This window comes from Rhizorhapis sp. SPR117 (assembly GCF_021742065.1).
The window spans coordinates 1-57,671 of record NZ_JAKKIE010000009.1 but is presented as its reverse complement, the minus strand read 5'-3'; the positions used below and the strand labels follow the sequence as shown (position 1 = coordinate 57,671).

The 57,671-nt window shown below is 59.6% G+C and carries 47 protein-coding genes (1 of these 47 running past the window's edge); 20 read left to right on the top strand and 27 right to left on the bottom strand.

All coding sequences use genetic code 11. The annotated features are described in order from the left end of the window. From hisD to L3X40_RS05555, 4 genes are all read right to left on the bottom strand, one after another. On the bottom strand, positions 1-888 hold the 5' portion of the coding sequence (gene hisD / locus L3X40_RS05570; RefSeq protein WP_237364775.1) for a histidinol dehydrogenase. Its footprint begins 399 nt before the window's first position; only the first 888 of its 1,287 coding nucleotides appear in the window; it begins with the start codon at positions 886-888; the stop codon falls past the left edge of the window. Continuing rightward, complete coding sequence (hisG, locus tag L3X40_RS05565; RefSeq protein WP_237364774.1) at positions 878-1,540, bottom strand: ATP phosphoribosyltransferase; 663 nt, start codon at positions 1,538-1,540, stop codon at positions 878-880. The genes hisD and hisG overlap by 11 nt, the downstream gene beginning before the upstream one ends. A 50-nt stretch (positions 1,541-1,590) precedes the next feature. Beyond that, positions 1,591-2,406, bottom strand: coding sequence for an ATP-binding protein (locus L3X40_RS05560; protein WP_237364773.1), 816 nt, complete (start codon positions 2,404-2,406; stop codon positions 1,591-1,593). A 63-nt stretch (positions 2,407-2,469) separates the two neighbouring features. After that, positions 2,470-4,209 carry an acyl-CoA dehydrogenase gene (locus tag L3X40_RS05555; RefSeq protein WP_237364772.1) on the bottom strand — a complete coding sequence of 580 codons (1,740 nt, stop codon included), beginning with the start codon at positions 4,207-4,209 and terminating at the stop codon, positions 2,470-2,472. A gap of 66 nt (positions 4,210-4,275) precedes the next feature. Here L3X40_RS05555 and L3X40_RS05550 point away from each other — a divergent pair, with 66 nt between their 5' ends. Beyond that, complete coding sequence (locus L3X40_RS05550; protein ID WP_237364771.1) at positions 4,276-5,229, top strand: L-threonylcarbamoyladenylate synthase; 954 nt, start codon at positions 4,276-4,278, stop codon at positions 5,227-5,229. A 2-nt stretch (positions 5,230-5,231) separates the two neighbouring features. Here L3X40_RS05550 and nudC read toward each other — a convergent pair whose 3' ends face one another. Further along, on the bottom strand, positions 5,232-6,125 hold the full coding sequence (gene nudC, locus L3X40_RS05545; protein ID WP_237364770.1) for an NAD(+) diphosphatase: 894 nt from the start codon (positions 6,123-6,125) through the stop codon (positions 5,232-5,234). Beyond that, complete coding sequence (gene mutY, locus L3X40_RS05540; RefSeq protein WP_237364769.1) at positions 6,125-7,168, bottom strand: A/G-specific adenine glycosylase; 1,044 nt, start codon at positions 7,166-7,168, stop codon at positions 6,125-6,127. The genes nudC and mutY overlap by 1 nt, the downstream gene beginning before the upstream one ends. A gap of 37 nt (positions 7,169-7,205) precedes the next feature. On the opposite strand from mutY, the gene L3X40_RS05535 reads away from it, so the two are divergent. The 4 genes from L3X40_RS05535 to smc all read left to right on the top strand — a co-directional run bounded on the left by L3X40_RS05535 (position 7,206) and on the right by smc (position 12,852). Further along, positions 7,206-7,754 (top strand): DUF721 domain-containing protein, encoded by a 549-nt coding sequence (locus tag L3X40_RS05535; RefSeq protein ID WP_445177157.1) that lies wholly within the window; start codon positions 7,206-7,208, stop codon positions 7,752-7,754. 43 nt (positions 7,755-7,797) lie between these two features. Further along, positions 7,798-8,493 carry a DsbA family protein gene (locus L3X40_RS05530; RefSeq protein ID WP_237364767.1) on the top strand — a complete coding sequence of 232 codons (696 nt, stop codon included), beginning with the start codon at positions 7,798-7,800 and terminating at the stop codon, positions 8,491-8,493. A gap of 46 nt (positions 8,494-8,539) precedes the next feature. Then, positions 8,540-9,298, top strand: a complete 759-nt coding sequence (locus L3X40_RS05525) for a thioredoxin domain-containing protein (RefSeq protein ID WP_237364766.1) — start codon at positions 8,540-8,542, stop codon at positions 9,296-9,298. Between the two features lie 113 nt (positions 9,299-9,411). After that, entirely contained in the window at positions 9,412-12,852 is a 3,441-nt protein-coding gene (gene smc / locus L3X40_RS05520) for a chromosome segregation protein SMC (protein ID WP_237364765.1), read from the top strand. Between the two features lie 35 nt (positions 12,853-12,887). Here smc and L3X40_RS05515 read toward each other — a convergent pair whose 3' ends face one another. The 5 genes from L3X40_RS05515 to L3X40_RS05495 all read right to left on the bottom strand — a co-directional run bounded on the left by L3X40_RS05515 (position 12,888) and on the right by L3X40_RS05495 (position 18,609). After that, the gene (locus tag L3X40_RS05515) at positions 12,888-14,177 is read right to left on the bottom strand and encodes an adenylosuccinate synthase (RefSeq protein ID WP_237364764.1); all 1,290 of its coding nucleotides are present in this window, start codon (positions 14,175-14,177) and stop codon (positions 12,888-12,890) included. 2 nt (positions 14,178-14,179) lie between these two features. Next, entirely contained in the window at positions 14,180-15,310 is a 1,131-nt protein-coding gene (locus L3X40_RS05510; protein ID WP_237364763.1) for an ATP phosphoribosyltransferase regulatory subunit, read from the bottom strand. Further along, entirely contained in the window at positions 15,307-15,699 is a 393-nt protein-coding gene (locus tag L3X40_RS05505) for an endonuclease domain-containing protein (RefSeq protein ID WP_237364762.1), read from the bottom strand. Before L3X40_RS05505 ends, L3X40_RS05510 begins: the two co-directional genes overlap by 4 nt. A 46-nt stretch (positions 15,700-15,745) precedes the next feature. Next, a complete protein-coding gene (gene serA, locus L3X40_RS05500) occupies positions 15,746-17,326 on the bottom strand; it encodes a phosphoglycerate dehydrogenase (protein ID WP_237364761.1) in 1,581 nt (526 codons plus the stop codon). A gap of 125 nt (positions 17,327-17,451) precedes the next feature. Further along, positions 17,452-18,609 carry a phosphoserine transaminase gene (locus tag L3X40_RS05495; RefSeq protein ID WP_237364760.1) on the bottom strand — a complete coding sequence of 386 codons (1,158 nt, stop codon included), beginning with the start codon at positions 18,607-18,609 and terminating at the stop codon, positions 17,452-17,454. A gap of 245 nt (positions 18,610-18,854) precedes the next feature. On the opposite strand from L3X40_RS05495, the gene L3X40_RS05490 reads away from it, so the two are divergent. Both L3X40_RS05490 and L3X40_RS05485 read left to right on the top strand, forming a co-directional pair. After that, positions 18,855-19,523: an extensin family protein gene (locus L3X40_RS05490; RefSeq protein WP_237364759.1), complete on the top strand. Its 669-nt coding sequence runs from the start codon at positions 18,855-18,857 to the stop codon at positions 19,521-19,523. A gap of 55 nt (positions 19,524-19,578) precedes the next feature. Then, positions 19,579-20,457, top strand: coding sequence for an LOG family protein (locus L3X40_RS05485; protein ID WP_237364758.1), 879 nt, complete (start codon positions 19,579-19,581; stop codon positions 20,455-20,457). A gap of 83 nt (positions 20,458-20,540) precedes the next feature. Here the strand turns inward: L3X40_RS05485 and L3X40_RS05480 are convergent, their stop codons facing one another. Continuing rightward, the gene (locus L3X40_RS05480; protein ID WP_237364757.1) at positions 20,541-21,155 is read right to left on the bottom strand and encodes a c-type cytochrome; all 615 of its coding nucleotides are present in this window, start codon (positions 21,153-21,155) and stop codon (positions 20,541-20,543) included. A gap of 139 nt (positions 21,156-21,294) precedes the next feature. Between L3X40_RS05480 and L3X40_RS05475 the strand changes: the two genes are divergently transcribed. Next, positions 21,295-22,200, top strand: a complete 906-nt coding sequence (locus tag L3X40_RS05475; RefSeq protein WP_237364756.1) for a prephenate dehydratase — start codon at positions 21,295-21,297, stop codon at positions 22,198-22,200. A gap of 31 nt (positions 22,201-22,231) precedes the next feature. On the opposite strand, the gene polA is transcribed toward L3X40_RS05475, so the two are convergent. Beyond that, positions 22,232-25,015, bottom strand: a complete 2,784-nt coding sequence (gene polA, locus L3X40_RS05470) for a DNA polymerase I (protein ID WP_237364755.1) — start codon at positions 25,013-25,015, stop codon at positions 22,232-22,234. Between the two features lie 117 nt (positions 25,016-25,132). After that, positions 25,133-26,200 (bottom strand): serine hydrolase, encoded by a 1,068-nt coding sequence (locus L3X40_RS05465; RefSeq protein WP_237364754.1) that lies wholly within the window; start codon positions 26,198-26,200, stop codon positions 25,133-25,135. A 262-nt stretch (positions 26,201-26,462) separates the two neighbouring features. On the opposite strand from L3X40_RS05465, the gene L3X40_RS05460 reads away from it, so the two are divergent. Further along, complete coding sequence (locus tag L3X40_RS05460) at positions 26,463-27,314, top strand: alpha/beta fold hydrolase (protein WP_237364753.1); 852 nt, start codon at positions 26,463-26,465, stop codon at positions 27,312-27,314. Here L3X40_RS05460 and sppA read toward each other — a convergent pair. After that, positions 27,311-29,191 carry a signal peptide peptidase SppA gene (gene sppA, locus L3X40_RS05455; protein WP_237364752.1) on the bottom strand — a complete coding sequence of 627 codons (1,881 nt, stop codon included), beginning with the start codon at positions 29,189-29,191 and terminating at the stop codon, positions 27,311-27,313. The genes L3X40_RS05460 and sppA overlap by 4 nt on opposite strands. Positions 29,192-29,445: 254 nt before the next feature. Here sppA and groES point away from each other — a divergent pair, with 254 nt between their 5' ends. From groES to L3X40_RS05435, 4 genes are all read left to right on the top strand, one after another. Beyond that, positions 29,446-29,733, top strand: a complete 288-nt coding sequence (gene groES / locus L3X40_RS05450; protein WP_237364751.1) for a co-chaperone GroES — start codon at positions 29,446-29,448, stop codon at positions 29,731-29,733. A gap of 85 nt (positions 29,734-29,818) precedes the next feature. Further along, positions 29,819-31,471, top strand: a complete 1,653-nt coding sequence (groL, locus tag L3X40_RS05445) for a chaperonin GroEL (RefSeq protein ID WP_237364750.1) — start codon at positions 29,819-29,821, stop codon at positions 31,469-31,471. 133 nt (positions 31,472-31,604) lie between these two features. Then, positions 31,605-32,186, top strand: a complete 582-nt coding sequence (locus L3X40_RS05440) for an ANTAR domain-containing response regulator (RefSeq protein ID WP_237364749.1) — start codon at positions 31,605-31,607, stop codon at positions 32,184-32,186. Then, entirely contained in the window at positions 32,183-33,424 is a 1,242-nt protein-coding gene (locus L3X40_RS05435; protein WP_237364748.1) for an ABC transporter substrate-binding protein, read from the top strand. Before L3X40_RS05440 ends, L3X40_RS05435 begins: the two co-directional genes overlap by 4 nt. Positions 33,425-33,444: 20 nt before the next feature. On the opposite strand, the gene L3X40_RS05430 is transcribed toward L3X40_RS05435, so the two are convergent. After that, a complete protein-coding gene (locus L3X40_RS05430) occupies positions 33,445-33,981 on the bottom strand; it encodes a cytochrome b (protein ID WP_237364747.1) in 537 nt (178 codons plus the stop codon). Positions 33,982-34,136: 155 nt separating this feature from the next. Between L3X40_RS05430 and recF the strand changes: the two genes are divergently transcribed. Beyond that, entirely contained in the window at positions 34,137-35,204 is a 1,068-nt protein-coding gene (gene recF, locus L3X40_RS05425; RefSeq protein ID WP_237364746.1) for a DNA replication/repair protein RecF, read from the top strand. A gap of 18 nt (positions 35,205-35,222) precedes the next feature. Here recF and L3X40_RS05420 read toward each other — a convergent pair whose 3' ends face one another. Together L3X40_RS05420 and mutS are read right to left on the bottom strand one after the other, a co-directional pair. Beyond that, positions 35,223-37,988: a [protein-PII] uridylyltransferase gene (locus L3X40_RS05420; RefSeq protein ID WP_237364745.1), complete on the bottom strand. Its 2,766-nt coding sequence runs from the start codon at positions 37,986-37,988 to the stop codon at positions 35,223-35,225. Positions 37,989-37,997: 9 nt separating this feature from the next. Next, positions 37,998-40,640, bottom strand: a complete 2,643-nt coding sequence (gene mutS / locus L3X40_RS05415) for a DNA mismatch repair protein MutS (RefSeq protein ID WP_237364744.1) — start codon at positions 40,638-40,640, stop codon at positions 37,998-38,000. Positions 40,641-40,777: 137 nt separating this feature from the next. Between mutS and L3X40_RS05410 the strand changes: the two genes are divergently transcribed. After that, positions 40,778-43,042, top strand: coding sequence for an NADP-dependent malic enzyme (locus tag L3X40_RS05410; protein WP_237364743.1), 2,265 nt, complete (start codon positions 40,778-40,780; stop codon positions 43,040-43,042). Between the two features lie 56 nt (positions 43,043-43,098). Here the strand turns inward: L3X40_RS05410 and L3X40_RS05405 are convergent, their stop codons facing one another. Both L3X40_RS05405 and L3X40_RS05400 read right to left on the bottom strand, forming a co-directional pair. Then, positions 43,099-46,188 (bottom strand): efflux RND transporter permease subunit, encoded by a 3,090-nt coding sequence (locus L3X40_RS05405; RefSeq protein WP_237364742.1) that lies wholly within the window; start codon positions 46,186-46,188, stop codon positions 43,099-43,101. Between the two features lie 19 nt (positions 46,189-46,207). Continuing rightward, a complete protein-coding gene (locus L3X40_RS05400) occupies positions 46,208-47,380 on the bottom strand; it encodes an efflux RND transporter periplasmic adaptor subunit (RefSeq protein WP_237364741.1) in 1,173 nt (390 codons plus the stop codon). A 301-nt stretch (positions 47,381-47,681) separates the two neighbouring features. Here L3X40_RS05400 and L3X40_RS05395 point away from each other — a divergent pair, with 301 nt between their 5' ends. Next, positions 47,682-47,927, top strand: a complete 246-nt coding sequence (locus tag L3X40_RS05395) for a GlsB/YeaQ/YmgE family stress response membrane protein (RefSeq protein WP_237364740.1) — start codon at positions 47,682-47,684, stop codon at positions 47,925-47,927. A 15-nt stretch (positions 47,928-47,942) separates the two neighbouring features. On the opposite strand, the gene L3X40_RS05390 is transcribed toward L3X40_RS05395, so the two are convergent. From L3X40_RS05390 to L3X40_RS05380, 3 genes are all read right to left on the bottom strand, one after another. Then, complete coding sequence (locus tag L3X40_RS05390; RefSeq protein WP_237364739.1) at positions 47,943-48,200, bottom strand: GlsB/YeaQ/YmgE family stress response membrane protein; 258 nt, start codon at positions 48,198-48,200, stop codon at positions 47,943-47,945. Positions 48,201-48,370: 170 nt separating this feature from the next. Continuing rightward, entirely contained in the window at positions 48,371-48,670 is a 300-nt protein-coding gene (gene sciP / locus L3X40_RS05385; protein WP_237364738.1) for a CtrA inhibitor SciP, read from the bottom strand. Between the two features lie 103 nt (positions 48,671-48,773). Then, a complete protein-coding gene (locus L3X40_RS05380; protein WP_237364737.1) occupies positions 48,774-49,073 on the bottom strand; it encodes a hypothetical protein in 300 nt (99 codons plus the stop codon). 133 nt (positions 49,074-49,206) lie between these two features. Here L3X40_RS05380 and mnmA point away from each other — a divergent pair, with 133 nt between their 5' ends. Beyond that, on the top strand, positions 49,207-50,316 hold the full coding sequence (gene mnmA / locus L3X40_RS05375) for a tRNA 2-thiouridine(34) synthase MnmA (protein WP_237364736.1): 1,110 nt from the start codon (positions 49,207-49,209) through the stop codon (positions 50,314-50,316). 5 nt (positions 50,317-50,321) lie between these two features. Here the strand turns inward: mnmA and L3X40_RS05370 are convergent, their stop codons facing one another. Next, entirely contained in the window at positions 50,322-51,539 is a 1,218-nt protein-coding gene (locus tag L3X40_RS05370; protein ID WP_237364735.1) for a polyhydroxyalkanoate depolymerase, read from the bottom strand. Between the two features lie 135 nt (positions 51,540-51,674). Between L3X40_RS05370 and L3X40_RS05365 the strand changes: the two genes are divergently transcribed. Continuing rightward, positions 51,675-53,468, top strand: coding sequence for an ABC transporter transmembrane domain-containing protein (locus tag L3X40_RS05365; RefSeq protein WP_237364734.1), 1,794 nt, complete (start codon positions 51,675-51,677; stop codon positions 53,466-53,468). Positions 53,469-53,471: 3 nt separating this feature from the next. Here the strand turns inward: L3X40_RS05365 and L3X40_RS05360 are convergent, their stop codons facing one another. Both L3X40_RS05360 and L3X40_RS05355 read right to left on the bottom strand, forming a co-directional pair. Beyond that, positions 53,472-54,836 (bottom strand): putative O-glycosylation ligase, exosortase A system-associated, encoded by a 1,365-nt coding sequence (locus L3X40_RS05360; protein ID WP_237364733.1) that lies wholly within the window; start codon positions 54,834-54,836, stop codon positions 53,472-53,474. Then, positions 54,829-54,996: a hypothetical protein gene (locus tag L3X40_RS05355; RefSeq protein WP_237364732.1), complete on the bottom strand. Its 168-nt coding sequence runs from the start codon at positions 54,994-54,996 to the stop codon at positions 54,829-54,831. The genes L3X40_RS05360 and L3X40_RS05355 overlap by 8 nt, the downstream gene beginning before the upstream one ends. 216 nt (positions 54,997-55,212) lie before the next feature. Here L3X40_RS05355 and L3X40_RS05350 point away from each other — a divergent pair, with 216 nt between their 5' ends. After that, positions 55,213-56,433 carry a TIGR04063 family PEP-CTERM/XrtA system glycosyltransferase gene (locus tag L3X40_RS05350; protein WP_237364731.1) on the top strand — a complete coding sequence of 407 codons (1,221 nt, stop codon included), beginning with the start codon at positions 55,213-55,215 and terminating at the stop codon, positions 56,431-56,433. 15 nt (positions 56,434-56,448) lie between these two features. Continuing rightward, positions 56,449-57,255: a hypothetical protein gene (locus tag L3X40_RS05345; protein ID WP_237364730.1), complete on the top strand. Its 807-nt coding sequence runs from the start codon at positions 56,449-56,451 to the stop codon at positions 57,253-57,255. A gap of 10 nt (positions 57,256-57,265) precedes the next feature. Here the strand turns inward: L3X40_RS05345 and L3X40_RS05340 are convergent, their stop codons facing one another. Next, on the bottom strand, positions 57,266-57,589 hold the full coding sequence (locus L3X40_RS05340; RefSeq protein ID WP_237364729.1) for a hypothetical protein: 324 nt from the start codon (positions 57,587-57,589) through the stop codon (positions 57,266-57,268). Positions 57,590-57,671 lie beyond the last annotated feature (82 nt).

Below are 57,671 nucleotides of genomic sequence, written 5' to 3'. Positions count from 1 at the left end.
CGCATGGGTGGACAGCGCAGGTATCTGCCGCTCGACCGCCGCCGCGACTGCATCGGCAAAGGCCGCATCATCGGTAAACAGGATCGACTGGCTGGTGGGGTCATGTTCGGATTGGCTCAGCAAATCCGCCGCAATCCATTCCGCATCGTTCTTGCCATCCGCCACCACGACGATTTCAGAAGGGCCAGCCACCATGTCGATGCCGACCACCCCGTAAAGCTGCCTCTTTGCCTCTGCCACCCAGGCATTGCCGGGACCGGTGACGACATCGACCGGCTTGATCTTGTCAGTGCCATAGGCAAGTGCGGCCACCGCCTGCGCTCCGCCCACACGCCAGATTTCTTCAACTCCTGCAATTTCGGCAGCGGCAAGAACCAGCGGGTTGATATCGCCATTGGGTGTGGGCGTCACAATGGCGATCCGCTCGACGCCCGCAACCTTGGCCGGAATGGCATTCATCAGGACCGAACTGGGGTAGGCCGCCCGACCGCCCGGCACATAAAGCCCGGCCGCATCAACCGCACGCCAGCGCGCGCCAAGCCGCACGCCTGCTGCATCCACGCTGTCACTATCCTGCGGCTTCTGCCTTTCATGATAGGCCGCGATCCGCGTTGCGGCGAGTTCCAGCGCATCACGCAGTGGCGTCGAAAGCCCATTGAGGGCGGCCTTGCGATCAGCCGTCGCAATGTTCCAACCGCTGGCATTTAAGTCATGACCGTCGAAACGCTGCGTGTAATCGGCCAGCGCCGCATCGCCGCGCTCCCGCACTGCGCGCAATATTGCGGTGACGTCCCGCGAAACATCCTCGTCGGCCTCACGCCGCGCATTCACCAGCGCTGTGAATGCCGCATCGAAACCGGCCTCACGGATAGAAAGCCTAAGGGGCATCCCGTGTCTCCACCGCTTTACGAAAGGCCTCGACCAGCGGCATTATCTCGCCCGAACGCATCTTGAAGGCGGCACGGTTGACGATCAGACGTGCGGATATCTGCATGATAATGCTGGTTTCCACCAAGCCATTCGCCTTCAATGTCGCGCCGGATGACACAAGGTCCACGATCCGCCGCGACAGCCCAAGCGATGGCGCAAGCTCCATCGCACCGTTCAGCTTTACGCATTCGGCCTGAATGCCCTGCCGTTCGAAATGGCGGCGGGTAAGGCCGGGGTATTTCGTTGCAACGCGGACATGGCTCATCGCGCTCTGGTCTTCGGCGGCAAGGCCTACAGGCTCGGCAACCGACAGACGGCAATGGCCGATGTTCAGATCGACCGGCGCATATAATTCCGAATAGTTGAATTCCTCAACCACATCGGACCCGACAATACCGATCTGTGCCGCGCCATGCGCAACGAAGGTCGCGACGTCGAATGCCCGCACCCGGATGATCGAAATATTTTCATGATTGGTCGCGAATTTGAGTGCGCGGCTGTTCTTGTCATGGAAATCCGCTTCTGGCGCGATACCCACCTTGGCGAGCAGCGGCAGGGCTTCATCCAGGATACGTCCCTTGGGGATGGCAATGATCAGCGGCTTGGTCATGATGTCAGGCGCTTTACTTGGCGCCAGGGAAAAGGGCAACATGGGGACCGCTAGATTCTGATACCCTTTCGCCCTGCCAGTTCCACGACATATTGCCACGCCACGCGACCCGACCGGCTGCCGCGCACGGTGGACCACTGCACAGCCTCTTGCGGATCGAAATCCAGCCCATAATGCCCGGCATAGCCCGCAACGATGGCCACATAGGCATCCTGATCGATATTATGAAAGCCAAGGCTGAGCCCAAAACGGTCGGACAGCGCCAACTTGTCGTCCACGACATCGCGCTTGTTGATGGGATCGTCCTGCTCCCCCATGTTCCGCGGCACGATATGGCGGCGGTTGGATGTGACATACAACCGCACATTGTCCAGTCGCGCTGTCGCCGACCCCTGCAACAGCGACCGGAACGCCCGCGCATCGCCGCCGACATCGTCAAAGCCCAGATCGTCGATGAACAGCACAAATGCCCGCGCCGTACCGCGCAGCAGAGTGAAAAGGTCCGGTAATGTCTTCAAACGATCAGTGGCAAACTGAATCAGCGCAATGTCCAGGCCTTCTTCCTGCAGCTGGCCGATGACCGAGGAAACGCTGGCCGACTTCCCGGTCCCCCGCGCGCCCCAAAGCAGCACATCATGCGCAGCATGGCCAGCGGCGAGGCGACGGGTATTTTCCAGAAGCTGCGATTTCTGCGCATCGATGCCGGTCAGCAGATCATAAGGAATAGGCGCAAAAGCCGCTACGGACTGGATCACGGCGCCGTCCCAGATATAGGCAGGCGAAGCGGCAAGGTCCGCAGATGGCAATGGCGCGGGGGCGAGTCGGTCCAAAGCGTCGGCTATACGGGCGATCAGTTTGTCGGTCATGACGTCGCTTTAGCAGAGGACATAAGAGATGCCACACCATCGTCGCGCCCATACAGGCCAAAATTAAATCGCCAACTCCTCCGCAGCCAACTCATACAACAACTCCGCGCCTGCCATTGCTTGCGCCTTGAGGCCCAGCGCCTCTGGCACCACATGGTCGAGATAGTAGCGCACCATTACTTCCTTCGATTTCAGGAAAGCCGGGTCGCCGTCGCCCTGCCGCAGCCTTTCCGACGCTGCCCGACCCTGTCGCGCCATCAACCAGCCGCAGGTCGCGACCGAAACCATGGTGAGAAAGGGATAGCTGCCCGCCATCCGGTCATTGACGGACGCACCCAGCATCCAATCGGCTGTTCGCTCCACTGCGTCGGCCAATGTCATCAACGCCGCCTCGCCACCGCATTCGATGCGAATATCCGATAGAAGGCTCTTCAACCCCTCGCCGCCATCGCCGGTCAGCTTTCGGCCCACCAGGTCAGCGGCCTGAATGCCGTTGGTGCCTTCATAAATGGGCGTAATGCGGGCATCGCGATAATATTGCGCTGCGCCAGTTTCCTCGATGAAACCCATGCCGCCATGCACCTGCACACCCAGGGAAGCGACTTCGCAACCCATGTCGGTGGCATAAGCCTTGGCCAGCGGGGTCAGTATGTCGAGACGCTTTTTTGCGCCTTCGATGCCCAGATGCCTCCGGTCCACCTGGCCCGCCGCATAATAGATCAGCGCGCGGGCCGCCTGCGTCAGCGCCTTCATGCGGATCAACATCCGTCGCACGTCAGGATGCTCGATGATCGCAACGGGGTCGGGCGAGGAACCATCGGCGCGGGCCGACTGAATGCGTTCGGCAGCATAAGCGATCGCCTGCTGCGTCGCGCGTTCGGCGATTTGCACGCCCTGGCTGCCGACATTGAGGCGCGCCTGATTCATCATCGTGAACATCGCCTTCATGCCGCCGAACTCGTCGCCGATCAGCTCGCCGATACAATCGTCATGGTCGCCATAGGACATGACGCAGGTGGGCGAGGCGTGAATGCCCAGCTTGTGTTCGATCGACGCACAATGAACATCGTTCAGCGCCCCGATATTTCCCGCGTCATCGACACGGTATTTGGGAACGATGAACAGCGAAATGCCCTTCGTTCCCGCCGGTGCGCCGGGCGTGCGGGCAAGGATCAGGTGGACGATATTGTCCGTCAGATCATGTTCGCCAAAGGTGATGAAGATTTTTTGCCCCTTGATCCGGTACGTGCCATCATCCACGGGAGTCGCCATGGTGCTCAATGCGCCGACGTCGGAACCTGCCTGCGGTTCGGTCAGGTTCATTGTACCCGTCCATTCGCCAGTGATCAGCTTGGGCAGCCATTTGCTCTGTTGCTCCGCCGTTCCATGCGCCATCAACGCCTCGATCGCAGCGGGGGTCAGCATGTTGACCAGCGAGAATCCCAAATTGGCGCTGCCCAGATCTTCCATCACGACGCTGAACAGTGAAAAGGGCAGGCCTTGTCCGCCAAAGGCCTCTGGCCCATTGATCGTGCCCCAGCCATTATGGACGAAGGACTGGTAAGCCGAACGAAATCCTTCGGGCAAGGTGACCTTGCCGTCATTCCATTTCGCGCCCTCCATGTCGCCAATCCGATTGAGCGGCGCATATTCGTCCTCCGCAAACTGGCCCGCTCCCTCGATAATAGCGTCTACCATGTCGGGTGACGCCGCCGCGAAGGCATCATGTTCGGCCAATTCAGCAAGGCGGGTAACGTGATCCAGCACGAAACGCTGTTCGACAGTCGGAGACTTGTATTCCATTGCCAGAGTGCCCTCATTGCTTTTAGCGCTTGGACGCCCGATTCGCGCCCGCTATAGCGCCCAGTTGTGACCAGCTCAAACCCGCCCTTTTCAACGCAAATGTGCCGCTACGGCATGGCCGCGTTGCGCGATGCGGCAGACCTGATCCGGATGGGCCAGACGGTCGCCATAACCACGGAAACCGTTTACGGCCTTGCCGCCGACGCCACGAATCCCGACGCGGTGGCGCGCATTTATGCCGCCAAGGGTCGACCAAGCTTCAACCCGCTAATTGTGCACGTTGCTGACATGGATATGGCACGAAGCATAGCACATTTTTCACCGCTTGCAGAGCAGCTTGCCGCTCGTTTCTGGCCCGGACCGCTGACGCTTGTCCTGCCGCTGCGTAACGATAGCGACATTGCTTCTCTGGTGACGGCGGGCCTTTCCACCATCGCGCTGCGTTGTCCCGCACACCCCGCGATGCAGGGCCTGATCCGGGAAAGCGGCCGCCCCCTTGCCGCACCATCGGCCAATGCCAGCGGTTCGATCAGCCCGACAAGAGCAAAGCATGTGGCGGCCAGCCTGAATGGACGAATCCCAATGATCCTTGATGCCGGCCCCACGGAACAGGGGCTGGAATCTACAATTATCGTGCCGGAAGACAGCTCCATAAGGTTACTTCGCCCGGGTCCAGTGACGGTGGACATGTTGGAACAATCGACAGGCCTTCGCGTCACGCGGACAGATAATGGCAAAGTCGAAGCCCCCGGACAGCTATCAAGCCATTATGCCCCGGCCAAGCCACTGCGCCTCAATGCCGCATCGGCGCGCTCGGGTGAATTTATGATCGGCCTTGGCACGATGGCATGCGATTTCAATCTGAGCGAGAGTGGTGACCTGACGCAAGCGGCATCACGCCTGTTTGACGCCCTGCACCGTGCCGACGCCAGCCCCGCCGTCGCCATCGCCATCGCCCCGATCCCGGCGGACGGCTTGGGTATGGCCATCAATGACCGATTGATACGCGCGGCGGCCTAAAGTCAGGCCTGTTCTCGCCCATCAATCCAATGCCGCAACAGCGTATGCGCCACAGCCATCGGGGGCGGCGCCATGAAAGGCGCATCGGTTTCGCCCGCAAGAGCCGCACGGACCCCAGCGGCATCAACCCATTTCGCATCCTCGATCTCGGTCGTATCGAGGGTCAGCGTCGGATCGTCGGTGTGCCCGATACATGCAATCATCAACGATGACGGAAAAGGCCAGGGCTGACTGGTGATATAGCGCACACTATGCACGCGAATGCCTGCTTCCTCCCACAGTTCACGCGCAACTGCTTCCTCGATCGTCTCACCCGGTTCAACGAAACCCGCCAGCGCCGAATAGCGTCCGGCGGGAAAGCGTGCCTGCCGCCCCACCAATATCCGGCCATCATGTTCGGCCAGCATGATAGTGACCGGATCGACACGCGGAAAATGTTCCGCCTCGCATCCGACACATCTTCGCGACCAACCGGCTTTGACAACTTCGGTCGGCATTCCGCAGTTGGCGCAAAAGCCGTGGCGCTTGTGCCAATCGATCACGCTGCGGGCACAACCATATAATGCCAAGGCCTCAGACTTGAGCAGCTGCGCAAGTTCCCACACGCGCGGCGCAAAGGTTCCGGCATGGGGGATATTCGGGCTGATCTCCGCAAAGACCGGCCCTGCCTCATCCATTCCAAGCAGGATGAAATCGTCCGGCACACGGCCGGGGGAAAGACTGGCCCAAGCCAGATCGCCATCCTCACCTAATACTGGATCAAGGCCATCGAGTACCAGCAACCGTGCGCGCGAATCGGCGAATGCTTCTGCCAGAAGCGCAGGATTGGTGCGCACTTGATCCGCCCGGTCGAGAACGCCCCCTGTAAAACCTGCGTTCCCGGACATAAGCTGCATCAGGCAATCTCCTCCATCACGGCCCATGCGGCCTTGGCAAACAATGTCGGCAATCCCGCATCGTTCATTGCGTCTATCGGCCACCATTCCCCCGCTTGGCCAGTCATGCAATCTCTTTCGATATGCAGCCACTCAACCTGAAGGTTCAGGGCAAAATGAGTAAAGACGTGCACGATCGGCGCCGCTACCCGGTTCCACTGCCCTGCAATGGGGGGCGCATAGTCCGGTTCCTTGTCCCAGGCAGAGGTCGGCAGCGCCCGCATCCCCCCCAGCAATCCCTTGCCCGGGCGGCGGATGAGCCAGACATGGCCGTCATTCTGCATCCACCAGACATAGCCGTGCCGTTCAGGCCGTGCCTTCCTTGCCGGTTTGACCGGAAAGCCCGTGGGATCGCCTGCCGCATAGGCCGCGCAGTCCGCGTTCAGGGGGCAGAGCGCGCACAGAGGATTGCGGACCGTGCACACCGTTGCGCCCAGATCCATCATCGCCTGCGCAAAATCCCCGGCGCGCATATCGGGCGTGATCCTGTCAGTCGCCGTGCGAATCTCTGTCCGCGCCTGGGGCAGCGGCGTGCCAATCGCAAACAGCCGCGCTACGACTCGTTCGACATTGGCATCGACCACGACGGCCCTCTTTCCAAAGGCGATGGCAGCGATGGCGGCGGCGGTATAAGCGCCAATACCCGGCAGCACCCGCAGCGCCGCCTCGTTCGCAGGAAAATCCCCGCCATGTTCCTTCGCCACGATCCGGGCGCAGGCGAGCAGATTACGTGCTCGTGCATAATAGCCAAGCCCTGCCCATGCCGCCATCAACTCGGCTTCGTCCGCATCGGCGAGCGCCATCACATCGGGCCATCGCACCGTAAATTTTTCGAAATAGGGCTTTACCGCCGCCACCGTCGTCTGCTGCAACATGATTTCGGACAACCAGACGCGATATGGATCAGCCGCATTGGCGCCCGGTGCCGAACGCCACGGCAATGTCCGTGCATGACTATCATAATGGGCAAGCAGTCTGACGGATATTCCGCTTGTCTGTTTCATGCTGATTTGGTCATCGACGGGCATACCCCGCTATGCCATGATGCCGACGATGACGAAACGCCCCGACAAAAAATCCCCTGCGGATCAAAGGCCGCGCGGCGGGCCTGCGCGCAATATTGCTGACATCGTCCCCAATATCGGGCGCGCGGCTTTCCGGCGCTTCGGCTTTGTTCAAAGCAGCATCGTCACCCGCTGGGACGAAATTGTCGGTAGCAAATATGCTGAAGTGTCCGCACCTGAATCGATTCGCTTTCCCGTCGGTCAAAAAGCGGGCGGCACATTGAGCTTGATCGTGGCAAGCGGCTTTGCCCCTATGATGCAACATGTACTGCCGGAGATTGTCGAACGGGTGAATCGCTTCTTCGGCTATAATGCCGTCGCCAAGGTGGCGATGCGGCAGGGAACAGTCGAACCGCAGGGAGGGGACATCGAACGCCGCCCGCCGCCCAGGATGCTCCGGCCCATTCCTGTCGAATTGGGCGACAGCCTGCGCGACATCGGCGATCCCGAATTGCGCGCAGTGCTGGAATCGCTTGCACAGGGACTTGCCAATTCCAGCGGACCGCCCAAAATTGGCGAACGCTAGTCCCGCCAGCTCCATATTTGTTGACCAATAACGGACCTCTCCAATGATCGGCTTTTCCAGAATATCAATCCTGGCTGGCGCTGCGCTCTCGCTGATAATGGCCCCTGCCGTGTCGGCGCAAAAAGTCGATTGGGCAAAGCGCTACAGCATGTCGAACATCGGTGGTTTCATCATGGGCAAGCCCGATGCGGGGACCAATCTGGTTGAATATATCAGCTATACCTGCAGCCATTGCGCTGCCTTCACCCAAAAGGCTGCCGCTCCACTCCATGTTAACTGGGTCAGCAAGGGCACGCTCAACATCGAAATCCGCAATGCCGTGCGCGACCGGTACGACCTGACGGCGGCCTTGCTCGCCCGTTGCGGCGGCCCTACGAAATTCTTCGGCAACCATGATGCGCTCATGGCCAATTTCGACAATTGGATGAAGCAGGTCGTGGCCTATAACGACGCTAACAAGGACAAGCCGCCGTCCGCCAGCATCGACGATACGATGGACGATATCGCCGCAAGCACCGGTCTCTATACTCTGTTGCAAAAGCGTGGCTTCACCCCGAACCAGCTCAAGATCTGCCTTGGCGACACCGGCGCACGTGACAAGATTCTTGCCATGACGAAGCAGGCATGGGGAGAACTGAAGATCAGCGGCACTCCCAGTTTCTCCGTCAATGGCCGCCTGCTGGCCGATGCGCATGACTGGAACTCACTGGAACCCGCATTGCCCCCTGCAGCCAACTAAAGTAGATGCACAGTCACAAGAACAATTTTTCGGAGCCATATCTTCCATGCAGAAACTGACCGGCCTTTCCCCACTGATGCTGGCCCCGCTGGTACTGGCGCTGTCGCTTGTCGCATGCGGTGACAAGAATGCATCATCGGACGCAAAGACAAACGGCGCACCTGTCGCCGCGGTTGCCGCGCCTGCCGGAACGAGCTGGGCCGATATGGTCAAAGCGACACCCGAAGGCGGCTTTGTCATGGGCAATCCCGATGCGCCGCTGAAAATAGTCGAATTCGCATCGCTGACCTGCAGCCATTGCGCCGATTTCTCGGAAAACGGTTTTCCGGTGTTGCGCGACAAATATGTGAACACGGGCAAGGTCAGCTATGAACTGCGCAATTATGTGCGCGATCCGCTGGACATGACGGGGGCTCTGCTTGCCCGTTGCGGCGGCGCGGAGCCTTTCTTCCCGCTTTCCGAGCAGATTTTCGCCTATCAGCCCACTCTGTTCGAAAAAGCACAGGCAATGGGCGAAGCGACCTATAAAGCTGCGGTGGAAGCCCCGGCGCAAGAGCGCTTTGTAAAACTGGCTCAGAACGTTGGCCTGATCGAATTCGTCATGCAGCGCGGTATCAGCGAGGATCAGGCCAAACAGTGCCTCGCCGACACCAAAACTGCCGAAGCATTGGCCGATGGGGTGCAAAAAGCCAGCACGACCTATAACATTGAAGGAACGCCGACCTTCCTCATAAACGGGACGAAGGTCGACAATGTCGCATCCTGGCCACTTCTGGAGGCCCAATTGCGCGAAGCGGGGGCCTGATTGCAGCCGGGGGGCGCTTTTTTAAAGAAATGTCATGCTGAACCTGTTTCAGCATCCATGAACGCAGGCCCGCGCGCTTTTCCATCCGCATTTGGCTCGGGGATGTCCGCCCCATGCAGATAAAGCGCCTCAAGCTCTCCGGCTTCAAAAGCTTCGTCGATCCGGCTGAACTGCGGATTGAGCCGGGGCTGACCGGCATTGTCGGACCCAATGGCTGCGGCAAGTCCAATCTGCTTGAAGCGATCCGCTGGGTCATGGGCGAATCCAGCGCCAAATCCATGCGCGGCGGCGGCATGGAGGATGTCATCTTTGCCGGCACCGCAACCCGTCCGCAACGTGACTTTGCCGAAGTCGCCATATTGGCCGAACGCGAAGTCCATGAAATCACCGGTCCCATTGCCGCGACGCAAGCGGGCGAGTTGGAGGTCATGCGCCGCATCGAACGCGGCGCGGGCAGCGCGTATCGCGCCAACGGCCGTGATGTGCGGGCCAAGGACATTGCTCTGATTTTCGCCGATGCCGCCACCGGCGCGCACAGCCCGGCGCTCGTCAGCCAAGGCAAAATCGCCGCCGTCATTTCCGCCAAGCCCGCTGAACGGCGCATGATGCTGGAGGAAGCCGCCGGGATCGCTGGGCTGCATGTCCGCCGCAAGGATGCCGAACAGAAACTGCGCGCCACCGAGACCAATCTGGCCCGCCTCGATGACATATTGGCCGACATGGAAAGTCGCGCCGGCGCCTTGCGGCGACAGGCCAGGGCGGCCGAACGCTATACCCGGTTGACCGAACAGATCCACATCGCCGAAGCGCGCCTGATCTACGCCAGGTGGCGGGATGCCGCCAAAGCCGCCGAAATTGCCCGCGACGAAGCAAAACGGGCCGAAACGCTTGTGACGCAAGCGCAAGAGGCGCAACAGGCTGCCGCCGCTTACCAGAACGAAGCCGTCAAGCAGCTCGCCGTCCGGCGCACCGAAGCCCAAAAAGCGCGCGATGCCGCCAATGAAGCGGGTCACAAACTTGCCTCTCTGCGCAGCGAGCAGGCTTCCCTGATCCAGCGCCGCACCGATCTGGAGGCGCAGGCGGTCAGGCTGGACGAAGACAAGGCTCGTGAAGGCTCCCTTGCCCATGACGCCGCCGAAGCCATTGAGCGACTGAACGCAGAGGTCGAACAGATCGCCGCCCGCGTCAAGGAAACCGAATCCATCCGTCCGGATTTCGACGCTCGCATCGCCCGCGCCGACAGCGCCGCCCGTGACGCCGAACTCGATCTGGCCAAGGCGATGGCGAAACAGGCGAGTGAGCAAGCCGAACTGCGCGTTGCCCATGCCGCCCTCAACGCAGCGCAAACCCGCCTTGACCGCACCGCGCGCGACCGGCAACGCATTGAGCAGGAACTCGCCGACCTTGCGCAAGCCGCGCCGCTGGAACAAGCGCGCGATGCCGCGCTGGACCTTCAGGACCGCGCCCGCGCCGAACGCACGCAGGCCGAAGCCGCCATCGCGCAGGCCGAAAGCGACCGCATCGCTGCTGCAGATTCCCGGACCGCCGCTGAATCTTCGCTGTCTTCTGCCAAGGCTGCGCTCGCGGCCCTCGACAGCGAGGCTGCGGCCCTCCGCAAGGCCGTGGATACGTCCGGCAACCGCAACCGCGCGCTTGACCGGATCAAGGCGGCTCCGGGCTATGAACGCGCTCTCGCCGCTGCCTTAGGCGATGATCTGGAAGCCGCCATCGGCGCAGAGGGTAAGCGCCACTGGATCGGTGCAGCGCGGGAGGATGGCGATCCCGCTATCCCTGCCGATTGCACCTCGCTGGCCGATCATGTCACTGCGCCGAGCGAACTTGCCCGCCGTCTCTCGCAAATTCTGGTGGCGCAAGGCGATACGGGCCAGGCCCTTGCCGTTGGTCAACGCCTGGTCACTTTGGACGGCCAGTTGCGCCGCTGGGACGGATATATCGCCATCGAAGGCGGCGCGGCGGCGGCAGAGCGCCTCATCCGCCTCAATCGCCTCGATGCCATAGAGGCCGTGCGCCCCGCAACGACGATGCAGGTGGATACTGCTACCGCCAGCCTCACCTCCGCCGAAGCTCTGGCGCGAACAGCCAATGAATCCCTTGCCTCTGGCCGCGCCGATCTCAACCGCGCCGACCAGATGTTGCGCGATGCCCTGCGCGCCGCGGATGAAGCCGCGCTGGCGCTCGACCGGTTGAAGGGCCGGCGCGATGAACTGCAAGTACGTCTTGCCGAGGCCACAACCGATCACCGCTCGGCACAGAACGAGTTCGAAGCCGCCCAGACCGCCAGCGCCAACCTGCCCGACGGCAGCGAAACCGCCAACCTTGTCACCACGCTTCAGCAATCGAGCGAAAAAGCCCGACTGGCCGTCAGCCAGCTTCAGGCCGAACAGGCCATGACCGATCGCGCATTGGGCGCGGACCGGGACCGCCTGACCGCCGCTCAGTCCGAAATCAAAAGCTGGCGGGCACGTGCAGGCGAGGCCAGCCGTCGTATGGAGGACATGAGCCGCCGCGCCACCGACATCGCGGAACAGCGTGAAGCCCTTGATGGCAAACCCGAAGCGGTGGCCCGTGCCATCGCCGCACTTGATGAAAGCAGCCACGCCCTGCTGGAAACCGCAGAGGCTTGTCAGGCCGGCGAACGCGCCGCCGAGGATATCCTCCGCCAGGCCGAAACCCGCCACGCCCAAACCGGCGAAGCGCTCGCCGCCGCGCGAGAGGCGCGTGCAGGAGCGATTGCCCGCGCAGAAAATCAGGAACAGCGCCGCATCGAAATGGGACGCATTTCGGGCGAACGCTTCGAATGTCCAGCACCGGTTCTACCCGAAAAACTCGGCTTTGACAGCGCCGATGTCCGCGACGCAGCACAGGAATCCGAAACGCTGGAAAAACTCACGCAGGACCGCGAACGCATCGGTCCGGTCAATCTCGTCGCTGCGCAGGAACTTGCCGAACTGGAGGAAAGCCAGACGAAAAGCCGCGCCGAAAGCGATGAGCTGATCCAGGCCATCCACCGCCTGCGCGGTTCCATAGGCAGCCTGAACCGGGAAGGCCGCGCCCGGTTATTGACAGCTTTTGAGGCAGTGGACGGCCATTTCCAGCGCCTCTTCACTGCCCTGTTCAATGGCGGTCAGGCGCATCTGAAACTCGTCGACAGCGACGATCCGCTGGAGGCTGGCCTTGAGATCATGGCCCAGCCGCCGGGCAAGAAACTGTCCACCCTGACGCTGCTGTCCGGCGGGGAACAAGCGCTGACCGCCATTGCCCTGATCTTCGGCCTGTTCCTCACCAATCCAGCCCCGATCTGCGTATTGGATGAGGTCGATGCGCCATTGGATGACGCCAACGTCGAACGCTTCTGCGATCTGCTCGACAAAATGGTGCAGGACACCCGCACCCGTTACCTGATCGTCACCCACAACGCCGTCACCATGAGCCGCATGCATCGCCTGTTCGGCGTCACCATGATTGAAAAAGGCGTGAGCAGACTGGTGTCGGTCGATCTGGGCGGGGCAGAGGAACTACTGGCGGCGGAGTAAAGGGCATAGTTATCAGGAAACTAGCTCGATTTGCCTCAATCGGCGAACGGATCATGCACCAGAATGGTGTCGTCGCGCTGCGGCGATGTGGACACAAGCGTTACGGGGCATTGGATCAGTTCCTCGATACGGCGGATATACTTGATCGCCTGCGCGGGAAGTTCGGCCCAACTGCGCGCGCCTGCAGTGGTTTCGCTCCAACCCTCGATCGTTTCATAAATGGCCTCTACGTTAGCCTGATCCTGGGGGTGGGGCGGTAGATAGTCATAGATTTTGCCACCAAGGCGATAGCCGGTGCAGATCTTGATTTCGTCCATGCCATCCAGGATATCGACCTTTGTCAATGCGATGCCGTTGATACCGCTCACCGCCGCAGACTGGCGCACCAGCACTGCGTCGAACCAGCCGCACCGCCGCTTGCGTCCGGTATTGACGCCGAATTCATGACCGCGCGTGCCAAGCAACTCGCCGATTTCATTATCCTGTTCGGTGGGAAACGGGCCGGAGCCTACTCGGGTTGTATAGGCCTTTACGATTCCCAGCACAAAGCCTGCGCCGCGTGGACCAAGCCCCGATCCGGATGATGCCGTGCCCGCCACCGTGTTGGACGATGTGACGAACGGATAGGTGCCATGATCGACGTCGAGCAGCACGCCCTGCGCGCCTTCGAACAATATACGGTCGCCGCGCCTGCGTGCTTCGTTGAGCGCCAGCCAGACGGGCTTGGCAAAGGGCAGGACGAAGGGCGCAATGTCACGAAGTTGTGCCATCAACGCGTTACGATCCACCGGCGGCTCGCCAAAGCCGGCGCGCAGCGCGTCATGATGCGCGCACAGCCGATCGAGCTGCGGCCCCAGATCGTCAAGATGCGCCAGATCGCAAATGCGGATGGCGCGGCGACCCACCTTGTCTTCATAGGCGGGGCCGATGCCCCGACGCGTGGTGCCGATTTTGCCCGCGCCGCTCGCATCTTCACGCATCGCGTCGAGATCGCGATGGATGGGCAGAATAAGCGGCGCTGTTTCGGCCACCTGCAACACATCGGGTGTTACCTCGATGCCCTGTTCGGCAATCTTTGTAACCTCGTCACGGAAATGCCACGGATCGAACACGACGCCATTGCCGATCATCGACAATGTGCCACGCACGACGCCGGAGGGCAGCAGTGCCAGCTTGTATGTTTTGTCGCCAACGACAAGCGTATGACCGGCATTGTGCCCGCCCTGAAAACGCACGACGCAATCGGCGCGCTCGGCGAGCCAGTCGACAATCTTGCCTTTGCCTTCATCGCCCCATTGCGCGCCGATAACCGTTACATTGGCCAAGTTCAGTTCCTCAATTCTATCGGCGTATCGCCATTCAAACTATGTGAGCAGCCAAGCGCGACCGCATCGTCGCTTTCCGACAATGCGGCTATGGTGCGCCAGCCCGCCTTGCGTAACTCTGCCGCGCGGGCCGGGTCATGACCCATTGGCAGGAATAGTCGTGCGCAGTCTTTCCCGCCCAGACCCGCATCGATCAGCGGGTCGGGATAGAGCGAAAAGCCGATGGCGGGTTCCGATGTGCCGTCCGGGTGCGCGATCATATAGGTGCCGCCGCGTCCGATTTCGCCGACAAACCCCCCGGCAAAGAGCGAAAAGCCAAACCATGTTTGATATTCAAAGCTGTGGCGCTCGGTTGGGTCGAGCGTCAGGGTGATGTCATCATGGATCGGTTTCGCAATGGCGCGCAGGCCTGCAATGCGGCTTTTGAGCGCGCCGCTCGCGTCGAGTGCTTCCAAGCGGTTCATTGCGGCATGGAAGGAGCCTGTGGCTTCAATAAGCGGCAGATAAGCAGCCGGACCAGCGCCAAGCGCTGCCAATGCGCCGGCATCCTTTGAATCCAGGGCAGTACGGACAGCGGGTATTTCGTCACTGGTCAGCGGGAATTCCTCCCGCGCCAAGGTATCGATGAGGTCTGGCAGCGTAAAATCGACGGTGATGTCGGAAACGCCCGCAATCTCCAGCGCCTCGATCGCGATGCTGACGATCTCTACAGCGGCAGCGATGTTGTCCGTACCGACCAGTTCAGCGCCGACCTGCATACTTTCGCGTTCCGGGCGAAGCTGATTAGCGCGCAATTTAATGACTGGCCCGGCATAGCACAGACGCAACGGTCGCGCGGCCGACGCCAGGCGTGTCGCGGCGATGCGGCCGACCTGCGCCGTCATGTCGGGGCGGAGCGCCAGCATGCGTTGCGATACCGGATCGACAACGCGCAGCAAATCCTGCGCTCGTGCGGACTGCAGGCGGGCGACGAGGTTCTGTTCAAATTCGGCCAGTGGCGGCATGACCCGCTGATAGCCATGGCTCGATACTGTATCGAGGACATGGCGGACGAGGCGTGCAGACGCTTCTGCTTGCGGCGGCAGACGGTCGCTCAACCCCTCTGGGAGCAGTCCGGGCGGAATCCTGGTCATGGCGTTTCTCCCTCCCCCCTCGGGGGGAGGGTTGGGGAGAGGGGGGAAGCGTTTAACGCTTCGGCTATCGCGGTCAGCACTCCCTCCATATTCATCAGCACCTCATGATTAGTGAAACGGATCATCCGATATCCCAGTGACTCAAGAAATTTGGTCCGGTCCGCGTCATAGCGCGTCTTGTCGGAATGTGTATCCCCGTCAACCTCAATGATAAGCTTTACAGCTTTTGAAGCAAAATCGACAATATATGGGGCGATGATCGTTTGACGCGTGAATTGCTGATTTTCGAATCGGTTGGCGCGGAGTTCGAGCCAAAGGTTGAGTTCGGGGCGCGTCGGGTTGGCGCGCATTTGTTTTGCACGTTCCTTCAGCGTTGGTTCAAGACGCATCGCTGTCCCCCTCTCCCAACCCTCCCCCCGAGGGGGAGGGCTTTATTCAAACGAAGTGCAACTGCTTGACGGTTTTGACACCTTCCAGATTGCAGATCGCCCACATGACGGGTTCGGGCACTTCTTGATCGACGGAAAGCAAGAGGATCGCTTCGCCGCCCATATTGCGGCGGCCTAGGTGGAACGTGCCTATGTTGACGCTGGCTTCGCCCAGGGTTGAACCCACACGGCCGATGAAGCCGGGAACATCCTCATTGACGATATAGAGCATGGTGCCTTTCAAGTCGGCCTCTACCTTGATGCCGAACAGTTCAACCAAACGGGGCGCCTTGTGCCCGAACAGCGTGCCCGCAACCGAGCGTTCACCGCTGGCGGTGGTGACGGTGACGCGCAGCAGCGTCTGGTAATCACCTTCGCGATCGTGACGCACCTCGCGCACGTCAAGGCCGCGCTCCTTGGCCAGATAAGGCGCGTTCACCATGTTGACTGTATCGGAATAGATACGCATCAACCCGGCAAGAACCGCAGCAGTGATAGGCTTTTGATTCAGTTCGGCGGCATGGCCTTCTGTTTCGATGGACAGGCCCTGAATATTTTCACCGCCCAACTGACCGACGAGCGAACCCAGTTTTTCGGCCAGTTCCATATAGGGACGCAGCTTGGGCGCTTCTTCGGCCGACAGGCTGGGCATGTTGAGCGCATTGGTGACGCCGCCCGACAGCAGATAGTCGGACAGTTGCTCGGCGACCTGAATGGCGACATTGACCTGCGCTTCGTTGGTGGATGCGCCAAGGTGCGGGGTAGAGACGAAATTGGGCGTGCCGAAAAGCGGGCTTTCCTTGGCCGGTTCGCTGACAAACACGTCGAGCGCCGCACCGCCGATATGGCCGCTATCAAGGCCTTCCTTTAACGCTGTTTCGTCAATCAGGCCGCCGCGCGCGCAATTGATGATCCGGACACCCGGCTTGGCTTTGGCGAGGTTTTCACGGCTGAGAATATTGCGCGTCTGATCGGTCAGCGGGGTATGCAGCGTGATGAAGTCGGCGCGTGCGAGCAGGTCCTCCAGCGACACTTTCTCCACGCCCATTTCAACGGCGCGTTCAGGCGTAAGGAAGGGATCGAAGGCAACGACCTTCATTTTGAGGCCGAGCGCACGGTCGGCGACGATCGAGCCAATATTGCCCGCGCCGATCAGGCCCAGCGTCTTGGACGTCAGTTCGACCCCCATGAAGCGGTTCTTTTCCCACTTGCCCGCCTGGGTCGATGTGTCGGCTTCCGGCAACTGACGGGCGAGCGCGAACATCAGGGCGATGGCATGTTCGGCGGTGGTGATCGAGTTGCCGAAAGGCGTGTTCATCACGACGACGCCCTTGGCCGAAGCCGCGGGGATATCCACATTGTCGACCCCTATTCCGGCGCGGCCCACCACCTTCAGGTTGGTCGCGGCTTCCAGTACGTCGGCGGTAACCTTCGTTGCGGAACGGATGGCGAGGCCATCATATTGTCCGATGATCTTGATCAGCTCGTCTTTGCTGAGGCCAGTGATTTCATCAACTTCGACGCCGCGCGCACGGAAGATTTCGGCGGCCTTGGGGTCCATCTGATCGGAAATGAGAACTTTTGGCATTTTGATTGTCCTTTCTCTCCCTCTCCCCTTCAGGGGAGAGGGCCGGGGAGAGGGGGAGGGTCAGGAAAGAGCCGGTTACAGGCCCCTCTCCCAACCCTCTCCCCTGAAGGGGGGAGGGCTATTAATTAACCGCGCGCTGCGGCCCAGGCCCAGTCGAGCCAGGGACCAAGCGCTTCGATGTCGGCAGTATCGACGGTCGCGCCACACCAGATGCGCAGGCCCGGAGGGGCATCGCGGTATCCGGCGATGTCAAAGGCCGCGCCTTCCTTTTCAAGCAGACCGGCGAAGTTCTTGATAAAGGCTTCGTCGGCGCCCTTGACGGTCAGACACACGCTGGTCTTTGACCGGCTGGCGGAATCGGCGGCCAGATGACCCAGCCAGTCGCGCTCCGCCACGATCTTGTCCAATGCCGCGGCATTGGCATCGCTGCGCGCGATCATTCCTTGCGCGCCACCAATCGATTTGCCCCATTCAAGCGCGAAGATCGCGTCTTCAACGGCCAGCATCGAGGGGGTATTAATGGTTTCGCCCTTGAACACGCCCTCAGCAAGCTTGCCCTTGGAAACCAGACGGAACACCTTGGGCAGCGGCCAGGCGGGGGTGTAGGTTTCAAGCCGCTCGACCGCGCGAGGGCCAAGGATCAGCACGCCATGCGCGCCTTCGCCGCCCAGTACCTTTTGCCAGGAGAAGGTGGCGACGTCGATCTTGCTCCAGTCGATATCATAAGCGAACACCGCGCTGGTCGCGTCGGCGAAGGACAGGCCTTCGCGGTCTGCCGGAATCCAGTCGGCATTGGGCACGCGCACGCCAGACGTGGTGCCGTTCCAGGTAAACAGCACGTCATTCGACCAGTCGACCGCATTCAGGTCGGGGAGCTGGCCATAATCGGCGCGGATGATGGTTGGGTCGATCTTGAGCTGTTTGGCGGCATCCGTCACCCAGCCTTCGCCAAAGCTTTCCCATGCCAGCGTGGTGACAGGACGCGTGCCCAGCATCGTCCACATCGCCATTTCAAAAGCGCCGGTATCGGATCCCGGCACAATGCCGATGCGATGCGTATCGGGCAGACGCAGCAGTTCGCGCATCAGGTCGATGCAATATTGCAGGCGGGTCTTGCCGATTTTCGAACGGTGCGAGCGGCCCAGCGAATCGGTGGCGAGCTTTTCAGCGGCCCAGCCGGGCGGCTTGGCGCAGGGACCCGATGAGAAATAAGGGCGTGCTGGTTTTGTGGCGGGTTTTGCAGGAAGCGCAACGGCTTCCGCGGTGCGGGTAACGTCATTCATGTTCAGTCTCTCCTCACAGAGAGCACGCGCTGCGTTGGGACAGCGTGGCCCGCCGACGCTCATAGAGGCGGAGGAAAGATTGTCAAGCGAGACCGGAGCTACCCTTGCAGGAGTCGCCCGCCGGTACTGGAGCATCCTCGATGGCTGAACGAACTTGCTAAATATCCGTTTATCCACGATATGTTGCCTCATATTCATGCGGCCATGGTTATATGGAAAGCATGATTGCGATATGAGTTTCAGGGATGATCCGGGGCCGAAGAATCAGAAAACGGGGAATCAGAAATGGAGCGCTGTTTGCGCTGATCCTGCTGTTGGCGGGATGCGGATCGGGACCTGATCGGCGATCCGGGCTGCCCACTTCGCATGCACCCACATCTGCCCAGGCGCGCCAGTGTCTGGCTGATCTTCGGCGCACGGGGATCAGTTTCACGCCCTTGCCGGATCGATATTTTGGCGGCGGGTGCAATGCGATCAACAGCGTCAAGCTGCTCGACATCGGGACGCCGGTCTCAAATCTGGGCGCAATGACATGTCCGCTCGCGGAGAAATTCGTCGGCTGGGCGCGCTATGGGGCGCAGCCGGCGGCGCGGTTTATTCTGGGCAGCGAGCTTGTGCGCATCGAGACCTATGGCACCTATGCCTGCCGCAATATGAACGGCAATATGTCTGGTAATCTGTCGGAACACGCACACAGCAACGCGGTGGATGTGTCGGCCTTCATACTGGCGGATGGGCGCAGGATCAGTGTCAAGGACGGCTGGCAGGGGGACGATCGTGCGCGGCAATTCCTGCGCGTCATTCATGATAGCGCCTGCAAGCGATTCCGTACCGTGCTCAGCCCGGACTATAATGCCGCCCATCGCGACCATTTCCATTTCGATATGGGCGGCAAAGGAACCTATTGCCGATAAGGAATCTTGACCCGCGATATTGGAATTGAAACTTTTTCCGCCTACATTGAAATGAATGACAAACAAGGAAATCGCCGAGCGGAAATTCCGCCGTGCTTCAGATGACGCCAGTTCAGCAAAACTGGCCGTTTCCACCCCTCAAACCGGTAGCGCGGCCTATACACTCGCCTTTCAGGACAATGATTTTCTGCTGCGGGAAGATTTGCGCCCGGTCCGGTTCCAGCTTGAGTTGCTGAAGCCTGAATTGCTGATGGATGAAGCGCGGATCGAATCGACCTTCGTCTTTTACGGATCTGCGCGCATTCCTCATCCCGATCATGCGCAGGCGCTGATCGATGCGGCGCAAAGTAATGCAGCACGCAAGGTTGCCGGGCGCCTCGCCGCCAAGGCCAAATATTGTGAAGAGGCCCGCCAGCTGGCCCGGATCGCCAGTCAGTTTCCGGTGACGGACGATGGTTGCCGTAATTTCGTCGTCTGTTCGGGCGGCGGCCCATCGATCATGGAAGCGGCCAATATGGGCGCGCATGAAGTGGGAGCGGAATCGATCGGACTGAACATCGTCCTGCCCCATGAACAGGCGCCCAACCGGTATGTGACGCCGGAACTCAGTTTCCAGTTTCACTATTTCGCGCTGCGCAAGATGCATTTCCTGTTGCGGGCGCGGGCGCTGGCGGTGTTTCCTGGCGGGTTTGGGACGTTCGACGAATTTTTTGAAACGATAACGCTGATCCAGACCGGCAAGATGAAGCCGATCCCGGTGCTTTTATTCGGCCAGGAATTCTGGAACCGCGTCGTCGATTTTGAGGCGCTGGCGGAAGAAGGAACGATCAGCCCGGAAGATCTCAATCTTTTTCACTTTGTCGAAACGGCGAAAGACGCTTGGGAAATCGTCGAGGCTTTCTATGAGGATGAGAGCTTTCCGAGATGTGAGTGATCCCGCGCATAAGCTGTTACAGCGCATCGCCCATCAATGTACGAATCGTAATATCGCCCGCAACCGCCTTGGCCGCACCCTGATCAGTGCGCGGCTGCTACAGTCTTGCCTTCGACCGGAGCTGCGGCATTTTCAGCGGGAGCAGCGGCGGCTTCCGGCTCTGCAGAAGCGGCCTCGGGAACGGGCAGCGGCAGGTTGGAGCCTTGGGCGTTCATATAGGCAATGACGTTGGCGCGGTCTTCGGGATTGCCGAGGCCAGCAAAGGTCATCTTTGTGCCCGGCGCAAATTTGCGGGGGCTTGTCAGCCATTCGTCAAGCGCCTCGAACGTCCATTCTCCGCCCTTGCTCTTCAACGCATCGGAAAAGGCAAAACCGGCCTTGCCTGTGCCGATCTCTTCACCGACCACGCTATAGAGGTTGGGACCAATGCCGTTCGCGCCGCCCTGGTTGACGGTGTGACAGGCTATGCACTTCTTGAATACGCCTTCGCCCTTGGCCGGGTCCGCGCTGGCCAGCAAGGTCGCGATGGAGGGACCGGCAGCCGCTTCGCCACCTTCGGCTTCGACGCCTTCGATCGGGTAGCCCATGTTTTCGGGCCGTTCCTCATGAAACACCTTTCCACTGACTATTCCGGCGCCCAGGGCGATGATGCCTCCGAACAAGACCCAGCCAGCAATGGTATTGGAACGATCGACCATGCGCCTAAATTCCTCCGATGAATGTTCCTGCGCCCCTTGAGAGGCGCGTCCGCGTTAGCGCGCTCCCTTAATGAAGCAATTGCGAACGTGCAAGCGGTGCTTGCGAATGCCGTAATCTGCCCCTAAGCGCTCTTCCATCATGGAAAATTATCCTCTTCCAGCCCGGCGCCTTGTCGAGGAGATGACGGCGAAGGCCGCGGCCGATACTGCGCGGGCCATCGCTTATCAGGGCGCACCCGGCGCTAATTCGCATTTGGCGGCCTTGGGTTTTGCTCCTGATTGCATCGCGCTTCCGTGCTTTTCTTTTCAGGATGCAATCGATGCTGTGCGCGAAGACCGCGCCGCGCGCGCGATCATTCCGATTGAAAATTCGCTGCATGGGCGCGTGGCGGATATGCATTTTCTGCTCCCCGAGTCGGGGCTTTCGATCGTCGATGAATATTTCCTGCCGATTCATCACTGCCTGATGAGCGCGGATGACGCGCCGGTCAAAAGTGCAATCAGCCATGAACAGGCGTTGGGGCAGTGCCGTCACTATCTGCGCGAAAAGGGTATTCAGCCCATCGCCTATGCCGATACCGCAGGCGCGGCTGCACTGGTGGCCGAACGCCGGGAACCGGGCGCGGCGGCGATCGCGCCCAAATTGGCGGCAGAGATTTACGGCCTGAAACTGCGCGCGGAAAATATCGAGGACAGCGGCGATAATATGACGCGCTTTGTCCTGCTGTCGAAGGATGCGACAATACCGGCGGATGGCGGCCCGGTCATGACGACATTCCTGTTCGAGGTGAAGAATGTTCCCGCCGCGCTCTACAAGGCGATGGGCGGTTTTGCCACAAATGGTGTCAACATGACCAAGCTGGAAAGCTATCAGCGTGGCGCCAGTTTTGCGGCCACGGAATTCTATGCCGACATTGAAGGCAAGCCCGGCGATCCGGCAGTCGACCGCGCGCTGGACGAACTGAAATTCCACAGCAAATGGGTGCGGATCTTGGGAACGTATCGGCAGGCGCGGTCAAGGCCCATGGCTGAAGATAGCAAATAATCCATCCTTGGCGAGCATGTGCATTGCCTGCCTAATGTGCCGCGCCCCAACTTGGCCCGGTCCCAATCTCGACTCCTAGCGGGACTGTCAGCTTCACCGCCGGTTCTGCCGCGCCTTCCATGACTTTGCGGATGACCACGCTGGCCGCTGCCACATTGGCTTGCGGTACTTCGAAGACCAGTTCGTCGTGGACTTGCAACAGCATTTTCACATCGTACAGACTCGCCGCCTCCAGCGCGGGCCCCATGCGGACCATGGCGCGTTTGATGATGTCGGCGCTGGTGCCTTGAATGGGGGCGTTGATGGCGGCGCGTTCGCTGCCCTGACGTTCGGCCTGATTTTTGGCGTTCAGGCGTGGGAACCAGGTCTTGCGGCCAAAAAGCGTCTGAGTGAAGCCGGTTTCGCGGGCGGTTTCAAGCGTGTAGGTAATATAATTGCTGATGCCGGGAAAGCGTTCGAAATAGCGGCTGATCATGGCTTGCGCCTCATCGGGCATGATCTCCAGACGCGCGGCAAGGCCCCAGCGGGAAATGCCGTAGAGGATCGAGAAGTTGATTGTCTTTGCCCGGCCTCGCGTGTCGCGGTTGACTTCGCCGAACAGTTCCAGCGCGGTGGCCGCGTGAATATCCTCGCCCCGAGCGAATGCGGCCTTGAGCGCAGGAACATCGGCCATATGCGCGGCAAGACGCAGTTCGATCTGGCTGTAGTCGGCGGCCAATATGACATTGCCCGGTTCGGCGACGAAGGCATGGCGGATCTGGCGACCGATCTCGGTACGGATCGGGATATTCTGCAGGTTGGGGTCGGTTGAACTCAGCCGCCCGGTTTGCGCGCCCGACAGGCTGTAGCTGGTGTGGACACGCCCCGTGGTCGCATTGATCTGCTGTTGCAGCGCATCGGTATAGGTGCTCTTGAGCTTGCTCAGTTGCCGCCAGTCGAGCAGCTTACGTGCAATCGGCACGCCGTCTTTCTGCAAGCGCTCCAGTTCAGTGACATCGGTGGAATAGACGCCGGTCTTGCCTTTGCGTCCGCCCTTCAGGCCCAGTTTCTCGAACAATATTTCGCCAAGCTGCTTGGGGCTGCCGATGGTGAATTCGATGCCTGCTTCGGCATGGATGTCCTTCTCCAGCGCCGCGATTTCGTTCGCAAATTCAGCTGAGAGGCGCGCCAGATGCTGGCGGTCTACCTTGATCCCGGTGCGCTCCATTTTCGCGACGACTGGCACGAGCGGGCGGTCAACCATTTCATAGACGCGCGTCACGCCCTCCTGTGGCAGGCGGCTCTTGAAACACTGCCAGAGGCGGAACGTGACGTCCGCATCCTCGGCGGCATAGGCGGTCGCCTTGTCGAGCGGGACTTCGGCGAAGCTGATCTGGCTCTTGCCGGTGCCGCAGACCGATTTGAAGCTGATACATTCATGGTCGAGATGGAGCTTGGCCAGTTCGTCCATGCCATGCCCATTCTTGCCGGCATCAAGATCGAAGCTCATCACGATGGTGTCATCGAACGGTGCGATTTCCAGCCCGTGGGCGGCCAGCACGCTCATGTCATATTTCAGGTTCTGGCCAATTTTCAGCACGCTGTCGTCGGCAAGCAACGGCTTGAGTTTAGCTATGACCAAATCGAGCGGCAATTGTTCGGGCGCATCGCTGAACATATCCGCGCCGCGATGGCCGACGGGAATATAGCAGGCCTTGTTCGGTCCGGTTGCAAGGCAGATGCCGACCAACCGACCGGTCACGCAATCCAGACTGTCGGTTTCGGTGTCGATGGCGATCAACCCTTCGGCATGGGCTGCGGCGATCCAGCGGTCGAGATCAGCCTCAGACTTCACGGTTTCATATTGGCCGTGGTCGATGGCGGGTCCAGCATCCAGTCTTGGCGCCTGCGGCTCCGCGCGTTCGGGCGTCGATGCGGTTGCGGCAATGACGGCGGCAGGAGCCGCGCCAGTGTTCAGCCGCGCCAGCAGCGAATTGAAGCCATGATGCTCCAGAAAGGCCTTCAGCGGTCCGACCGGAATGCCATCCAGGGCCAGGTCTTCCAACGGTTCTGGCAGCGGCACTTCGCTGTGCAGTTCGACAAGCTGGCGTGAAAGCCGCGCCATGGCTGCATGCTGGATGAGGTTTTCCTGCATCTTCGATTTTTTCATCTGCGGCGCGGCGGCCAGCACGCTTTCCAGATCGCCATATTCTGCAATCAGCTTTGATGCGGTTTTCGGACCAATGCCCGGTACGCCCGGCACATTGTCGGCACTGTCGCCCATCAGCGCGAGAACGTCGCCCAGCTTTTCCGGGCTGACGCCGAATTTTTCCAGCACGATTTCGGGGCCGTTGCGGACATTCTTCATCGTGTCCAGCATGTCGACGCCCGGTTGGATCAGTTGCATCAAATCCTTGTCGGATGACACGATGGTGACGTGCCAGCCTGCCGCCAACGCGGCCTTGGTATAGCTGGCGATGATGTCGTCCGCTTCAAATCCCGCTTCCTCGATACAGGGGAGGGAGAAGGCGCGGGTAGCATCGCGGATCATCGGGAATTGCGGGACAAGATCTTCGGGTGCAGGCGGGCGGTGCGCCTTGTACTGGTCGTACATGTCGTTGCGGAAGGTCTGCGAGCCTTTGTCGAGGACGACCGCCATGTGGGTTGGCCCCTCCGCCTTGTCGAGCGCATCGGCCAGTTTCCAGAGCATCGTCGTATAGCCATAGACCGCACCTACAGGTTGGCCATGAATATTGGTGAGCGGCGGCAGGCGATGATAGGCGCGGAAAATATAGCCGCTGCCATCGACGAGATAGAGATGCTTTTGTTCGATCATGGCAGCGACATAGCGCAGCGCCCTGCGAAGGGAAACAGCAGAGCGTGGTTGCGCATGCCTAATCTGTGCTTATGGCTTTCACGCGATGTTGACGAGCTGGATCATGCGGCAGACTTGTCAGTTCCTGTCGTGATTGGCTGCCACCGCCCGTGACACCGCCTGCATCAGTTCCCAACGCTTGGGGATCGGCACGGTCGTGCTGCCGATCATAACGGCGACGGCGTAGCTGGTGCCATCGGGTGCGGTCATGATGCCAATGTCATTGTAACCGGTCGAACGCGGGGCCAGATCCTGTCCCGTGCCGGTCTTGTGAGCATAGGTCCAGCCGTGCGGCACACCGCCCTTGATCCGCTGCGGCCCGGTACGCGCGCGCTCCATAGTCGACAGCAGCAACTGAGTGGAGGATGGCGAAAGCAGGTCGCCGCGTTTCAGCTTGGCAAGCGCGCCGACAATGGCGACGGGCGCAGCGCCATCGGGCGGATTGGCCAGATATTTATCCAACGCGCGTTCCCGCACCGATCGCGGCAGATTCGCCCGCGCGGTATAGAAATTGCGGCCCAGCGAATAATTGGGGTTCCAGTCCAATCCGGCTGTAGTGCTTTGCAACAGCCGTTCTCCGGGACCAAAACGGATGTTGGCGATGAAATTCTTGCCCAGAAACGCCCGGATCGCATCGGGACCGCCAACAGTGCGGAGCAGCTTGTCATTGGCGGTATTGTCGCTTTGCTGCATGGCGCGGGTGAACAGGTCCGATAGCGTGGTTTTATACCCGTCCCGGTTGACCATGGCAGCCAGCGGTTGGTGGAACAGGGTCAAATCCTGTTTCTGGACGACTGTGGGAGAATTGAGCGACAATTTGCCGCGATCAACCGCATCGAGCACGGTCATCGCCACCCAAAGCTTCGACACGCTTTGCTGTGGGAAAAGGCTGGTGCCGTTATAATCCACTACCCAGTCTGCATCGACGCGCTGAACCGCTATACCCACATGACCGTCAAAATTCCGGCCCAGATCGTGAATGATTTTGACGAGGGCGGGGGATGGCTTGTTGCGCGGATTATAATCGGGAATACGCTGGGGCGGATTGACCGGGACACGGCTGGCAACGGCGGGCTGCGGCGGTCCTTCGGGAATGATGGCGGCTGAACAGGCGAACAGCGTCGCGGTGGCCGTGATTATAGCCACGCCTTTTGCCAGATGCCCCAATCCCGACCGTTTTCCCCGACTTGTATTGCGCACTGAAAAAATGCCCTCCGTCCTGCTGGTTTTCTCCCGCGGAAACAGTAACGCACGAATCTCCGGTGTGCGAGAGTTTGCGATGAATGATTCCACAAAAGCGATGGATAGAAGCTTAACGGCATGCAAAATATGATCAGGAAGCACAGGAGTCAGCCCCTGTTCAAGACGGCGATGCAACAGAGTGGTCATGACGCGTGAGAGTATGGATATGACGAGGCCTGACCGGCGGCAGATAATGGCAGCTGTGCTGGCTTTTGGCACGCTCCTGGTTCTGCCGGGAGGCGCACGGGCGGCACAGCCTTTCGCCTCACGCAGAATATCAGTGACGACGCAGGGGACCGGGCCGGATGTCGTGCTGATCCCCGGCCTTGGGTCTGCGCCTTCGATCTGGGAGGGCGCGATCGCGGCAACGCCCGGTTACCGCTATCATCTGGTGCAGATGAAAGGCTTTGCCGGAACGGGGGCAGAGGGGAACGCGACCGGCCCGGTCGTTACGCCGGTTGCTGAAGAAATAGCGCGCTATATCGCCATGATGGGGCTGAAACGACCGACCGTCATCGGCCACAGTATGGGCGGCACATTGGCGATGATGCTGGCGATCCGGCATACGGCATCGATCGGCAAGCTGATGGTCGTGGATATGCTGCCGTCAGGGGCCGGCATGGTGGGTGGTACGGCAAGCGGCATGGGTGCTTTTGCGCAGCAATTGGGCGGGTATTTTTCGAACACCAAGGGCGGGCGACAGATGTTTCGGCAGCTGATGGGCATGTTCGGACCGGATGCCGCGGATAATGATCCGGATGTCATGGCGGCAGCCCTGCAGGATCTGGCGAAGATCGATCTTGGACCTGAACTGGGCAAGATCGCAGCGCCGATGACGGTGGTGTACGCAACGCCAGCCGACGCCACCCAGCGCGCGGCCACAGTTCAGCGTTTTGCGTCGGCGTATGCCGGGGCAAAGACGGTGCGCCTGAAAGCGATAGGGCCGAGCGGCCATATGATCATGTTCGACCAACCCACGCGCTTCGCTCAGGAAATGCAGGCATTTTTGCGCGGTTAGAATATACTCCACAGATAGTCGATCAACCGCCTTGATTGTATGTCGTTTGTGACCTGCGGAAGGGCACCCCGGCATTCCAGACAATCGGCGCGGATGGCGCTGCCGGTTAACAGGTTACGGACATCACTGACTGCCTGAAGCGCAAGCTGTTGTCGCAGCCATGCCTGCTTGCCCAGCCAGTCCTGCGGGATGGCCGCGCTCTGGTCGTCATTGTTGGAGAAATATTGTTCGAGCAGTGTCGAGAAATAGTCCGGCTTTTGCTCGATGAAGACCGGGCGCGCCGTGGCCGGGTCCAGTTTGGCAAGCTTGGCGGCCTGTGCAATGGCGTCCTCAAGGGAACCAAAGCCATCGACGAGGCCGAGCTGCCGCGCCGTGCCGCCATCCCAGACGCGGCCTTGCGCGATAGTGTCGACATGTTGGGGCGTCATCTTGCGGGCGCCAGCGACCAGTCCGACGAAACGGCGATAAATATCCTCGACGCCCGCTTGTGCCAGCGCATCGAATTGCGGGCTGAAGCCGCCTGCGACATCCGGTTCACCCGACAAGGGCGTCGTCTTTATGCCATCGGTCGTAATGCCGATCTTCGCCAGAGTGTTTTCAAAACTGGGCAAGATGCCGAACACCCCGATGGAGCCGGTGATGGTGGACGGTTCGGCGATGATCCTGTCGGCTGCGGTGGAAACCCAATAGCCGCCGCTGGCCGCGACATTGCCCATGGACGCCACCACCGGAATGCCGCGTGCTTTTGCATCCGTAAGGGCGCTTCTGATCTGTTCCGACGCCAGTACCGATCCGCCGGGGGAATCGACACGCAGAACAATGGCCTTCAAATCCTTCTTCGCCAATGCGTCGTGGATCAGGTCCGCGATAGTCTTGCCACCTGCGGTGCCGGGATCGGCCTCCCCATCGACGATGTCGCCTGCGACGGTCACTACGCCAATCTTGCCGTTATCCTTTATGGGATAGGCCGATACATAGGCGTCATATTTTATCTGTTTGTAGCTGCCCGGCAATGAGTCATCGCCTGCACCGGCCAATTCCGCCACACGCGCGCCAAATGCGGTGCGGTCTCCCAATTTGTCGGCAAGGCCGACGTTCAGGGCTGCCTGGGCAAGATTGCCTTTGGCCGCCTTTGCCGCGGCGAGTGGATCGTTCACATAGGCGGCAAGTTTTGCACCAGGCCGCGCCTTGCCCACTTCATCGCGCCAATTCTGCCAGATCGTGTCATAGACGGCCTGCATGGCCCGACGCGCCTCATCGGACTGATCCTTGCGAATGAAGGGTTCGACGAAGCTCTTATATGTGCCGACGCGATAGACATGGGTATTCACACCCAGCTTGTCGATCAGGCCCTTGTAATAGAGCCGCGATCCACCGGGACCGGAAATCATCACGCCGCCAATGGGGTTGATCCAGATTTCTGACGCATGGGCCGCGAGTTGATAGCCGTCGTCGGTATAGGCGGTGGCAAAGGCAAGTACCGGCTTTTTTGCGGCACGCGCGCTATCGAGGGCTTCGCCGACGCGGCTTAATGCCACCTGTCCGCCGCCCACGAAGTTGTCCAGGTCAAGGACGATGGCTTTTACCTTGTTGTCCTTGCCCGCGACTTCGATAGCGTGGACGACGTCGCGCAGGCGATATTCGCGCGTCGGGGCGCGATTGCTGGCGATCAGGTCGAAGGGACTTTCCTGATGCGGCTGTTCGACTATGGCGCCGTCCAGTTTCAGGACCAGCGCGCCGCTGCCGATCATTGCGGGTGGCTTGGGCGACAAGGACAGCGCGGCATAGAGCGCCCCAAAAAAGAGCAGCATGAACAGCAGGACCAGCCCGTCCTTGATCGCCATCAATATGCGCCAAACGGCTTTCACAAAGGCCAAGCGAGTGCTCCTTGCCAAACGTCAATCTCTGTTTCCCGGCCTATCCCATGCACGCCCGGGCCGCAATGTTGTGTTTTTCTTCTGCGCGCCCTTGACCCGGCGCATCAAGCGACCATATGAGGCCCGTTAGCACTCTACTTGCATGAGTGCTAACAAGGATTCAGGATTGGGACGGCAGGCTATTGAAGGGGGCGCCATATGGGGAACCCTGCATAACCTCCGGCCAGAATGTGGAACAAGAGGAAGGTAAGCATATGGGTTTTCGTCCGTTGCATGATCGCGTTCTCGTTCGCCGGGTAGAGGCGGAAGAGAAAACAGCTGGCGGGATCATCATCCCTGACAGCGCCAAGGAAAAGCCCTCGGAAGGCGAAGTTGTCTCGGCTGGCGCAGGCGCCAAGGCTGAAGACGGCAAAGTCACACCGCTGGACGTCAAGGCTGGCGACCGCATCCTGTTCGGCAAATGGTCCGGCACCGAAGTCAAGATCGACGGTGAAGACCTGCTGATCATGAAGGAAAGCGACATTTTGGGCATTGTTGGCTGAAGTCAACAGGCTTGGGAATCGTTGGCTGAGCCACGTTTCGACCGTAACAAACGCATAATCCGACAAGAAAGCAGAGGTAGATATTATGGCAGCGAAAGAGGTCAAATTTTCGCGCGACGCCCGTGAACGCATCATGCGTGGCGTCGACATCCTGGCTGACGCCGTAAAGGTCACGCTGGGTCCTAAAGGCCGCAATGTGGTCATCGACAAGAGCTTCGGCGCTCCCCGCATCACCAAGGACGGCGTTACCGTCGCCAAGGAAATCGAACTGAAGGACAAGTTCGAAAACATGGGCGCCCAGATGGTCCGCGAAGTCGCTTCGAAGACCAACGACGTTGCCGGCGACGGCACCACCACCGCCACCGTTCTGGCCCAGGCCATCGTGCGCGAAGGCATGAAGTCGGTTGCAGCGGGCATGAACCCGATGGACCTGAAGCGCGGCATCGATATTGCCGTCGGCAAGGTCGTCGAGGACCTCAAGAGCCGTTCCAAGCCCGTTGCCGGTTCGAGCGAAATTGCCCAGGTTGGCATTATTTCGGCGAATGGCGACACGGAAATCGGCGAAAAGATCGCTGAAGCGATGGAAAAGGTCGGCAAGGAAGGCGTCATCACCGTCGAGGAAGCCAAGGGTCTGGATTTCGAGCTGGACGTTGTCGAAGGCATGCAGTTCGACCGTGGTTACCTGTCGCCTTACTTCATCACCAACCCGGAAAAGATGCAGGTCGAACTGACCGACCCGTACATCCTGATCCACGAAAAGAAGCTGTCGAACCTGCAAGCGATGCTCCCCATTTTGGAAGCTGTCGTTCAGTCGGGCCGTCCGCTGCTCATCATTGCCGAAGACATTGAAGGCGAAGCGCTTGCGACCCTGGTGGTCAACAAGCTGCGCGGCGGCCTGAAGGTTGCAGCAGTCAAGGCGCCCGGTTTCGGTGATCGTCGCAAGGCGATGCTGGAAGACATCGCGATCCTGACCAAGGGTGAGATGATTTCGGAAGATCTGGGCATCAAGCTGGAAAGCGTTACCGTTGGCATGCTGGGTCAGGCCAAGCGCGTTACGATCGACAAGGACAACACCGTCATTGTCGATGGTGCAGGCGATGGCGATGCGATCAAGGGTCGCGTCGAGGCGATCCGTCAGCAGATCGACAACACCACCAGCGATTACGACAAGGAAAAGCTCCAGGAGCGCCTTGCCAAGCTTGCCGGCGGCGTTGCCGTGATCAAGGTTGGTGGTTCGACTGAAGTGGAAGTCAAGGAACGCAAGGATCGCGTTGACGACGCTCTGCACGCCACCCGCGCTGCGGTGGAAGAAGGCATCGTTCCTGGCGGCGGTACGGCATTGCTGTATGCCACCAAGGCTCTGGAAGGCCTGAAAGGCATCAATGACGACCAGACCCGCGGCATCGACATCATCCGCAAGGCCCTCGAAGCGCCTCTGCGCCAGATCGCTCAGAATGCGGGCTTCGACGGTGCAGTCGTTTCGGGCAACCTGCTGCGCGAAAATGACGAGACCCGGGGCTTCAACGCATCTACCGATGTGTATGAAAACCTGGTTGCTTCCGGCGTGATCGATCCGACCAAGGTCGTTCGCACCGCGCTTCAGGACGCAGCCTCGGTTGCTGGCCTGCTGATCACCACCGAAGCCACGATTGCCGAGGCACCGGAAGACAAGTCTTCTGGCCCGGCAATGCCTGACATGGGCGGCATGGGTGGAATGGGCGGCATGGGCGGCTTCTAAGTCTCTCATCTGCTACAAAGACATGGGAAAGGCCGGGACGAAAGTTCCGGCCTTTTTCCGTCAGGCGCGCGCGACACTATAGTTGCAATTCGCTACAAATCATGCTGCAACGCAGCGCGGAAGGACGATCAGGTTGCGGATTGCGATAGTCGATGAAAGCACCGCGCGCGCGGCAGTGATCGAGGAGGGGCTGAGAGAGGCCGGCCTTACCGACATTGCGATTCTGACCGACCGTAAGGGACTGGTCGCGCGGCTGACGGCGCTCGCACCCGACGTCGTCCTGATCGACCTTGAAAACCCCAGCCGCGACACGCTGGAGGAAAGTTTTCTGGTATCCCGTTCCATCGGCAAACCGATTGCCATGTTCGTTGACCAAAGCGACGAGGAATCCACTATTGCGGCTGTCGATGCGGGCGTGTCGGCCTATATCGTCGATGGTTTCCGCAAGGAACGGATCAAGCCTATCCTCGACCTTGCCGTTCGCCGCTTTCAGGCCTTTTCCAAATTGCAGGGCGAGCTGGCCGAAGCGAAAAGCCTGTTGGCCGAGCGTAAAACCATCGATCGCGCCAAGACTATCCTCATGAAGCGCCGGGGCATCGACGAACCGGCTGCCTATGCCTTGTTGCGCAGCCATGCCATGCAAAGCAATCGCCGGATCGCTGAAGTCGCCGAAGCGTTGGTGACCGCAGAGAATTTGATGGGAGGAGATTTGTGACATTGACCCCGTTCCGCATCGGTTTCCTGCCATTGGTCGATGCCGCTCTCCCGATATTGGCGCGCGAATTGGGCTTTGCCGAACAGGAAGGCATCGAGCTTCAGCTTGTCCGCGATCTGAGCTGGGCTACGGTGCGCGACCGCTTGCTATATGGGCATAGCGATGCCGCACATCTGCTCGCACCGCTTGCTATTGCGACCAGCCTTGGCCTTGGCCGACCGGCGGTGCCCCTGTCGGTGCCGTTCGTGCTGGGCCTCAATGGTAATGCGATCACATTGGCGCCCTGGCTTGCCGATGCGGTGGCGGGGAATACCACAGGCCTTGCTGACCCGGTCGAGGCGGGACGGAGGCTTGCGGTGATCATCGCGTCGCGAGCGCGGGAAGGCGCAAAGATTCGGCTTGGCGTTGTGCACCGTTTTTCCAGTCACAACTATATGTTGCGCTATTGGCTGGCGGGCAGCGGCGTTGACATCGACAATGAAGTGGAGATCATCACCATCGCGCCACCTTTTGCCGCAGATGCACTGGCGGCGGGGGAGGTTGACGGGATTTGCGTGGGCGAACCATGGAACAGCGTGGCGGTTGATCGCGGCGCGGGTGCCATCGTCACCGTCACGTCGCACATCTGGCAGCGAGGCGTGGAAAAGGTGCTCGCCATGCCGACCGACCGGATGGAGGGCGAGCGTGACCTGGTTCACCGCGTCATCCGGGCGCTTTATCATGCGGGCAAAGCGTTTATCGTACCGGAGCGCTTTGCCGAAAACGCAGCAATTCTGGCACGGGCGGAATATCTCGATGGCCCGGCGCCGATGATCGAACGCGCCATTTCCGACCGGATCAAGCTATCGGCGAACAGCGAGCCTTTGCACATACCCGACTTCATGTTCCAGCACCGGGAGGCGGCGAACTTTCCCTGGGTCAGTCAGGCTGCCTGGCTCTATGCGCAGATGGTGCGCGCCGGCCATGTGGTGCAAAGCGAACGGGACTATGCTGCGGCCCAAAAGGTTTTCCGGCCCGATGTCTATCGCGCGGCCTTGTCCGGTACGAATGTGCCTTTACCCGGCGCAAGTGCCAAGCTGGAAGGGGGGATTGCCGAACCGATCGGTGTGGGCACGGTCCAGGGGCGTCTGCTGCTCGGCCCCGACCAGTTTTTCGATCGCCGATCCTTCGATCCCGACCACCTCGACAGCTATTTGAAAGAACTGAAAAATGGCGCGGGCAGCAAGTCGACCAGATGACTGGGCAGATGTGCCTGTCATCAGGTCAACATGCGGTTGAGCACATTGTCTTTCAAAAGGAAATGATGCCGCAGCGCCGCGGCGATGTGCAACACGACAAGACCGGCCAGAAAAAATCCGAGTAGTTCATGTCCTTCATGGGTGATGCCGGTGATTGCATCTTCTTTGGACACCGCAAATTTGGGAACGTCGAACAGGCCGAACCAGTTGAGCGGATTTTTGCCCGCCGATGTGAAAATCCACCCCGATAGCGGCATGACAAGCATCAGGACGTAGAAGAGGGCATGAGTGATTTTCGCCAGCGACTTTTCCCAGCCCGGCATTTCCTGTGGCAAGGGTGGTGGCGTATGCCCCAGACGCCAGCCCAGCCGTATCAGAACAAGGACCAGCACCGTCAATCCCAATGATTTGTGGATGGACATGGCGGCAGGGAAGACATCTTCCAGCGGATCATGCAGCAGGCCCAAAGCAATGCCCGCAATGATGCAAAGTGCAATGACCCAATGTAGCCAGCGTGCCACACGGCTGTATCGATCTTGCGCTTCCATGCTGATCATATGCGTCCCCTCATTTGCGGAACCAGTGCCCCGATGTTTCGCCATGTCCGCTATTTGCATCAATCACGACGCCAGATCAAAGCATTTGACCTTGTGTTCCAACCCAATAGAACGCAGAGGCCGTGCACTATGTCGAGAGGATCGGAGCGGTTCGAATGTCTTTGCGCCGCTTGTCCATTACCGATTTTCGTAACCATGCCGATGCGCTGATCGTGCCGGATCACATGTTTGTCGTGCTGACCGGCGAAAATGGTGCGGGCAAGACGAATATATTGGAAGCAATTTCCCTGCTTGCCCCTGGGCGGGGTTTGCGGCGTGCACCGTTAAGGGACATGGCTCGACAGGGTGGCCCAGGTAATTTCAGCGTTGCGGCGCAGGTGGATGATGTCACCATTGGCACCGGAACGACGGCGGATACGCCAGACAGGCGGCTGGTGCGGATAAATGGCGCCAATGCGGCGGCAAGCGCTTTGTCCGAGTGGCTTTCCATCTTGTGGCTGACCCCGTCCATGGATCGGTTGTTTGTGGATTCACCAGGGGGACGCAGACGATTTCTGGATCGGCTGGTACTCGCGCTTCATGCCGGACATGCAGTACACAGCGCCCGGTATGAGGCAGCGATGCGCGCGCGGACCAAATTGCTGACCGCCGACCGATCCGCCGATGCCACCTGGCTGGCGGCGCTGGAAGCGCAGATGGCCGAACATGGCACAGCGGTTGCCGCGGCGCGGCGCGATACGGTTGCTGCATTGGGTGAAGCGCTGCTGTCGCAGGCCGATGGACCCTTTGCGCGGCCGGCCCTGGCGCTTGAGGGCTGGAACGAACCCGAAGAAGATCTGGCGCGGATATTGAACGAAGGCCGTCGCCGCGATGCCGCCGCCGCTCGAGCGCTTGTGGGGCCGCATCGCACCGATCTTGCCGTCACACATATTGCCAAGGGGCAGGCGGCGGCGCTGTGTTCCACCGGCGAACAAAAGGCGCTGTTGCTGTCGATCATCCTCGCCCATGCCGAATTGGTGGCGCGGCGCATGAAGCGCAAACCGGTGCTATTGCTGGACGAGGTCGCCGCGCATCTTGATCCCGTGCGCAGGCAGGCCCTGTTCGAACGCTTGGCAGCGGGTGGTGGGCAGGTGTGGATGACCGGGACGGAACCGGCACTGTTTGAAGGGTTGGATGCCTGCCGCCTGCATGTGTCCGCGGGACACGTGGTTCCGGCCGGCTGAGAGGTGAGGGCTGCGTTTTTACGCAACCTCCAATATTTGCTCCCCGATGTCCGCGCCCGCCGCTTCGAGCAGTCTTTTTTCAAGCGTTGCAAGCCGTGCTTTGCTCTCCAGCTTTCCACCCAGCAAGTCGGTCAGGTAGAATGTGTCGACCGCCCGCTCACCATAAGTCGCGACATGCGCGCTGTGGATCGTAACCTTTGACTGGAACAGCGCATAGGCCAGACTGTAGAGCAGGGCCGGACGGTCGCGCGCATTGACCTCTATCACGGTGAAGCGGTTCGATGCCTTGTTGTCGATCAACACATTGGGAGCGATGTGGAATGCTTCGGCCCGAGTGCGGGGCAGGGGCTTTGCCTCCAGCCGGGTCGTCATTTTGTGCCGGTTGGCGAGGCCGTCCTCAATGGCGGTGCGGATGCGGGCCAGTTGATCGTCATGGTCGAACGGACCGCCAAAGGGGTCTTGCACCAGGAAATTGTCGATCGCCATGCCATCGCGCATCGTGTGGATGCGCGCGTCGATGATGTTACCGCCAGCCAGGTGGATAGAGCCTGCTATACGGTAGAAAAGGCCCGGATGATCGGATGCATAAACGGTCACAAGCGTTGCGCCGCGTTCGGGATATACTTCGGCAGCGATCGAGAGAGGGCTTTTCCCCGCGCTCAGAATATGGCGGGCATTCTGCGCCAATATATCGTCTGGCTCGGCAATCCAGTAGGGTTCGGGAAAGCGTTTGCGGAGGGATGCGAGTTCCTTGTCGGACAGGCCAAGCGTTGATTGCAACCTCTGTTGCTTTGCCACAATTCTTTCCTTGCGCCCCTTTTGCTTGTGGCCAAGGCGCAGCACTTCCTCCGCCGCTTCATAAAGGTCGGACAGTAATTGCCGCTTCCAGCTGTTCCATACGCCCGGACCAACCGCGCGGATATCAACGACGGTCAGGACAAGCAGCAAGCGGAGCCGTTCCGGGCTCTGCACGATATCGGTAAAGTCGAGGATGGTTTTGAAATCGCTCAGGTCGCGTTTGAACGCGGTGGCCGACATCAGCAAATGATGGCGCACCAGCCATGACACCGTTTCGGTTTCCGCTGGAGTAAGACCCAGGCGCGGACATAATTCCAGCGCGATTTCCGCCCCCAATATGCTGTGGTCGCCGCCACGACCCTTGGCAATGTCGTGCAGCAGGACCGCAACGAACAGCACCCGGCGTGAAATGACCTTCTGCATGATCGCTGTGGAGAGCGGATGGTCGCCCTTGTGCGTGTCGTTTTCAATTTCCGCCAACAGGCCGACAGCGCGGATGGTATGTTCGTCCACGGTATAATGATGATACATGTCGAATTGCATCTGAGCGACGACACGCCCAAAATCCGGAACGAAGCGGCCGAATACCGTCGCTTCATTCATCCAGCGCAGCACCGTTTCGGGATCGCGCGGCGATGAAAGGACATCCAGGAACAATTCGTTGGCACGCGGGTCGTTGCGGATATGATTGTCGATCAGGTTCGCGTCACGGTTGGCCGAACGCATGGCGAGGGGATGGATTTCCAGGCCATGCTTGTCGGCCAGTGCGAATATTTCGATAAGGCGGACGGGGTCTTCTGCAAAAAATTCCTCATAAGGCAGAGCCAGACGCCCACGGTTCAGCGTGAACCCGTTGAGTTTTTTTGGGCGGCGCGTGATGCCGGGGAAGAAACGGCGCCCGCGCGCGGCAAACGCGTCGTCAAGATGTGCCAGGAATACCCCGGTCAGATCGCCGACCATCTTTGCGTTCAGGAAATAATATTGCATGAACCGTTCGACCGCAGATTTGCCCTCGCGGTCGGCAAACCGCATGCGTGTGGCGATTTCGAGCTGCAGGTCAAAAGTCAGCCGATCTTCGGTTCGTCCGGTCAGCATGTGCAGGTGGCAACGCACGGCCCAGAGGAAATTTTCGGCCCGCTGGAACTGCCGCAATTCCTTGGGCGTCAGCAATCCCACATCGACAAGGCCGGATACCGACCGCACGCGATGCACATATTTGCCGATCCAGAACAGGGTGTGCAGATCGCGTAACCCGCCCTTACCCTCTTTCACATTGGGCTCGACGACATAACGGCTGTCGCCCATGCGCTTGTGCCGTTCATCGCGTTCGGCCAGTTTTTCCGCGATGAAGGCACGTGCAGTATCCTTCACGACTTCTTTATCGAAACGCGTGGATGTTTCATTATAAACCGTCTGGTCGCCCCAGATATAGCGCCCTTCGAGCAAGGCTGTGCGGATCGTCAGATCTTCCTTTGCCATGCGCATGGTTTCATCGATGGATCGACTGCTATGCCCGACTTTGAGTTGCAGGTCCCAGAGTGAATAGAGCATCGATTCGATGACCTGTTCGGTCCATCCCGTGGGTTTATAAGGTGTGATGAAGGCGATATCGACGTCGCTATGGGGCGCCATTTCGCCCCGGCCATAGCCGCCCACCGCCATGATCGCCATGCGTTCGGATGCTGTCGGATTATTGGCCGGGTATAGATATTGAACGGTGGCGTCGTAAAGCAGGCGGACGATCTGATCGATCAGGAATGCCTGACCAGCCGCCGCTTCCCGACCGCGAGAAGGATTGTCGGCCAGCCGTTTGGCGATCTCGAACCGTCCTTCGCTCAGCACGTCTTTCAACTGTGCGACCACGGCGTGACGCAACTTCGTCTTGTCGTCCCCATGTTCGGCGGCGATGACGACAAAGCTGTCGGCGATGGTTCGACGGTCAATGATGGCGCGTCGGTTCGCAATGCTGTCAAAAGGAGTGGCCATGGCTTCTAGCTAGGGATTATCATCGGCATTGGCCAGTTGCTTGAGGCGATAAATGACGTCAAGCGCCTCTCTGGGACTAAGAGCATCCGCATCGACGGCATGAAGGGCGTCCCGCAGAGGATCCTTTTTATCCTCTGCGGGTTGCGCTATCGCCGCGAACAGAGGCAGATCGTCCAGCCCGGCAGCGATACCGCCCGTTTTCGCTTTACCTTCCTCCAGCCGGGCCAGCACGTCCTTTGCGCGGGAAAGGACTGCGGCAGGCAGTCCGGCCAGGCGCGCAACGGCAAGACCGTAGCTGCGGTCGGCGGGTCCCTGAGCCAATTCGTGCAGCAGGACAAGGTCGCCCTTCCATTCGCGGGCACGGACGTGGTGGAGTGACAGCGCGTCGAGCTTTTCGGCAAGGCGTGTCAGTTCATGATAATGGGTGGCGAACAGGCACCGGCAGCGATTGACCTCATGTACCGCCTCTACCACGGCCCATGCGAGCGCGAGCCCGTCATAGGTTGACGTGCCGCGTCCCACCTCGTCCAGAATGACGAAGCTGTGTTCGGTCGCCTGCGACAAAATCGCGGCAGTTTCCACCATTTCGACCATGAAGGTGGATCGCCCGCGTGCCAGATTGTCCGATGCACCGACACGGCTGAACAGACGATCGACCATATTGAGGCGCGCGGAGGCGGCAGGCACGAAACTTCCTGCCTGCGCCAGAATGATGATCAATGCATTTTGGCGTAGAAAAGTGGACTTGCCGCCCATGTTGGGACCAGTCACCAGCCACAGGCGGCTTTGCGTTTCCAATGTGCAATCATTGGCGATAAAGGGCACGCCTTCCTTTGCCAGCGCCGCTTCCACGACCGGATGGCGGCCACCCTGTATGTCGAGACATTGCGTGTCCATGAACTGCGGGCGACACCAGCCGCCTTCGGCCGCGCGTTCGGCGAGTGCGGCACTGACATCGATCCGCGCCAGCGCATCGGCGGCGCGAGAGATTTCGGCTTTGCAGGCCAACGCCGCCTCGATCAACTCTTCGAGGTACGCGGCTTCGGCGGCAAGGGCGTGCGCGCCAGCCTGCGCCACGCGCATCGCCTCTTCATGCAGGTCGGGAGAATTGAACCGCACCACGCCAGCCAGGGTTTGCTGATGGGCAAAGCCGCTGTCTTGCGCCATCAGGGTGTCGCCATGACGTGCGGGGACTTCGACATGATAGCCGAGCACTGCATTGTGCCGGATTTTCAGGGAAGCGATGCCTGTCTGGTCCCGATATTTTGCTTCCAGCGCGGCAATGGCGCGTCGACCATCGCCCGCCATTCGCCTCAGGTCGTCAAGTGCCGCGTCATAGCCGTCGGCAATATAGCCGCCCTGTGCTGTTTCGGTCGGCGGACTGGGCACCAAAGCGCGGCTGAGCTGATCGACCAGCGTGCCATGACCATCGAGGTGGGGCAGCAGTTGTGCCAGCAATTCAGGCGGTTCGGGCAGCCGTCCCAGCCGTTCACGCAGCAGCCGCGCTTCATTCAGGCCATCACGTAGCTGACCCAGATCGCGCGGGCTGCCGCGTCCGATGGCAATGCGCCCCAGCGCGCGACCAATGTCGGGCAGGGCCTTCAATGCTCCGCGCACAAAGTCGCGCATATTGCTGTCGTCATGAAACCAGCCGACCAGCGCCAGCCTTTGCTCGATGGCTTGCTTGTCCATCAGGGGCGCGGACAGATCCGTACCCAATAATCGCGCGCCCGCTCCGGTTACCGTCCGGTCGATGGTCCCCAGCAGGCTGCCGGCCCGTGCCCCTGCCATTGTCTGTGCGATCTCCAGGCTTTCACGCGTGGCCGCATCGATCATCAAATGCATGGCCGCATGACGCTGTACCGGCGGTTGCAGGAAGGGAAGTCTGCCCTTGCCCGCATGGTCGAGATAGGCGATGAGTCCGCCCATTGCCGCGAGTTCGGCGCGGGAAAACTGCCCGAACCCGTCCAGCGTTGCGACACCGAACAGCTTCTTCAACTGCGTCTCTGCCCGGCTGCTGTCAAAGGCCCCGCGATCGAAGGCGTGGACATCGGACAGATCAAGCACCAGATCATCGGCCGCCACGATTTCCGACGCGCAGAGCCGCGCCAGTTCGGCTTGCAGATTCTGCTCCTCGACGCAAAGTGCTTCAAATCGTCCGGTCGAAATGTCAGCGGCGGCCAGCGCCATCTGTCCACCCGCGGCGCCAATCGCCACCAGCATATTGTCGCTGCGTGCATCAAGCAGGCTGTCTTCGGTCAGCGTCCCCGCCGTCACGTATCGGACAATTGCGCGACGCACGAGCGCCTTTCCGCCGCGTGCCTTTGCCTGAGCGGGGCTTTCGGTCTGTTCGGCAATGGCGACGCGGTGGCCGGCGCGGATCAGGCGGGCGAGGTAATTTTCCGCCGCATGGACCGGCACGCCGCACATGGGTATCGGTTTCCCGTCATGTTCACCACGGGATGTGAGGGCAATGTCCAGTGTTGCGGCAGCCTGTTTCGCGTCGTCAAAAAACAGTTCGAAAAAGTCGCCCATACGGTAAAAAAGCAGACAATCTCCGGCTTCCGCCTTCAATTCGAAATATTGCACCATCATGGGCGTGACAGGGCCGGATGGCTTTGACGATTTTTCCGAGCTTGCAACCTTGTTCATCGGCCAAAGCGATAGCCGAGGAGGCGTGGACAGGAAAGAGGGTAGAAATTCATGGCATCGACTTGTCCTGATGGCGTTTCGCTCTTACGGCATTCGAAAAGGTCATGCGGTAAATGGAAATGATGCGGGGTTCATGAATGAGCGATAAGTCCAATGTCGAATTTTCCGAGCGCGAGGCGCTGCTATTCCATTCGCATGGACGGCCGGGGAAGATCGAAATCATTGCGTCAAAGCCGATGGCGACGCAGCGGGACCTGAGCCTTGCCTATTCGCCCGGTGTTGCAGTCCCCGTCCGCGCCATTGCCGAAGATCCGTCGAAAGCCTACGACTATACGGCCAAGGGCAATCTGGTTGCAGTCATTTCCAATGGTACGGCGATTCTTGGCCTCGGTAATCTGGGGGCGCTGGCGTCCAAACCGGTGATGGAAGGCAAGGCGGTGCTGTTCAAGCGTTTCGCCGATGTCGATTCCATCGATATTGAGCTCAAGACAGAGGATGTCGACGCCTTTATCAATGCGGTTGAACTGATGGAGCCGAGCTTTGGCGGCATCAATCTGGAAGACATCAAGGCACCAGAATGCTTCATCATCGAACAGACGTTGCGCGAGCGAATGAACATTCCTGTCTTCCATGACGATCAACATGGCACCGCGATTATCAGCGCGGCGGGTATTATCAATGCCTGCTATCTGACCGGGCGCGAGCTTGCCGACGTTCGTATCGTGGTCAACGGCGCGGGCGCGGCGGCGATCGCGTGCACTGAACTCATCAAAGCGATGGGTGTGCAGCACGACAACGTCATCATGTGCGACCGCAAGGGCGTCATCTATCAGGGCCGCGCCGAGGGCATGGATCAGTGGAAGTCCGCCCATGCCGCACGAACCGATGCCCGAACGCTGGAAGAAGCGCTTCGGGGTGCGGACATCTTCCTCGGATTGTCTGCAGCCGGGGCGCTTAAGCCCGAAATGGTGAAGGACATGGGGGCAAAGCCGATCATTTTCGCCATGGCCAATCCCGATCCCGAAATCTCCCCACCTGATGCGAAAGCGGCACGCCCCGACGCGATCATTGCGACGGGGCGGTCGGACTATCCCAATCAGGTCAACAATGTGCTGTGCTTCCCCTTTATTTTTCGTGGTGCGCTCGATGTGCGGGCAACAACGATCAATGAGGAAATGAAGATCGCGGCGGCGCAGGCGATTGCCGAGCTCGCGCGCCAGCAGGTGCCCGAAGAAGTGGCGAGTGCTTATGGCGGCCTGCTGCACACATTCGGGCCGGAATACATCATTCCTTCGCCTTTCGATCCGCGCCTGATGGAAATCGTACCGGCTGCCGTGGCGCAAGCCGCCATGGACAGTGGCGTCGCGCAAAAGCCGATCGAAAACATGGCGGCCTATCGCCAAAGCCTGAAGGCTCGCCTCAACCCCACCACTTCGGCGTTGACCCTCGCCTATGACAGTGCGCGGGCCGAACCCAAACGGGTCGTCTTTGCCGAAGCGGAAGAGGAGGTGGTGCTGCGTGCCGCGATCCAGTTCCGCGATGGCGGCTATGGTGTGCCGGTGCTGGTCGGGCGCAATGACGTCTATGATCGGCTGGCGGCGCTGGGCGTGGCCGATCCGCAGAGCTTTGAAGTGCATAACAGCGTTAATTCGCCACTGGTGCCCAAGATGGTCGATATGCTTTACGCACGATTGCAGCGTCGTGGTTTCCTGCGGCGCGATTGTGAGCGGATGGTCAACCGCGATCGCAACATCTTCGGTGCGCTGTTGTTGCAACTTGACGAAGCGGATGTGATGATCACCGGCGTTACCCGCACCTATGCCCAATCCATGCGCGAGGTCCGCAAGGTTCTGGACGCGCGGGAAGGGCAGACATCCTTTGGTATCCACGTCCTTGTGGGTCAGACGCACACGGTGTTCATGGCCGACACGACCGTCCATGAACGACCCAGCGCTTCTGAACTGGCAGACATAGCCGAAGGGACAGCCGCTGTGGCGCGGCGCATGGGGCATGAACCGCGTGTCGCCTTCCTGTCCTATTCGACCTTTGGCAATCCGGCCGGTCAGTGGCTGGACAATATCCGCGATGCCGTCGCCCTGCTCGATGAGCGTGGGGTAAGTTTCGAATATGAGGGCGAAATGGCGCCTGACGCGGCGCTCAACCCCAACGTGATGAAGAAATATCCTTTCAGTCGCCTGTCCGGCCCCGCCAATGTGCTGGTGATGCCTGGCCTGCAATCAGCCAATCTTTCGGCCAAGTTGCTGCGTGAGCTGGGCGGCGATGCGATCATTGGACCCATGCTGGTCGGCATGGAAAAGCCGGTTCAGATCGCCACCATGGGCTCTACCGCTTCGGAACTCGTCACACTCGCGGTGTTGGCGGCAGGCGGGATCGCACGTTAAAGCGAATGCTGTGATTTCCGGGTTGGACGTTCGACCAACCCGGAATGCTTTCCCGTTTACTCGGCAGGCTGTGTGGTTCCGACCGGCGCCTGATCGTCCCCCGGCTTGAACGTCAATAGCCGCTTGCGCAGATGTGGGCCGATCCACTCTTCTATTTCGATCGCAAGGCTGAAGCCTGCCGGCACGATCAGTAGAGTAAGCAACGTCGACAGCAGCAATCCCCCGATGACCGTAATGCCCATCGGCGCACGCCAGGCGCTGTCACCTGTCAGCGAGATCGCCGTGGGAATCATCCCCGCGACCATCGCAACCGTGGTCATGACGATGGGCTGGGCACGCTTGTGACCGGCATCGACGATGGCGTCGAATTTGGCGACACCCTTGTCCATTTCCTCCAACGAGAAATCCACCAGCAGGATCGAATTTTTCTGCACAATACCCAATAGCATCAGCAGGCCGATGAGCACGGGCATTGAAATCGGTTGTCCCGTGAGGTGCAGCGCGAGCGCCCCACCCAATGGGGCGAGCATGAGGGAGCCAAGGTTAACGAACGGGGGCAATATCCGCTTGTAGAGCAGGATCAACACCGCAAAGACCAGCAATATGCCCGAAATTACAGCGGTGACAAAATTCTGGATCAGCTCCGCCTGCCATTTGGCATCGCCAATCTCAATCCTGCGGACGCCCTGGGGCAAGTTTTTGAAAACTGGTAGCGCATTGATCCGGGCCATCGCCTCACTGTTCACCACGCCGGGGGCAAGGTCGACGCCGACGACAACGCGCCGGACCTGATTATAGCGGCGGATTTCCGTCGGGCCTGCCCCGAATTCCACGTCGGCAACAGCTTTCAGAGGCACTGAACCTCCCGACGATGTGGGCACAGGAAGATTCTGGATATTTGCCAGATTCTTTCGGCTTTCCTCGGCAATCGACACGCGAATGGGAATTTGGCGGTCGGACAAGGAGAATTTCGCACTGTTCTGGTCGATATCGCCGATGGTGGCGATCCGGATGGTTTGGCTCAGCGCAGCCGTTGTCACGCCCAGATCGGCGGCCAGATCCATATGGGGGCGGATCAGGATTTCGGGTCGTTGCAAATCGCCATCCAGGCGCGGCGCACGAATTTCCTTCACGCCCTGCATTTCCTTGACCAGTTGCTGCGCCGTCCGATCCAGAAGTTCCGGATCATCGCCACCCAGCATGATCGTGATGTCGCGCCCGCTGAAATCGCCGCCGGATTGCGATTTGAAGTTGACCCGCGCGTCCGCGATGTTGAGCAGCTTGGGCGCCATCTCGCGTTCCCACTCAACGCTGGATTGCTTGCGATCCTTCTTCAGTGTCAGGTAAATAGTTGCATCAGCAGGTTTGACAGAGGAGAATGCGGCATCAACAGTAGCGGACTCGCCTAACATATCGGCGACTTTTTGCGTCACCTGGCTCGTCTGTTCCAATGTGCTGCCCGGCACCATTTCAATTTTGACCTGGCTGTAATCGGTATCGATGCTCGGCTGGAACTGGAAAGGCAAGGTGTAGAAGGCCAGAATCGTGGCTGCTAACGCGCCGCCGCCGCCCAGCAATACCGTTTTCCAGCGGTTATGCAGTGTCCAGCGAAGAATCTCGATATAACGGTCCATCAGCGGACCTTCGCCATGGCTGGCATGGCCTTTCGCTTTCAGGAAATATGCCGCAACCATCGGTGTAATCATGCGGGCGACGGCCAGGCTCATCAGCACCGCGACGACAACGGTCATACCGAACTGGATGAAGAATTGCCCCGATATGCCCGGCATCAATGCGACTGGCAGGAAAACCGCAACGATCGCCATCGTGGTCGCCAGCACGGCAAGACCAATCTCGTCGGCAGCGTCGATGGATGCCTGATAGGCCGATTTGCCCATGCGCATGTGTCGGACAATATTCTCGATCTCCACGATTGCGTCGTCCACCAATACGCCCGCCACCAGGCTCAGCGCCAACAGGCTGATGCTGTTCAGCGTGAAATCCATCATGTCCATGAACCAAAAAGCGGGGATCGCCGACAGCGGAATCGCCAGCGCGGAAATGATGGTCGCACGCCAGTCGCGCAGAAACAGGAAGACGACGATCACTGCCAGAATCGCACCTTCGATCATGGCCGCCATGGCGCTGTGATATTGCCCTTTGGTGTAATCGACACTGGTGAACAGTTGCCTGAAATGGACTTTCGGATTTTCCTTCTCAAGCTTTTCCAGTTCCTTGACTGCCTGATCATAGACAGTGACGTCGGATGACCCCTTGGACTTTTCCAGTGCGATGCTGGTCACCTGGCGCCCGTTCATCAACGCCAATGAACGCTGTTCGGCATACATGTCGCGCACGTCGGCAATGTCGGCAAGGCGCACCATGCGACCGTTGCCGATGGCGATCTGGGTTTGTCCCAACTGATAGGCATCCTGTGCATTGCCCAGGACGCGCACGGCTTGTTCGGCTCCTGCAATTTCTGTGCGGCCCCCCGTGGCGTTCAGGTTCACCTGACGGAGTTGCTGGTTGACTTCGGCCGCAGTAATCCCTTGCGCCTGCATTCTGGCAGGGTCCAGGATAACGCGAATTTCACGGCTGACGCCGCCGTTTCGTGAAGCAGCTGCCATGCCCTCGATCGACAATAATCGCTTGGCAACGGTATTGTCGACATACCAGCTCAGTTCCTCCAGCGTCATATCGGTGGCTTCGGCGCTGATATAGGCTATCGGGCCGCCGTCGATGTCGACGCGCAACACTTCCGGTTCCAATATGCCATCGGGCAGATCGCTGCGAATCTGCGATACCGCATTGCGCACATCATTCAGCGCGCGATCAACAGGCGTGCCGATTGCAAACTGGACAAAGGTCCGGCTTTGCCCTTCGCTGGCAAAGGACGTAATCTCATCGACGCCGTTGACGCCCCGTATCGCCGCTTCAACCCGCTGAGTGACCTGGGTTTCCAGTTCCGACGGCGCGGCGCCCGGCTGGTTTACAATGACTCGTACTGCCGGAAAGCTGATGTCAGGATTATTGTTGATGTCCATCCGCATGAAGCTGACGACCCCGGCCATCAGCAACGCGATGAAAAGGACCAGCGGAACGATCGGGTTGCGAATCGACCAAGCGGAGATGTTGCGGAAATTCACGTCGCTGTCCCTTCAGACCCTATCGGGCTGCCTTCTGCAGTTCCGGACGGACTTTTTGCCCGGGATTGAGGAACGCCCCTGCCGACAGAACCACCTTTTCGCGGCCAGTCAGACCCTTGGTGATGGCCACACCCTCACTAGAGACCTGACCGACTTCGACGCGGCGCCGCACCGCCATGTTCTTCTGGTCGATGATATAGACATAATTGCCTTCGTCATCGCTTTGGACAGCTGATTCTGGCAACAATGGAGACTGTGTCGAACCGCTGATAATGCGCGCCGAGGCAAAGCCGCCTGGTCGAAGCGCCTTGTCGTAATTCAGCGCGATGCGGGCCATGCCCAGCCGGCTTTGCGGATCGATGACGGGTGAAACCTGCCACACCTGTCCGGTAAAGGTCCGATCGGAACCAACGGGCGTTACCCGACTTTCCATGCCGGGCGATACACGGGCGAGATCGTCTTCACTTACCCGCGCCAGCAATTCCATCTGGCCACCCTTGGCAAGGCGAAAGAGTATGCCGCTGCTCGGGCCCACTACCTGACCCGGCTCCACATTACGGGTCAGGACCAGTCCGGCGGCGGGCGCACGAATGTCCAGTCGGCCGGTGCGGGCGTTCGCTTCGCGCAACTGTGCCAGTGCCACATTGACCCGCGCCCGCGCTGCATCGCGCGTTGCCGTCTTGCGATCGATGTCCGCCTTGGAAATGAAACCGCGCGCCACCAACGCCTGCGCACGTTCAAGTTCTGCATCAGCCAAGCGCGCATCGGCACGTGCGACCTCCACTTGCGCGGCAAGAGCACGTGCTTCCTGTGTCTGGACTGACCGTTCGATGACGGCCAGCGGCGCTCCCGCCTTCACCCAATCGCCCGGTTCCACCAAAACCCGCGCAACCATGCCGCCTTCGCCCACGACGCCCACGGGCATTTCCCGTCGGGCGGCGAGCGATCCCGTCGCGTTCACGACACGATCGACCGCTTGTTCTCCGGGTGCGATAACGGTGACAACAGGTGCCTGGGTCACCTGATCCGTCGCGGTGTCGCCGCTTCCCATGAATCTCAGTGCTGTGATTGTGGCCGCCACCGCCAGCAAAGCAGCAACGGCAAAAGCGATGATCAAACGCTTTCGACGGCGGGCGGTGTCATGATCGACATCCGCGCCCGCTTCGCCAGCAAATCGGGTTTCGTAATTCATTCGTTCGCACTCTTTATCATGTCGCGCCGCGGAAAGAAGGGACGCCGTCAATGGACGCTGTATTAGATAAATATATCACCACTCTCAAGTTCAAACTGGTGATAGGCAGCTTGCACAAAAGAAATATGACCGTGGTGCGACCCGGTATGTGGCGAGGCGAAAATGCACGCGTGCGAGCACGAATGCAAGAAATTTGCCAATAATTGTCCCGATTTGGGGCGATCATCGCAGCAGGCTTGCGCTTGCCCCAATATGTGAAACAATATGTTCAAAGCCAGCGCTAGTCTGGCGGGGAATCGCAATGGACATATTGATCTGGGTGGGACTGGGCCTGGTGGCCGGAGTGCTGGGCAAACTGATCGTGCGCGGCAAGGATCCCGGCGGCTGTGTCGTAACCATTTTGCTTGGAATAGCAGGCGCGTTGCTGGCCGGCTTCGTTGGGCGTCTGGCCGGTATATACGGGCCGGATGAGCGCGCAGGGTGGATCGCCGCGACCCTTGGGGCCGCGACGATCCTGATCGTCTATAATATTCTACGGCGAAGATAGCCGCGCTAGCCGCCTCTACCTTACTCTGCCACGCCTGACCAAATTGACGATCGCCAGCAGGACAACGGCACCCAGGAAGGATGCGATCAGCGAGTAAAGGCTGAAATCGCCCCGGTTTATCGTCCCGCCAACTGTCACCAGTCCGGCGAGGAATGCCCCAACAATGCCCACGACAATGTTGAGTAAAATGCCCTGCTGTGCGTCAGTCCGCATGAGCATGCTGGCAAGCCAACCAATGAGGCCGCCGACGATCAACCAAAGTATCAAGTTCATCCTGCGTCTCCTGTTTTATTCATGAGTAACAAGCGCACATTGTGCGAAAACGTTCCAGGAGCGATGCGTAATGAAGCGATAATTATGCGAGGCATATAATGAAAAACCGCCAATTCCATTGCGGAAAAGGCGGTTTTTCAAGCTTTCTAACCCGTCAGGCTACAAGATTTTCAGTATTTTTGCTGGCGTTCGTAGAGGGATTTGTAATGTTGAATGCGGGTTACGCGCAGACCCGGCATGCCTGACCGATCGACGGCGCGTTGCCAGCCGGCAAATTCCTCCAGCGTCAGACTATAGCGCTCACAGGCTTCATCGACACTCAACAGACCGCCATTCACCGCAGCCACGACTTCAGCTTTGCGGCGTACGACCCAGCGGGTCGTCGATGGCGGCGGAAGCGAATCAAGCGTCAGCGGTTCGCCAAGAGGACCGACGACTTGAGCGGGGCGGATTTTTTGATTTTCGATCATTATCACCTCAAAACACGGCAACGGTGCCAAGCAAATGTCTGTGATCACGTGTTTGCCACACGACCATTGAACATCAGCTAAAGCGCCACGGTAAACGGCCTCTTCATGATTTTTGCCCCACCATTAAATTGCCTGCGATCAGCGGATTGAAACACCCCGTCAGGCTGACCGCCTTGATATTGTCCAAACTCTGCGGCGCGAACACCTGCGTCAGGGTTCCCACGAAATCTTCATCGGAATGAACCTGTCCTGCTTCCGCAGCGATAAAGCGTGCGGTGGGGCAAGACGCCTGCTGCGCCGATGCGACGGCGAGCAAGATGGAGAGGTCCGGCGTACTATTTCCCAAGAGCGAAATGGGATTGGCCGTCAGGCCTTCGAGTCGATGGGGAAAATTCATATCCATGAGTCTGACAGTAGCGAACAATGGATAAGGCTCCGTAAACCTGCCGGTCAGAACCTGTTAAGCCTGACTGAAATCTTCGTTAATGCCGGGGGACTGGCGTGGAGCGGTCACAGCGCATATATGCACCGCCATCATGACAGCCGATTTCCAACTTGAGGGTCCGATGCAAGCCCGACGCATCGTCGTTGCCATGTCTGGCGGTGTCGATAGCAGCGTCGTCGCCGCGCTGGCGGCGCGTACGGGTGCGGAAACCATTGGGATCACGTTGCAGCTATATGATCATGGCGCTGCCACCGGCCGCACGGGTAGTTGCTGTGCGGGACAGGACATCCGCGATGCGCGCGCTGTCGCCGATAAATTGGGCATTGCCCATTATGTTTTCGACTATGAAAGCCGCTTTCGTGAACAGGTGATAGAGGATTTTGCCAACGAATATATGGCCGGCCGTACACCTATCCCGTGCGTCAAATGCAATATGGGGGTGAAGTTCACCGATCTTTTCACGCTCGCCCGCGATCTGGGTGCCGACTGCCTTGCGACTGGGCATTATGTCCGGCGCGTCACAGGTGCAAACGGAGCGGAACTGCACCGCGCCGCTGATCCCGCGCGCGATCAGAGCTATTTTCTATTTGCCACCACGCAGGACCAGCTTGATTATCTGCGCTTTCCTTTGGGTGGCATGCCCAAGCCGCAAGTGCGCGAAATCGCTCAGTCGCTTGGTCTCGCGGTTGCGATGAAGCCCGACAGCCAGGACATCTGTTTCGTGCCCGATGGCGACTATGCAAAAATCGTGCGCAAGGTGCGTCCCGACGCGGATGACGGCGGTGAAATCGTCCATGTCGACGGTCGCCTGCTGGGCAGGCACAAGGGGATGATCCACTATACTGTGGGTCAGCGGAAGGGCCTGGAAATTGGCGGTCAGCCCGAACCGCTCTATGTCATCCGTCTCGACCCTGCGCAAAAGCGTGTAATCGTTGGTCCCAGACAGGCGCTGGCCGTGCGGGCTGCTCGGATTGCGGACATCAACTGGCTTGGCGGTGACTTTACCGGACCCTGTCAGGCCAAGGTTCGCTCACTTGCCAAACCGGTCCCCGCGCTCCTGGATGGGGATATGCTGCATTTCGGTTCAACCGAATATGGGGTCGCACCGGGGCAGGCGGCTGTGTTGTATGATGGAGAGCGCGTGCTGGGCGGCGGCTGGATAGAGGAAACCGTGGCGGTCGATCTGGCCGCAGTCGCCTGAACATATCAATTATGCTGGCGAATCCAGTCTTCCACGACTGGTGCGATTTTGGTGCGCCATTTTCCGCCGTTGAAAATGCCATAATGGCCAACGGTTTCGGCCAGATAATATTTCTTGTGCGTTTCGGGCAGGCCGGTTGAAATCGTGATCGCTGCCTTGGTTTGGCCGACGCCGGAGATATCGTCGCGCTCTCCTTCGATGGCGAGAATGCCGATGTCGGTGATCGCGCCAGGATCGATTCGTTTGCCGCGATGGTCAAATTTACCGCGCGGCAGACTATGTTCCTGGAACACCTCTCGCACGGTTTGCAGGTAGAATTCGGCGGTCATGTCGCAGACCGAGCGATATTCATCATAGAAATCCTTGGTCGCATCGGCACTTTCGCCATCACCTTCAACCAGATGTTTGTACATCTCCCAGTGGCTTTTCAGGTGATTGCCAAGGTTCATGCTCATGAATCCCGCCAATTGCATGAAGCCGGGATACACTTTTCGCCCCGCGCCGGGATATTGGAACGGCACGGTCGCCACCACGTTCGATTCGAACCAGGAAAGCGGCCTTTCCGTCGCGAGGGTGTTGACCACTGTTGGTGCTTTGCGCGTGTCGATCGGACCACCCATCATGGTGAGCGTTTTGGGCCGTGCCGGATTTGCGTCCGCCGCCATAACACATGCTGCGGCATAGCAGGGCACTGAAGGCTGGCACACTGCCAACATATGTGCGCCCGGTCCGATATGTTCCAGAAACGCGATCACATAATCGATATAATCATCCAGATCGAAGTGGCCTTCCGACAAGGGTACATCGCGGGCATCGCGCCAGTCGGTGATATATACGTCATGACCCGGCAGCATCCGTTCGACCGTGCCGCGCAGCAATGTGGCGAAATGGCCGGACATCGGCGCTACGATGAGCAGTTTGGGGTCTTTATCAGCACCTTCGCGTATGAAATGTTTCAGCTGGCCGAACGTCTTGCGGCATTCAATTTTTTCGGTGACGGGAACCTGCTTTCCGTCAATTTCGGTAAATGGCAGATTGAATTTTGGTTTGCCGCGCGGTGCAGAGGCATGAGCAAAAACGTCCAAAGCCGATGCCAGGACGGGGCCACCGCCGAAATAGGCGAAAGGGTTGGCAGGGTTGTTGAGCAATTCCACGCTTGCATTTGCAAATGCGCTGGCCCCCGCCAGCAAGCTGCGCTGCACTTCGTAGGCGTCGTAAAGCATTCAAAGGTCCTTTTATATTCCCCCGCCGCCTGTGAAGCGAACGTGCGACATCAGCCCTTATATACGACTGTTGTGCATTGCAGTATAGCATAAAGCCGATTGAGGCGAGCCCAAGCGACTGCTAGGGCGCAATTCATGGAAAAAAAACGCGGTTCGCCCCAGACTGTAAATGCTGACGGCAAAACGCGTCAGATCGGTAATTTGCAGCTGATCTGGCGCTATGCGGCTCGCTATCCCGGGCGTCTTGTCGGTGCCGCATTTTCGCTTTTGCTGGCCTCGGGCGCGACTCTGGCGATTCCCAGCGGTTTCAAGCGGGTGATCGACAAAGGCTTTGCCGCCAGCGGTGGGGATATTACGCCTTATTTTCATTATCTGTTGATGATCGTGATCGTTCTGGCGTTGGCGACAGCCGCGCGCTTTTATTTCGTATCCTGGCTGGGGGAGCGCGTCATCGCAGATATGCGGACTGCGGTGCAACATAATCTGTTGCGACTCGCGCCGGCATTTTTCGAAGAGAATCGCCCCTCGGAAATCGCTTCGCGCCTGACCGCGGACACGGCGATCATCGAACAGGTGGTCGGAACGACTGTTTCGGTTGCCTTGCGCAATGTGGTGATGGGTATCGGCGGGGTTATCTATCTGTTCACGCTGGCGCCCAAGCTGACGGCTATGCTGCTGCTGGGTATCCCGGTCGTGATCCTGCCGATCGTACTTATTGGTCGTCGCCTGCGCGCGTTGTCACGGTCCAGTCAGGATCGGGTGGCCGACGTGGGGGCGACCGTTGCTGAAGTGCTGGGCGCAATGAAGATCGTCCAGGCCTTTGGACAGGAAGAGCGCGAGGCGGGGCGATTTGCAACGGCGGTGGAGGCTGCATTCGGCATTGCCCGCCGGCGGATCGTAATGCGGTCTTTCATGACGGCGGTGGTTATTGCCATCATTTTTGGATCGATCACGATGATCATGTGGCAGGGTGCCCTGGACGTGGCCTCCGGTCGGATGTCGGGCGGCGCCATTGCCGCCTTCGTGCTGACCGGCGCGTTGGTCGCGGGCGCCTTTGGAGCCCTGACTGAAACCTACGGCAACTTGCTGCGCGGCGCGGGCGCGGCTGGGCGGCTGGGCGAATTGCTGATGGAAGAACCCGGCATCGCGCCGCCTGCCAATCCGGTTGCGATTCCCGATACGGAACGGGGACAGATCACCTTTGACCGGGTGACCTTTCGTTATCCCACGCGAAGGGAAGTCAAGGCGCTCGATGATTTCTCCCTGAATATCCAGCCGGGGGAAACGGTCGCTGTGGTTGGTCCATCGGGCGCGGGAAAGTCGACGCTGCTGCAGCTTGCCCAGCGTTTTTACGATCCTGATGAGGGCAAGATTTGCCTCAATGGCATTGACTTGCGGCTTGCCGATCCAGCCGACATTCGCGCCCATATGGCGATGGTGCCGCAGGAAATGGTAATTTTTGCTGCATCGGCCCGTGACAACCTGCGCTATGGCAAATGGGACGCAGGCGACGAAGAAATCTGGGCCGCGGCGCGCGCCGCCAATGCCGAAGATTTCCTGCGCGCCTTGCCGGAAGGGCTGGATACATTCATGGGCGAAGACGGTGCGCGCCTGTCCGGCGGCCAGCGTCAGCGCGTCGCCATCGCCCGCGCGTTGTTGCGCGATGCGCCGATCCTGCTGTTGGACGAGGCGACATCCGCGCTGGATGCAGAATCCGAACGACTGGTGCAGGACGCGCTCGACCGTTTGATGCGGGAACGCACCACGATCGTCATCGCCCATCGCCTTGCCACGGTGCGCGCCGCCGACAGGATTGTGGTGATGGATGCGGGACGAATTGTCGAGGAAGGGCGGCATGACGATCTGACGCGCAAGGGCGGCCTGTATGCGCGCCTTGCCAGCCTGCAATTTGACGGGGTGGCGGCGTAATCGTCACGCCGCCCTGGTCGTAAGCCCCCGGATCGTTGCGCTGAGCGGTTGCCACGCGGCCTCCTTTTCGCGACGGCGCAAATAGCTGTCCAGGCCGATTTGCAGCGCGATCAGCATGAAGACGAACGGCTGAAAAGCGATGCCGACGAACAGCGATCCGACCAGATAGACCAGATGCCCCTGTTGCATGGCGAGCGCATAGGGCGCGACCCACTGGACATCCGGTTCCGTGCGCTTTTCATATTTGCGCCGCACCAGTTCCATGCGCAGAACGCACCCGAAATTCAGGACCAGCCAGAGGATCAGGCCGGGAAAGCCCTGTTCCCCCAGCATTTCGAAATAGCTGCTATGATAGGCGCGGCCTTCATCGACGATGGTTTCGCGCTCAACCTCTTGAATCGCGCCAGTGCCTTCCACCTTTTTCGCGTCATAGCGCAATGTGTTCTGGCGATAGGCTTCGAATCCGCCGCCCAGCGGATGTTCCTGCACATATTCCCACGTCCATTTCCACACGGCTATCCGGGTCGAAGCGGATTGATCGGCTTGATAATTCTGGATCGTGTCCATGCGATTGGTAAAGCTGGACGGTAAAAAGGGAATCGCCATCAACCCCGTAATGCCAAGCAAGGCAGCATACAGGACGCGCCGTTTGGCATGACGCAGGAACAGCAGGATAAGGAATGCTGCGCAGACAAGGCCGGTGCGCGCTTCCGTGCCGATAGGAATCAGCAGACAGGCAAAGCACAGGCCCCAGGCGAACAGCTTCACGCGCCAGTCGCTGGGAAAGATGGTGCTCCATTTCGACAGATACAGGATTAATGGAATGATGCAGATGGCGACTGTCGAAATGATGCTGCCTTCATACAGGCCACTGTTATTATCGACCATCAGGTTCAACACGCCGTAACCGCCACCCGACAGCATCGTCTTGATGCCGCCGGTGATGATAATCGAACTGGCGCACAGCACCATGACAAGGCTGAGCGCCTCAATCCGCAATTTCGTGCGCAGCGTCAGCGGCAGGAAGGCGGCGAAGACCAACGCCTTCCATACCCAATCCCATTTGGCCTGCGCCTCTATGGGGAAATCGGCGTATAGAGTGGTGAGACCGCAATAAAGAAGCAGCGTCAGGATCAAGCCTTGTCGCCAGGTGAAGCGGCTGTCGCGCTTGTCATCGACGGCAAACCACGCCACCACTGCCAGAGCAAAGGCGATCAGCGAAATCGGAACGCTGTTCAGCAGGAAATAGGACAGGCGCTGGGGCGAAACAATGTCGATATAGGCATAAGCCAAGACGAAGATGAACGGCCGCTTGAACCCCAGTCCCAGGAATGCGGCAAGGAATGCAACAAAGACGAGATCACGCATCGTCGCCGTCCTTTTGGACTGACGGGCGGCTGAATAGCGTTACAGGCGCTTCCGCTTTGGACGGCGGCGCTTCGACGTCCAGATCGGGCCGGAAGACCAGACGCCAGGCGGCAAGCAGGATCAGGCCGTGGCTGACGAGCAGGGAGAAATTATCGATCATGTCCCGAAACCATTCTACCCCTTACAATTCGTCATTCCCGCGAAGGCGGGAACCCATCTCCTGAACCATCCGCTTGACGCGACGAAGCGAGATGGATTCCCGCCTTCACGGGAATGACGGCAAAGAGGTTATGGACCTCTCGCCTCAAACCCTGTTCCAACCCTAGAACAACGGGGTTGACGTCGCGTTAATCCTTCCGTGCGAAGACCGGGCACAATGACTCGCATTCTGCACATACTGGATCACAGCCTGCCGATGCATAGCGGCTACACCTTTCGCACGCGCGCGATATTGAAGGCACAGATTGTAAAGGGGTGGGACGTTGCCGGTGTCACCGGGAATCGTCACACCGCGAAGGGACCTGACGTGGAAACCGTCGATGGCCTGACATTCCACCGCACGCGAGCGGAAGCCGTTGGACACTCGCCGATACGGGAATGGCGGGAAATCGGCGCACTGGCCAGCAAAGTGGACGATGTGGTGCGGCGTTGGAAGCCTGATCTGTTGCACGCTCATTCGCCGGTGTTGAATGCGCTGGCGGCCATGCGCGTCGCAAAGCGGCATCACTTGCCGCTTGTTTATGAAATCCGAGCATTCTGGGAGGATGCGGCAGTTGGCAATGGCACCGGGACAGAAGGGTCGGCTCGCTATTGGCTGACGCGCCAGTTGGAAAGCCGCGCCGTGCGTGCTGCTGACGCCGTGGCGGTGATCTGCGACGGCTTGAAGCAGGACCTGCTTGCGCGGGGTGTTGCCGCGGACAAGATCATTGTGTCGCCCAATGGTGTCGACATGGATATGTTCGGTGCGCCAGTGCCGCCGGACCCTGTATTGCGAACGCATCTGGGCCTTGATAACGCGGATGTCATCGGCTTTATCGGCAGCTTTTACGATTATGAGGGGCTGGACGATCTGATCGCCGCCATGCCGGTGTTGCTGACCCGGCGACCCAGAGCGAAATTGCTGCTGGTCGGTGGCGGGCCGAGGGAATCCGTCTTGCGCGCCCAAGCCGCCGCATCGCCGGTTGCTGCCCATATCGTCTTTGCTGGCCAGGTGCCGCATGACGAAGTGGAGAAATATTACAGCCTGATCGACATTCTCGCTTATCCGCGCAAGGCGATGCGCCTGACCGAACTGGTGACGCCGCTGAAACCGCTGGAAGCTATGGCGCAGGGACGGCTGGTGGCAGCATCCAGCGTCGGCGGGCATCGTGAACTGATTGAGGATGGCGTCACCGGCACATTGTTTCCGCCCGGTGAGCCATGGGCCATGGCTGATGCGCTGGCCAATTTGCTGGATAATCGAGGCATGTGGGATGAAAGGCGGCGGACGGCGCGTGCCTTTGTCGAACGCGATCGTAACTGGTCGTCAAACATTTCGCGTTACGAACCGGTTTACCAACGGCTTCTTGCAACCGCTCCGGCGGCGAAAGCGGCCTGACGGTAGGAGAATAGCATGGCAATTCGGATTGGGAAAAAGCGCGGTTCGTCCGCCGGTGCGGTCGTGGCGATCATGGCAGGTGGCGTTGTCGCCGCCGTGGTCATGTTCACACCCATCGGGCTGATTGAAAAAGTCGTCGCATCTTCGGGCATTTCCGGCGTAATTTCGACTGCGGTTCCGCCATTGGGTGAAAAGGCGCGTCTGATCCTTGCATTCGCATCGGGTGTCGGTGTCATGGCGATTGCCCTGGGGCTTCAAGTGCTGACGATGCGGTTGCGACGGCGTGGAGCGCCATTGATCCAGCTTGGCTATGAGATCGGCTATGAGGATGAGGACACCGGCCCCTTCTTCAACCGTGCCGATTCGCATAGCGAGGCACCGCCGCGCCGCCCGATATTCATGAACAGCGATCTTGACGGACTTCCATCGCTGGCAGAGTCGGAATTGCCCGTGAAATCGGCTGAACGTCCTGACGAGGTCGAGTTGCAGGAACTTGAACTCGACGCATCCATGACGATGGAACCCCTATCGCCGCCTCCATATGTCAAAAACCATGTGGCTGATCCTGTCGATTTTGTATCGCTGGGCATTACCGATATGGTCGACCGTCTTGAAGAGGGCATGGATCGCCGGCGCGCGTTGATCGCCGATGCGGTCGCTGCGAAAAGAGCGCGGGAAGCGGAAGCCGACGGACAGGCGACCTGGGCGGAACCGGCGCATATTGCTGCCGAACCGACGCCCACGGGTATCGACGCAGAAGTTGATGAAGCGCTGCGCGCGGCATTGGGCACGTTGCGGAAAATGACCGCCCGCGCGGCGTGAGCCAGCTTTACTACCAATCCTCGACCGTCAGGATGGCGAGTTGCATATGCGCCTCATCCGGGCCGAGATCGCGGCTTTCTATCGATAGATCAGCGACGATATGGCCAGGAATGGCAAATTCCGCTTCGGGCAGGCCCTTGGCCAGCTTATCGGCGCGATCATGGGCCTGCGGTCCTATATAGCGCAAGTCCGCGAGATGTTGCGCCCCGGTGAAGGTTGCGCTTGCCCATGGACAACTGGTGGACCGGAGAATCTCGCTTCCTTCTCCCGCCATATCGAGGAGTGCGCGCATCAGGCGTGCGTGCGGATCGCTTTTGCCGGAACTGCGCATCATTATTGCTCCTATGATGTTTGTCCAGTGGGGATTGGATTTTCCCGGATGCTGAACGTTGTGAAGTCATTGAACACCCATTGGT

Excerpts from the sequence above, each read along its gene's own strand:
- L3X40_RS05350 (WP_237364731.1), top strand. The coding sequence starts at position 55,213 with ATGACTCGCATTCTGCACATACTGGATCACAGCCTGCCGATGCATAGC.
- L3X40_RS05355 (WP_237364732.1), bottom strand. The coding sequence starts at position 54,996 with ATGATCGATAATTTCTCCCTGCTCGTCAGCCACGGCCTGATCCTGCTT.
- groL (WP_237364750.1), top strand. The coding sequence starts at position 29,819 with ATGGCAGCGAAAGAGGTCAAATTTTCGCGCGACGCCCGTGAACGCATC.
- L3X40_RS05485 (WP_237364758.1), top strand. The coding sequence starts at position 19,579 with ATGACAAACAAGGAAATCGCCGAGCGGAAATTCCGCCGTGCTTCAGAT.
- L3X40_RS05480 (WP_237364757.1), bottom strand. The coding sequence starts at position 21,155 with ATGGTCGATCGTTCCAATACCATTGCTGGCTGGGTCTTGTTCGGAGGC.
- L3X40_RS05365 (WP_237364734.1), top strand. The coding sequence starts at position 51,675 with ATGGAAAAAAAACGCGGTTCGCCCCAGACTGTAAATGCTGACGGCAAA.
- groES (WP_237364751.1), top strand. The coding sequence starts at position 29,446 with ATGGGTTTTCGTCCGTTGCATGATCGCGTTCTCGTTCGCCGGGTAGAG.
- L3X40_RS05380 (WP_237364737.1), bottom strand. The coding sequence starts at position 49,073 with ATGGATATGAATTTTCCCCATCGACTCGAAGGCCTGACGGCCAATCCC.
- L3X40_RS05490 (WP_237364759.1), top strand. The coding sequence starts at position 18,855 with ATGATCCGGGGCCGAAGAATCAGAAAACGGGGAATCAGAAATGGAGCG.
- L3X40_RS05390 (WP_237364739.1), bottom strand. The coding sequence starts at position 48,200 with ATGAACTTGATACTTTGGTTGATCGTCGGCGGCCTCATTGGTTGGCTT.
- L3X40_RS05510 (WP_237364763.1), bottom strand. The coding sequence starts at position 15,310 with ATGACCAGGATTCCGCCCGGACTGCTCCCAGAGGGGTTGAGCGACCGT.
- serA (WP_237364761.1), bottom strand. The coding sequence starts at position 17,326 with ATGCCAAAAGTTCTCATTTCCGATCAGATGGACCCCAAGGCCGCCGAA.
- L3X40_RS05410 (WP_237364743.1), top strand. The coding sequence starts at position 40,778 with ATGAGCGATAAGTCCAATGTCGAATTTTCCGAGCGCGAGGCGCTGCTA.
- L3X40_RS05395 (WP_237364740.1), top strand. The coding sequence starts at position 47,682 with ATGGACATATTGATCTGGGTGGGACTGGGCCTGGTGGCCGGAGTGCTG.
- L3X40_RS05370 (WP_237364735.1), bottom strand. The coding sequence starts at position 51,539 with ATGCTTTACGACGCCTACGAAGTGCAGCGCAGCTTGCTGGCGGGGGCC.
- L3X40_RS05530 (WP_237364767.1), top strand. The coding sequence starts at position 7,798 with ATGATCGGCTTTTCCAGAATATCAATCCTGGCTGGCGCTGCGCTCTCG.
- L3X40_RS05475 (WP_237364756.1), top strand. The coding sequence starts at position 21,295 with ATGGAAAATTATCCTCTTCCAGCCCGGCGCCTTGTCGAGGAGATGACG.
- mnmA (WP_237364736.1), top strand. The coding sequence starts at position 49,207 with ATGACAGCCGATTTCCAACTTGAGGGTCCGATGCAAGCCCGACGCATC.
- L3X40_RS05340 (WP_237364729.1), bottom strand. The coding sequence starts at position 57,589 with ATGATGCGCAGTTCCGGCAAAAGCGATCCGCACGCACGCCTGATGCGC.
- L3X40_RS05560 (WP_237364773.1), bottom strand. The coding sequence starts at position 2,406 with ATGACCGACAAACTGATCGCCCGTATAGCCGACGCTTTGGACCGACTC.
- mutS (WP_237364744.1), bottom strand. The coding sequence starts at position 40,640 with ATGAACAAGGTTGCAAGCTCGGAAAAATCGTCAAAGCCATCCGGCCCT.
- mutY (WP_237364769.1), bottom strand. The coding sequence starts at position 7,168 with ATGAAACAGACAAGCGGAATATCCGTCAGACTGCTTGCCCATTATGAT.
- recF (WP_237364746.1), top strand. The coding sequence starts at position 34,137 with ATGTCTTTGCGCCGCTTGTCCATTACCGATTTTCGTAACCATGCCGAT.
- L3X40_RS05400 (WP_237364741.1), bottom strand. The coding sequence starts at position 47,380 with ATGAATTACGAAACCCGATTTGCTGGCGAAGCGGGCGCGGATGTCGAT.
- L3X40_RS05460 (WP_237364753.1), top strand. The coding sequence starts at position 26,463 with ATGACGAGGCCTGACCGGCGGCAGATAATGGCAGCTGTGCTGGCTTTT.
- smc (WP_237364765.1), top strand. The coding sequence starts at position 9,412 with ATGCAGATAAAGCGCCTCAAGCTCTCCGGCTTCAAAAGCTTCGTCGAT.
- L3X40_RS05420 (WP_237364745.1), bottom strand. The coding sequence starts at position 37,988 with ATGGCCACTCCTTTTGACAGCATTGCGAACCGACGCGCCATCATTGAC.
- L3X40_RS05360 (WP_237364733.1), bottom strand. The coding sequence starts at position 54,836 with ATGCGTGATCTCGTCTTTGTTGCATTCCTTGCCGCATTCCTGGGACTG.
- L3X40_RS05430 (WP_237364747.1), bottom strand. The coding sequence starts at position 33,981 with ATGATCAGCATGGAAGCGCAAGATCGATACAGCCGTGTGGCACGCTGG.
- sciP (WP_237364738.1), bottom strand. The coding sequence starts at position 48,670 with ATGATCGAAAATCAAAAAATCCGCCCCGCTCAAGTCGTCGGTCCTCTT.
- L3X40_RS05535 (WP_445177157.1), top strand. The coding sequence starts at position 7,206 with ATGATGCCGACGATGACGAAACGCCCCGACAAAAAATCCCCTGCGGAT.
- L3X40_RS05495 (WP_237364760.1), bottom strand. The coding sequence starts at position 18,609 with ATGAATGACGTTACCCGCACCGCGGAAGCCGTTGCGCTTCCTGCAAAA.
- nudC (WP_237364770.1), bottom strand. The coding sequence starts at position 6,125 with ATGCAGCTTATGTCCGGGAACGCAGGTTTTACAGGGGGCGTTCTCGAC.
- hisG (WP_237364774.1), bottom strand. The coding sequence starts at position 1,540 with ATGACCAAGCCGCTGATCATTGCCATCCCCAAGGGACGTATCCTGGAT.
- L3X40_RS05525 (WP_237364766.1), top strand. The coding sequence starts at position 8,540 with ATGCAGAAACTGACCGGCCTTTCCCCACTGATGCTGGCCCCGCTGGTA.
- L3X40_RS05505 (WP_237364762.1), bottom strand. The coding sequence starts at position 15,699 with ATGCGTCTTGAACCAACGCTGAAGGAACGTGCAAAACAAATGCGCGCC.
- L3X40_RS05555 (WP_237364772.1), bottom strand. The coding sequence starts at position 4,209 with ATGGAATACAAGTCTCCGACTGTCGAACAGCGTTTCGTGCTGGATCAC.
- L3X40_RS05345 (WP_237364730.1), top strand. The coding sequence starts at position 56,449 with ATGGCAATTCGGATTGGGAAAAAGCGCGGTTCGTCCGCCGGTGCGGTC.
- polA (WP_237364755.1), bottom strand. The coding sequence starts at position 25,015 with ATGATCGAACAAAAGCATCTCTATCTCGTCGATGGCAGCGGCTATATT.